The organism is Streptomyces sp. NPDC058457 (assembly GCF_042720695.1).
Lineage (GTDB): Bacteria > Actinomycetota > Actinomycetes > Streptomycetales > Streptomycetaceae > Streptomyces.
The window spans coordinates 1-54481 of sequence record NZ_JBHXLU010000060.1; the positions used below are offsets into that span (position 1 = coordinate 1).

The 54481-nt window shown below is 68.3% G+C and carries 67 protein-coding genes and 1 pseudogene; 24 read left to right on the top strand and 44 right to left on the bottom strand.

Annotation, left to right across the window (positions count from 1 at the left end; translation table 11 throughout):
• From ACFWPS_RS35480 to ACFWPS_RS35645, 34 genes and pseudogenes are all read right to left on the bottom strand, one after another.
• Positions 1–120 (bottom strand): annotated as a pseudogene (locus tag ACFWPS_RS35480) (DNA-directed RNA polymerase subunit alpha); the annotation flags it as partial.
• Positions 121–263: 143 nt separating this feature from the next.
• Positions 264–668: a 30S ribosomal protein S11 gene (rpsK, locus tag ACFWPS_RS35485; protein ID WP_003956432.1), complete on the bottom strand. Its 405-nt coding sequence runs from the start codon at positions 666–668 to the stop codon at positions 264–266.
• 72 nt (positions 669–740) lie between these two features.
• Positions 741–1121 (bottom strand): 30S ribosomal protein S13, encoded by a 381-nt coding sequence (gene rpsM / locus ACFWPS_RS35490; RefSeq protein ID WP_020135802.1) that lies wholly within the window; start codon positions 1119–1121, stop codon positions 741–743.
• A 193-nt stretch (positions 1122–1314) separates the two neighbouring features.
• On the bottom strand, positions 1315–1428 hold the full coding sequence (rpmJ, locus tag ACFWPS_RS35495) for a 50S ribosomal protein L36 (protein WP_003998809.1): 114 nt from the start codon (positions 1426–1428) through the stop codon (positions 1315–1317).
• Between the two features lie 61 nt (positions 1429–1489).
• Positions 1490–1711: a translation initiation factor IF-1 gene (infA, locus tag ACFWPS_RS35500; protein ID WP_003948620.1), complete on the bottom strand. Its 222-nt coding sequence runs from the start codon at positions 1709–1711 to the stop codon at positions 1490–1492.
• 289 nt (positions 1712–2000) lie between these two features.
• Positions 2001–2837 (bottom strand): type I methionyl aminopeptidase, encoded by an 837-nt coding sequence (gene map, locus ACFWPS_RS35505; protein WP_383712973.1) that lies wholly within the window; start codon positions 2835–2837, stop codon positions 2001–2003.
• A gap of 105 nt (positions 2838–2942) precedes the next feature.
• The gene (locus ACFWPS_RS35510) at positions 2943–4154 is read right to left on the bottom strand and encodes a hypothetical protein (protein ID WP_383712976.1); all 1212 of its coding nucleotides are present in this window, start codon (positions 4152–4154) and stop codon (positions 2943–2945) included.
• Between the two features lie 173 nt (positions 4155–4327).
• Complete coding sequence (locus tag ACFWPS_RS35515) at positions 4328–4708, bottom strand: hypothetical protein (protein ID WP_383712978.1); 381 nt, start codon at positions 4706–4708, stop codon at positions 4328–4330.
• A 216-nt stretch (positions 4709–4924) separates the two neighbouring features.
• Positions 4925–5590: an adenylate kinase gene (locus ACFWPS_RS35520; RefSeq protein ID WP_383712981.1), complete on the bottom strand. Its 666-nt coding sequence runs from the start codon at positions 5588–5590 to the stop codon at positions 4925–4927.
• Positions 5590–6903, bottom strand: a complete 1314-nt coding sequence (gene secY / locus ACFWPS_RS35525; protein ID WP_383712982.1) for a preprotein translocase subunit SecY — start codon at positions 6901–6903, stop codon at positions 5590–5592. Before secY ends, ACFWPS_RS35520 begins: the two co-directional genes overlap by 1 nt.
• Positions 6904–7091: 188 nt before the next feature.
• The gene (gene rplO, locus ACFWPS_RS35530; protein WP_030745257.1) at positions 7092–7547 is read right to left on the bottom strand and encodes a 50S ribosomal protein L15; all 456 of its coding nucleotides are present in this window, start codon (positions 7545–7547) and stop codon (positions 7092–7094) included.
• A gap of 2 nt (positions 7548–7549) precedes the next feature.
• Complete coding sequence (gene rpmD / locus ACFWPS_RS35535; protein ID WP_006140898.1) at positions 7550–7732, bottom strand: 50S ribosomal protein L30; 183 nt, start codon at positions 7730–7732, stop codon at positions 7550–7552.
• 2 nt (positions 7733–7734) lie between these two features.
• Positions 7735–8340, bottom strand: a complete 606-nt coding sequence (gene rpsE / locus ACFWPS_RS35540; protein WP_030860989.1) for a 30S ribosomal protein S5 — start codon at positions 8338–8340, stop codon at positions 7735–7737.
• 36 nt (positions 8341–8376) lie between these two features.
• A complete protein-coding gene (gene rplR / locus ACFWPS_RS35545; protein ID WP_089099426.1) occupies positions 8377–8760 on the bottom strand; it encodes a 50S ribosomal protein L18 in 384 nt (127 codons plus the stop codon).
• Between the two features lie 3 nt (positions 8761–8763).
• On the bottom strand, positions 8764–9303 hold the full coding sequence (gene rplF / locus ACFWPS_RS35550; protein WP_089099427.1) for a 50S ribosomal protein L6: 540 nt from the start codon (positions 9301–9303) through the stop codon (positions 8764–8766).
• Between the two features lie 24 nt (positions 9304–9327).
• On the bottom strand, positions 9328–9726 hold the full coding sequence (gene rpsH / locus ACFWPS_RS35555) for a 30S ribosomal protein S8 (RefSeq protein WP_089099428.1): 399 nt from the start codon (positions 9724–9726) through the stop codon (positions 9328–9330).
• 214 nt (positions 9727–9940) lie between these two features.
• Positions 9941–10126 (bottom strand): type Z 30S ribosomal protein S14, encoded by a 186-nt coding sequence (locus ACFWPS_RS35560; RefSeq protein WP_003948630.1) that lies wholly within the window; start codon positions 10124–10126, stop codon positions 9941–9943.
• 5 nt (positions 10127–10131) lie between these two features.
• Positions 10132–10689: a 50S ribosomal protein L5 gene (rplE, locus tag ACFWPS_RS35565; protein ID WP_089099429.1), complete on the bottom strand. Its 558-nt coding sequence runs from the start codon at positions 10687–10689 to the stop codon at positions 10132–10134.
• Positions 10689–11012, bottom strand: a complete 324-nt coding sequence (gene rplX, locus ACFWPS_RS35570; protein ID WP_030967306.1) for a 50S ribosomal protein L24 — start codon at positions 11010–11012, stop codon at positions 10689–10691. Before rplX ends, rplE begins: the two co-directional genes overlap by 1 nt.
• Before the next feature lie 2 nt (positions 11013–11014).
• Positions 11015–11383 carry a 50S ribosomal protein L14 gene (gene rplN / locus ACFWPS_RS35575; RefSeq protein ID WP_003992364.1) on the bottom strand — a complete coding sequence of 123 codons (369 nt, stop codon included), beginning with the start codon at positions 11381–11383 and terminating at the stop codon, positions 11015–11017.
• A gap of 130 nt (positions 11384–11513) precedes the next feature.
• Entirely contained in the window at positions 11514–11801 is a 288-nt protein-coding gene (gene rpsQ / locus ACFWPS_RS35580; protein ID WP_383712985.1) for a 30S ribosomal protein S17, read from the bottom strand.
• Entirely contained in the window at positions 11801–12025 is a 225-nt protein-coding gene (rpmC, locus tag ACFWPS_RS35585; RefSeq protein WP_030174543.1) for a 50S ribosomal protein L29, read from the bottom strand. Before rpmC ends, rpsQ begins: the two co-directional genes overlap by 1 nt.
• On the bottom strand, positions 12025–12444 hold the full coding sequence (rplP, locus tag ACFWPS_RS35590; RefSeq protein WP_189268842.1) for a 50S ribosomal protein L16: 420 nt from the start codon (positions 12442–12444) through the stop codon (positions 12025–12027). Before rplP ends, rpmC begins: the two co-directional genes overlap by 1 nt.
• A 5-nt stretch (positions 12445–12449) precedes the next feature.
• A complete protein-coding gene (rpsC, locus tag ACFWPS_RS35595; RefSeq protein ID WP_383712988.1) occupies positions 12450–13277 on the bottom strand; it encodes a 30S ribosomal protein S3 in 828 nt (275 codons plus the stop codon).
• Positions 13277–13624 carry a 50S ribosomal protein L22 gene (gene rplV / locus ACFWPS_RS35600; protein ID WP_003974262.1) on the bottom strand — a complete coding sequence of 116 codons (348 nt, stop codon included), beginning with the start codon at positions 13622–13624 and terminating at the stop codon, positions 13277–13279. The genes rpsC and rplV overlap by 1 nt, the downstream gene beginning before the upstream one ends.
• 44 nt (positions 13625–13668) lie before the next feature.
• Positions 13669–13950, bottom strand: coding sequence for a 30S ribosomal protein S19 (rpsS, locus tag ACFWPS_RS35605; RefSeq protein WP_003948639.1), 282 nt, complete (start codon positions 13948–13950; stop codon positions 13669–13671).
• Positions 13951–13962: 12 nt separating this feature from the next.
• Positions 13963–14799: a 50S ribosomal protein L2 gene (gene rplB, locus ACFWPS_RS35610; protein WP_351709186.1), complete on the bottom strand. Its 837-nt coding sequence runs from the start codon at positions 14797–14799 to the stop codon at positions 13963–13965.
• 38 nt (positions 14800–14837) lie between these two features.
• Positions 14838–15257, bottom strand: coding sequence for a 50S ribosomal protein L23 (rplW, locus tag ACFWPS_RS35615; RefSeq protein ID WP_383712990.1), 420 nt, complete (start codon positions 15255–15257; stop codon positions 14838–14840).
• Positions 15257–15913, bottom strand: a complete 657-nt coding sequence (gene rplD, locus ACFWPS_RS35620; protein WP_089099434.1) for a 50S ribosomal protein L4 — start codon at positions 15911–15913, stop codon at positions 15257–15259. Before rplD ends, rplW begins: the two co-directional genes overlap by 1 nt.
• Positions 15914–15921: 8 nt before the next feature.
• The gene (gene rplC / locus ACFWPS_RS35625) at positions 15922–16566 is read right to left on the bottom strand and encodes a 50S ribosomal protein L3 (RefSeq protein WP_055622540.1); all 645 of its coding nucleotides are present in this window, start codon (positions 16564–16566) and stop codon (positions 15922–15924) included.
• A gap of 17 nt (positions 16567–16583) precedes the next feature.
• Positions 16584–16892, bottom strand: coding sequence for a 30S ribosomal protein S10 (rpsJ, locus tag ACFWPS_RS35630; RefSeq protein WP_003948644.1), 309 nt, complete (start codon positions 16890–16892; stop codon positions 16584–16586).
• Positions 16893–17584: 692 nt separating this feature from the next.
• Entirely contained in the window at positions 17585–18106 is a 522-nt protein-coding gene (locus ACFWPS_RS35635; RefSeq protein ID WP_383712993.1) for a hypothetical protein, read from the bottom strand.
• On the bottom strand, positions 18094–22791 hold the full coding sequence (locus tag ACFWPS_RS35640) for an RHS repeat-associated core domain-containing protein (RefSeq protein WP_383712996.1): 4698 nt from the start codon (positions 22789–22791) through the stop codon (positions 18094–18096). Before ACFWPS_RS35640 ends, ACFWPS_RS35635 begins: the two co-directional genes overlap by 13 nt.
• A 308-nt stretch (positions 22792–23099) precedes the next feature.
• Positions 23100–23747 carry a hypothetical protein gene (locus ACFWPS_RS35645; RefSeq protein WP_350780858.1) on the bottom strand — a complete coding sequence of 216 codons (648 nt, stop codon included), beginning with the start codon at positions 23745–23747 and terminating at the stop codon, positions 23100–23102.
• 79 nt (positions 23748–23826) lie between these two features.
• On the opposite strand from ACFWPS_RS35645, the gene ACFWPS_RS35650 reads away from it, so the two are divergent.
• The 4 genes from ACFWPS_RS35650 (at position 23827) to ACFWPS_RS35665 (ending at position 27415) form a co-directional block, all read left to right on the top strand.
• Positions 23827–24177 (top strand): hypothetical protein, encoded by a 351-nt coding sequence (locus tag ACFWPS_RS35650; RefSeq protein WP_217549173.1) that lies wholly within the window; start codon positions 23827–23829, stop codon positions 24175–24177.
• Positions 24178–24206: 29 nt separating this feature from the next.
• A complete protein-coding gene (locus tag ACFWPS_RS35655; protein WP_383712999.1) occupies positions 24207–24749 on the top strand; it encodes an isochorismatase family protein in 543 nt (180 codons plus the stop codon).
• 298 nt (positions 24750–25047) lie between these two features.
• The gene (locus ACFWPS_RS35660) at positions 25048–25890 is read left to right on the top strand and encodes an FkbM family methyltransferase (RefSeq protein WP_383713002.1); all 843 of its coding nucleotides are present in this window, start codon (positions 25048–25050) and stop codon (positions 25888–25890) included.
• Positions 25891–26029: 139 nt separating this feature from the next.
• Complete coding sequence (locus ACFWPS_RS35665; protein ID WP_383713005.1) at positions 26030–27415, top strand: S41 family peptidase; 1386 nt, start codon at positions 26030–26032, stop codon at positions 27413–27415.
• A 7-nt stretch (positions 27416–27422) separates the two neighbouring features.
• Here the strand turns inward: ACFWPS_RS35665 and ACFWPS_RS35670 are convergent, their stop codons facing one another.
• The 5 genes from ACFWPS_RS35670 to rpsL form a co-directional block, all read right to left on the bottom strand.
• Positions 27423–30428, bottom strand: a complete 3006-nt coding sequence (locus ACFWPS_RS35670; RefSeq protein WP_383713008.1) for a glycosyl hydrolase 115 family protein — start codon at positions 30426–30428, stop codon at positions 27423–27425.
• A 192-nt stretch (positions 30429–30620) separates the two neighbouring features.
• Complete coding sequence (gene tuf / locus ACFWPS_RS35675) at positions 30621–31814, bottom strand: elongation factor Tu (protein WP_383713011.1); 1194 nt, start codon at positions 31812–31814, stop codon at positions 30621–30623.
• A 170-nt stretch (positions 31815–31984) separates the two neighbouring features.
• Positions 31985–34111, bottom strand: coding sequence for an elongation factor G (gene fusA / locus ACFWPS_RS35680; RefSeq protein WP_383713014.1), 2127 nt, complete (start codon positions 34109–34111; stop codon positions 31985–31987).
• A gap of 39 nt (positions 34112–34150) precedes the next feature.
• Complete coding sequence (gene rpsG / locus ACFWPS_RS35685) at positions 34151–34621, bottom strand: 30S ribosomal protein S7 (protein WP_007384059.1); 471 nt, start codon at positions 34619–34621, stop codon at positions 34151–34153.
• A gap of 2 nt (positions 34622–34623) precedes the next feature.
• Entirely contained in the window at positions 34624–34995 is a 372-nt protein-coding gene (gene rpsL / locus ACFWPS_RS35690; RefSeq protein ID WP_003948652.1) for a 30S ribosomal protein S12, read from the bottom strand.
• Positions 34996–35528: 533 nt separating this feature from the next.
• Between rpsL and ACFWPS_RS35695 the strand changes: the two genes are divergently transcribed.
• Entirely contained in the window at positions 35529–36776 is a 1248-nt protein-coding gene (locus tag ACFWPS_RS35695) for a glycosyltransferase family 39 protein (RefSeq protein ID WP_383713017.1), read from the top strand.
• Between the two features lie 43 nt (positions 36777–36819).
• Here the strand turns inward: ACFWPS_RS35695 and ACFWPS_RS35700 are convergent, their stop codons facing one another.
• The 3 genes from ACFWPS_RS35700 to ACFWPS_RS35710 are packed head-to-tail and all read right to left on the bottom strand — an operon-like array spanning position 36820 to position 38010.
• Positions 36820–37020 (bottom strand): hypothetical protein, encoded by a 201-nt coding sequence (locus ACFWPS_RS35700; RefSeq protein WP_383713019.1) that lies wholly within the window; start codon positions 37018–37020, stop codon positions 36820–36822.
• Entirely contained in the window at positions 37017–37706 is a 690-nt protein-coding gene (locus ACFWPS_RS35705; protein ID WP_383713022.1) for a hypothetical protein, read from the bottom strand. The genes ACFWPS_RS35700 and ACFWPS_RS35705 overlap by 4 nt, the downstream gene beginning before the upstream one ends.
• The gene (locus ACFWPS_RS35710; RefSeq protein WP_383713025.1) at positions 37699–38010 is read right to left on the bottom strand and encodes a WhiB family transcriptional regulator; all 312 of its coding nucleotides are present in this window, start codon (positions 38008–38010) and stop codon (positions 37699–37701) included. The genes ACFWPS_RS35705 and ACFWPS_RS35710 overlap by 8 nt, the downstream gene beginning before the upstream one ends.
• Positions 38011–38271: 261 nt before the next feature.
• Here ACFWPS_RS35710 and ACFWPS_RS35715 point away from each other — a divergent pair, with 261 nt between their 5' ends.
• From ACFWPS_RS35715 to ACFWPS_RS35735, 5 genes are all read left to right on the top strand, one after another.
• Positions 38272–38742, top strand: coding sequence for a helix-turn-helix domain-containing protein (locus tag ACFWPS_RS35715; protein ID WP_383713028.1), 471 nt, complete (start codon positions 38272–38274; stop codon positions 38740–38742).
• A 322-nt stretch (positions 38743–39064) separates the two neighbouring features.
• A complete protein-coding gene (locus ACFWPS_RS35720) occupies positions 39065–39478 on the top strand; it encodes a hypothetical protein (protein ID WP_089099455.1) in 414 nt (137 codons plus the stop codon).
• A 118-nt stretch (positions 39479–39596) separates the two neighbouring features.
• On the top strand, positions 39597–40196 hold the full coding sequence (locus ACFWPS_RS35725) for a phage tail protein (protein ID WP_217549148.1): 600 nt from the start codon (positions 39597–39599) through the stop codon (positions 40194–40196).
• 82 nt (positions 40197–40278) lie between these two features.
• Positions 40279–40569 carry a hypothetical protein gene (locus ACFWPS_RS35730; RefSeq protein WP_383713031.1) on the top strand — a complete coding sequence of 97 codons (291 nt, stop codon included), beginning with the start codon at positions 40279–40281 and terminating at the stop codon, positions 40567–40569.
• Between the two features lie 65 nt (positions 40570–40634).
• Entirely contained in the window at positions 40635–40982 is a 348-nt protein-coding gene (locus ACFWPS_RS35735; protein WP_383713105.1) for a hypothetical protein, read from the top strand.
• A gap of 26 nt (positions 40983–41008) precedes the next feature.
• Here ACFWPS_RS35735 and ACFWPS_RS35740 read toward each other — a convergent pair whose 3' ends face one another.
• Positions 41009–41815, bottom strand: coding sequence for a hypothetical protein (locus tag ACFWPS_RS35740; RefSeq protein WP_383713034.1), 807 nt, complete (start codon positions 41813–41815; stop codon positions 41009–41011).
• 404 nt (positions 41816–42219) lie between these two features.
• On the opposite strand from ACFWPS_RS35740, the gene ACFWPS_RS35745 reads away from it, so the two are divergent.
• A complete protein-coding gene (locus tag ACFWPS_RS35745) occupies positions 42220–42417 on the top strand; it encodes a hypothetical protein (protein WP_383713037.1) in 198 nt (65 codons plus the stop codon).
• A gap of 100 nt (positions 42418–42517) precedes the next feature.
• On the opposite strand, the gene ACFWPS_RS35750 is transcribed toward ACFWPS_RS35745, so the two are convergent.
• On the bottom strand, positions 42518–42769 hold the full coding sequence (locus ACFWPS_RS35750) for a hypothetical protein (protein WP_383713040.1): 252 nt from the start codon (positions 42767–42769) through the stop codon (positions 42518–42520).
• Between the two features lie 45 nt (positions 42770–42814).
• On the opposite strand from ACFWPS_RS35750, the gene ACFWPS_RS35755 reads away from it, so the two are divergent.
• From ACFWPS_RS35755 to ACFWPS_RS35815, 13 genes are all read left to right on the top strand, one after another.
• Positions 42815–43495: a hypothetical protein gene (locus ACFWPS_RS35755; RefSeq protein ID WP_383713043.1), complete on the top strand. Its 681-nt coding sequence runs from the start codon at positions 42815–42817 to the stop codon at positions 43493–43495.
• A gap of 50 nt (positions 43496–43545) precedes the next feature.
• Positions 43546–44736 (top strand): phage tail protein, encoded by a 1191-nt coding sequence (locus ACFWPS_RS35760; RefSeq protein WP_383713046.1) that lies wholly within the window; start codon positions 43546–43548, stop codon positions 44734–44736.
• Entirely contained in the window at positions 44733–46001 is a 1269-nt protein-coding gene (locus ACFWPS_RS35765; protein ID WP_383713048.1) for a tape-measure protein, read from the top strand. The genes ACFWPS_RS35760 and ACFWPS_RS35765 overlap by 4 nt, the downstream gene beginning before the upstream one ends.
• 29 nt (positions 46002–46030) lie before the next feature.
• The gene (locus ACFWPS_RS35770; protein WP_383713051.1) at positions 46031–46951 is read left to right on the top strand and encodes a phage distal tail protein; all 921 of its coding nucleotides are present in this window, start codon (positions 46031–46033) and stop codon (positions 46949–46951) included.
• Between the two features lie 43 nt (positions 46952–46994).
• Complete coding sequence (locus tag ACFWPS_RS35775) at positions 46995–48212, top strand: hypothetical protein (protein ID WP_383713054.1); 1218 nt, start codon at positions 46995–46997, stop codon at positions 48210–48212.
• A gap of 17 nt (positions 48213–48229) precedes the next feature.
• Positions 48230–49528, top strand: a complete 1299-nt coding sequence (locus ACFWPS_RS35780; RefSeq protein WP_383713056.1) for a hypothetical protein — start codon at positions 48230–48232, stop codon at positions 49526–49528.
• Positions 49529–49556: 28 nt separating this feature from the next.
• Complete coding sequence (locus ACFWPS_RS35785) at positions 49557–50579, top strand: hypothetical protein (RefSeq protein WP_383713058.1); 1023 nt, start codon at positions 49557–49559, stop codon at positions 50577–50579.
• Between the two features lie 28 nt (positions 50580–50607).
• Positions 50608–51735: a hypothetical protein gene (locus ACFWPS_RS35790; protein ID WP_383713061.1), complete on the top strand. Its 1128-nt coding sequence runs from the start codon at positions 50608–50610 to the stop codon at positions 51733–51735.
• Positions 51735–52436 (top strand): hypothetical protein, encoded by a 702-nt coding sequence (locus ACFWPS_RS35795; RefSeq protein WP_383713064.1) that lies wholly within the window; start codon positions 51735–51737, stop codon positions 52434–52436. Before ACFWPS_RS35790 ends, ACFWPS_RS35795 begins: the two co-directional genes overlap by 1 nt.
• A 45-nt stretch (positions 52437–52481) precedes the next feature.
• Positions 52482–52871 carry an ATP-binding protein gene (locus ACFWPS_RS35800; RefSeq protein ID WP_383713066.1) on the top strand — a complete coding sequence of 130 codons (390 nt, stop codon included), beginning with the start codon at positions 52482–52484 and terminating at the stop codon, positions 52869–52871.
• A 235-nt stretch (positions 52872–53106) separates the two neighbouring features.
• The gene (locus ACFWPS_RS35805) at positions 53107–53973 is read left to right on the top strand and encodes a peptidoglycan-binding protein (protein WP_383713069.1); all 867 of its coding nucleotides are present in this window, start codon (positions 53107–53109) and stop codon (positions 53971–53973) included.
• A 27-nt stretch (positions 53974–54000) separates the two neighbouring features.
• The gene (locus ACFWPS_RS35810; RefSeq protein WP_383713072.1) at positions 54001–54228 is read left to right on the top strand and encodes a hypothetical protein; all 228 of its coding nucleotides are present in this window, start codon (positions 54001–54003) and stop codon (positions 54226–54228) included.
• Positions 54215–54478: a hypothetical protein gene (locus ACFWPS_RS35815; RefSeq protein WP_089099471.1), complete on the top strand. Its 264-nt coding sequence runs from the start codon at positions 54215–54217 to the stop codon at positions 54476–54478. Before ACFWPS_RS35810 ends, ACFWPS_RS35815 begins: the two co-directional genes overlap by 14 nt.
• Positions 54479–54481 lie beyond the last annotated feature (3 nt).

The window sequence follows — 54481 nt, forward strand, 5'->3', positions numbered from 1 at the left end:
ACGGCGAAGGGAGTTGCCGAGGGTGTAGCCGAAGCCCGGCTCCAGCGGCTCGATCACGAACCGGGAACGGAACTCGTCGACGACCTCTTCGGTCAACGAGGGGCGCTGAGCGATCAGCATGTGTGGATCAGATCCTTCTTTCGTGGACGCCCACTATTTGACGTCCGACGGGACCGTGCCCGTGAAGGGCCCGGGTACTGCAAGGGTACGGGCGGCACGGCCCTTACGGAGCCGTACCGCCCGAGCAGCCCTGCGAAGCGAGGTCAGACGCGACGACGCTTCGGCGGACGGCAGCCGTTGTGCGGGGTCGGGGTGACGTCCTGGATGGAGCCGACCTCGAGGCCCGTGGCCTGCAGGGAGCGGATCGCGGTCTCACGACCGGAACCCGGGCCCTTCACGAACACGTCGACCTTGCGCATGCCGTGCTCCTGGGCGCGGCGGGCAGCCGACTCGGCAGCCATCTGCGCGGCGAACGGCGTGGACTTCCGGGAGCCCTTGAAGCCGACGTGGCCGGCGGAGGCCCAGGAGATCACGTTGCCGGACGGGTCCGTGATGGAGACGATCGTGTTGTTGAACGTGCTCTTGATGTGCGCGTGGCCGTGAGCGACGTTCTTCTTTTCCTTGCGGCGCACCTTCTTGGCAGCGCCCTGACGACCCTTGGGGGGCATCTAGTAACTCCTACGGGGGGAGGTGGTCGGTCCTACAGCGAAGACCGCTGATGAAGCGTTGTCCGCTGCGGACTACTTCTTGCCCGGCTTCTTCTTGCCGGCGATGGCGCGACGCGGGCCCTTGCGGGTGCGGGCGTTGGTGCTGGTGCGCTGACCGCGGACGGGCAGACCGCGACGGTGACGGAGACCCTGGTAGCAGCCGATCTCGACCTTGCGGCGGATGTCGGCCTGGATCTCGCGACGGAGGTCACCCTCGGTCTTGATGTTGTTGTCGACGTACTCGCGGATGGCGACCAGCTGCTCTTCGCTCAGGTCGCGGACGCGGGTGTTCGGGTCGATGCCGGTCTCGGCCAGCGTCTGCTGCGAGAGTGTCCGGCCGATGCCGAACACGTAGGTGAGCGCGACCTCCACGCGCTTTTCGCGCGGGATGTCAACACCGGAAACGCGTGCCATTCAATGGCTCCTGGTGATCTTCGGAGGTCTTCCGCAGAACCGGTCCCCAGCCGCCGTACCAGGTACGAACTGGGTCCCCGGCCTCCGAACCGGGGGTGTCAGGCACCTTCGGCGCCTGGCTCCTGCGTATGAACATGTTCAGCTCGCGTCGCGCGAATCTCTGCGATGTCGATGCAGAGGGATTGGTCCTGCGTCAGCCCTGGCGCTGCTTGTGGCGCGGGTTCTCGCAAATGACCATGACCCGACCGTGACGGCGGATCACCCTGCACTTGTCGCAGATCTTCTTGACGCTCGGCTTGACCTTCATGGGATTGAGGTTCTCCGGGTCAGTTGCCGGCGGCCCCGCTCACGCGGGACGTGGGCAAGATCTACTTGTATCGGTAGACGATCCGGCCACGCGTCAGGTCGTACGGAGACAACTCCACCACGACCCGGTCGTCAGGGAGGATGCGGATGTAGTGCATACGCATCTTGCCGCTGATGTGTGCCAGGACCTGGTGGCCGTTCTGGAGCTCGACCTTGAACATGGCGTTCGGAAGAGACTCGACGACAGTGCCCTCGATCTCGATGGCACCTTGCTTCTTGGCCACGCTTCGCCCTTCGAATCGACTACCTTGATCGACTCCCACGCTTCCCTTACGGGTGCATGCGGACATGCGGGTGCACGAGAGCCGACGAGTCAGTCTACGTCAGCGCACCCGGAAAGACGAATCGGGAAAGCCTGCCCCAGATGGCAGATCATTAAGCACGCAGCATTTCGGCGCCCGTCTGAAGCGCCCCGCCTGAAGCGCCCCGATAGGGGCGCGGGGCTGTATACATTTGCGGCTCCGCCGCGCGGGCGCGACCAGCCCCCACCGGGGCCGCAGCTTCGAACGGTGCTCAGCCCAGCGGATCCGGCGCAGCCGTGATCCCGAGCTCGGCCAGCTTGGCCTTACCCCCGTCGGGAGACGTCAGCACCAGCGGACCCTCCTCGGTCAGCGCAACACTGTGCTCCCAGTGCGACGACCACGTACCGTCCGTGGTGATCACGGTCCAGTCGTCCGACAGGACCTCCGTGCGGGGCGTCCCCAGCGACACCATCGGCTCGATGGCCAGGCAGAACCCGGGCACCAGCTTCGGCCCCTTGCCCCGCCGCCGGTCGACGTAGTTCAGCAGGTGCGGGTCCATGTGCATCTCGGTGCCGATGCCGTGGCCGCCGTAGTCCTCGATGATCCCGTACTTGCCACCGCCGGGCTTCGGCTGACGGCGGATGTACGTCTCGATCGACCGGGAGACGTCGACCAGCCGGTTGCCCTGCTTCATCGCCGCGATGCCGGCCCACATCGACTCCTCGGTCACCCGGGAGAGCTCGATCAGCTCCGGGGAGTGACCGGAGCCCACGAAGGCGGTGTAGGCCGCGTCGCCGTGCCAGCCGTCGATGATCGCGCCGCAGTCGATGGAGATGATGTCGCCGTCCTTGAGAACGACATCCTCGGAAGGGATGCCGTGGACGACCACGTCGTTGACGGACGTGCAGATGGTCGCGGGGAAGCCGCCGTAGCCGAGGAAGTTCGGCTTGGCGTTGTGCTCCGCGAGCACCTTGCGCGCGACCTGGTCCAGATCCTTGGTCGTGGCCCCGGGCACCGCTGCCTCACGCGTCGCCGCGTGAATGGCGGCGACGACCAGCCCCGCCTCACGCATCTTGGCGATCTGTTCGGGGGTCTTGATCTGCACCATCAGCTCTGCTTTCTCAAGGGTGCGGGTCCGGTTTTGTACACCGCAACAGTACGGCCCCCCGGCGGCAGGGCAACACGCGGTCGCACCGATCGCGGCCGCACCCCCTCAGCGCCGGGTGAGCAGCGGGGTCCAGCGGCCTTCGTCCTGCAGATTCGCCGTCCGGAAGCCGGAGAGCGGAGTGGTCTTGCCGTCCAGGCCGACCAGGAGCAGCCGGTTGCGGAACTCACCCTTGCCGGGGCTGCACTGCCCGGGATCGCACCGCCAGGCGATGAGGTGGCTGTTGTCGGCCCAGGCGAGCAGCTGCTGGCCGGGGACCACCGTGGCCCGCTCGCCGGTCTTCGCCTTGCGGATCTCGGAGACGATGTCGTCGCCCTCCCCCACGAAGGCGCCGGTCACCAGGGTTCCGTCCGGGGACCGGATCCCCTCCGGGCCGGACGCAGGTGCCTCCTCGTCCGGGGCGGGCTTCCGCTTGCCGGTCAGGTCATAGTAGATCCTGCCCGCGCTGTTGCCGCCGGCCTCCCATACCAGCTCCCCGTCCCGGCTCCAGGAGAAGTCCTGACGTCCGCCGACGGGGGCCGCGCTCTTCTCGGCCGGCCGCTCGGCGAAGTCCGCCCTGCCGGAGGCGACGTCGATCACGTAGAAGCCGGTGCGGCTCTGCTTCGACCCCGGCACGGTCTCGCCGTTCAGGCGGTAGGGCGCGTCCTTGAACAGACCGTCCGGGTTGAGGCGGTACGCCGTCGCCAGCAGGCGTTTGCCGTCCGGTGAGAACCGCACACTGCCGACACTCCTGTCGACCTTGATCCAGCGCTGCACCTTGCCCGTGGCCAGGTTCAGCAGCCCTATCCGGCCGACGGGCAGATCGCGCTCGAGCACCGCCGCGGTCCGCGTCCCGGGGGCGACGTCCAGCCAGGCCCAGTCGGTCTTCCGGTACCGCCCGGTGGCCGTGTCGAGCAGGCTCCACTCGTAGGTGCCGATCGCGTTCCCGTCCGGCTGTCTCACGAGCTTCGCCGTGTAGTACGCCGAGACGGCGACCCCTCCCGCCGCGATCAGCTCCCGGGGCGGCGACTGGTCCGGGTGCGCGGCCACACCCGTGGCATCCGGCACCCTCGCGGGCTGCCCGTGCGTATCACCGCCGCGCAGGGCGAGCGGCACCGCTGTTCCGGCGGCGACGACCAGCGCGACGGCGACCGTCACCACCAGGCGTCGAGCCTTGCGACGGCGTGGCAGCGGTTGTGGCCGTTCGGCCGGTGCCGCGGCCGGTCGCGCCGCCGGAGAGGACGTTTCGAACGCCGCGCGGGCATGCGGGTCGGGGGCCATGCTCGTACCTCCACAGGAACGACGACTGGGACGGGAATCTGGCCGGTTGGTGTGAAAGAGGACGACGAAGGGGCTGCTCCCGCAACGCCGGAGCAGCCCCTCTGCAGTCGATCTCAGCCCACGAGCAGGTGAAGCATCAAGGCGCATGGGTCGAGAGCGAGCTCATCCGCGATTTACTCGTTGAACCAGTCCGGCGACCAGACGGAAGCTCCGCCCCCGTTCCACCAGACCTCCATCTTGTAGACGGAGAGCTGGCCGATGTTCTCGCCCTTCTTGTCGCAGCCGGAGTCGCCGCCGTCGTCGAGCGTCCAGAGCCGCGACGTGATGCCGGCGGAGTTCCGGACCCACAGAGCACCGGTCACCCCGTACCCGTCGGCCTTGGTGTCACAGACCGAGAAGACATCGCCGTCGTCGTGGAAGTGCATGTAGCCACGGCCCGACGGAAGGTTGATCTGCTTGTCGCTGTCGGCCTGCGCCGAAGCACTCAGCCCGACCACCAGGGCGGCGGACGCGCCGACCACCATGGCTGCGCGGGCCAGCTTCGAGTTGATCACTGTTCCCCCAACTAGGTTATGCGTCACCGGTGTTACCGGTGAGGTCGATGTGAACACTATGTGTCACGCATGCTGCATGTCCACATCAATTAAGAGTTGGGCATGAATATGACAAGGAAGCACGCGATCCGCTTGACGACCTCATCCGCCGGGATACACGCACAAACACCACGGCCGCGGCGCCCCTGAGGGCACCGCGGCCGGTCGGACCACGATCTACTTGTTCTCGGCCTTTTCGCCCTTGAGCGCCTCGAGCGCCCGCTGCGTGATCTCGTCCACCGGGCCCAGGGAGGAGATCGTCACGACCAGACCCTGAGCCTTGTAGTAGTCGATGATGGGCTCGGTCTGCGTGTGGTAGACCTCCAGCCGCGTCCGGACGGTGTCCTCGGAGTCGTCGTCGCGCTGGTACAGCTCACCGCCACAGACGTCACAAACGCCCTCGACCTTCGGCGGGGTGTACGTCACGTGGAAGACGTGGGACGAGTCGTTGCGGCAGATGCGGCGGCCCGCGATCCGCTTGACGACCTCGTCCTCGGAGACCTCCAGGTCAAGCACGGCGTCCAGCTTGATCTTCTCGACCGTCAGCAGTTCGTCGAGCGCCTCGGCCTGCGAGACGTTGCGCGGGAAACCGTCCAGCAGGAAGCCGTTCACGGCGTCCTCCTGCTCCATGCGGTCCTTGGCCATGGCGATGGTGACCTCGTCGGGGACGAGGTTGCCGGCGTCCATGTAGGACTTCGCGAGTTTCCCGAGCTCCGTCTTCTGGCTGATGTTGGCGCGGAACAGGTCGCCCGTGGAGATGTGCGGGATCTGCAGCTCCTTGGCAAGGCGAACGGCTTGCGTTCCCTTACCGGCGCCAGGCGGCCCGACGAGGACGATTCGCATCAGCGGAGGAACCCTTCGTAATTGCGCTGCTGGAGCTGGCTCTCGATCTGCTTCACCGTTTCCAGACCCACACCCACGATGATCAGGATGCTGGTACCACCGAACGGGAAGTTGTTCGAGGCGTTGAACCCGACCAACGCCATTGTCGGCACGAGAGCGATCAGACCCAGATACAGCGAACCCGGCCAGGTGATCCGGTTGAGCACGTACGACAGGTACTCAGCGGTCGGTCGGCCAGCCCGGATGCCCGGGATGAAGCCACCATACTTCTTCATGTTGTCGGCTACTTCTTCGGGGTTGAAGGAGATGGCGACGTAGAAGAACGCGAAGAACACGATCAGCAAAAAGTACATGCTGATGTAAAGCGGGTGGGTGCCCTTGGTCAGGTTGGCCTCGATCCAGGTCTTCCAGCTCGAGTTCCCGCCCGCGAACTGGGCGACCAGTGCCGGGATGTAGAGCAGCGACGACGCGAAAATGACCGGGATCACACCCGCCTGGTTGACCTTCAGCGGGATGTACGTAGACGTACCGCCATAGGACCGGCGGCCGATCATGCGCTTCGCGTACTGCACCGGAATGCGGCGCTGGGCCTGCTCGACGAAGACCACCAGCGCGACCATGATCAGACCCACCGCGATGACCGAGCCGAACTCGATCCAGCCGTCGGCCAGGGTGCCCTGCTTCTTGATGGTCCACAGGTTCGACGGGAAGGTCGCGGCGATCGAGATGAACATCAGGATCGACATGCCGTTGCCGATACCGCGGTCGGTGATCAGCTCGCCGAGCCACATGACGACGGCCGTACCGGCGGTCATGCAGATGACCATGGTGATCGTGGTGAAGATCGCCTGGTCCGGGACGATGCTGGAAGCGACCGTGCAGCCGGAGAACAGGGCGCCGCTGCGGGCGGTGGCCACCAGGCCGGTGCCCTGCAGGATGGCGAGCGCCACCGTCAGGTAACGGGTGTACTGCGTGATCTTCGCCGTGCCCGCCTGGCCCTCCTTCTTCAGGGCTTCCAGGCGCGGGATGACCACGGTCAGCAGCTGAAGGATGATGCTGGCCGTGATGTACGGCATGATGCCCAGCGCGAAGATCGTGATCTGGAGCAGCGCGCCGCCGCTGAACATGTTGACGAGACCGAAGAGGCCCTGGTTGCCGGACGCCTCACTGACACACGTCTGGACGGCCTTGTAGTTGACGCCGGGGATCGGGATGTGGGTACCGACCCGGTACACCACGATGATGCCGAGCGTGAAGAGCAGCTTCTTGCGCAGGTCGGGCGTCCTGAACGCCCGGGCGAACGCGGTGAGCACGGTGCCTCCTGCGACCCCCGCGCAACTGCGTCAAGGGTGACGGTCTTGAGGTTCGACGAATGGGAAAAAGAACAGTGCTGGCCACCTTACCGGCCGCACTGCCCCCCTAGGAACGACCAACCGGGGATACCCCATTGTGAGGTATCCCCGGTCGGGAGTTGCTTACGTCATCGAGACGTCCGAAATGATCAGACGAGCTCGGTGACGGTGCCGCCGGCGGCGGTGATCTTCTCCTTGGCGGAGCCGGAGACGGCGTCGACCGTCACCTGCAGCGCCACGGAGACCTCACCCTGGCCGAGGACCTTGACGAGGCTGTTCTTGCGAACGGCACCCTTGGCGACGAGACCCTCGACGGTGACCTCGCCACCCTCCGGGTACAGCGCGGCCAGCTTGTCGAGGTTCACGACCTGGTACTCGGTCTTGAACGGGTTCTTGAAGCCCTTCAGCTTCGGAAGACGCATGTGGAGGGGCATCTGGCCACCCTCGAAGCGCTCCGGAACCTGGTAACGGGCCTTCGTACCCTTGGTACCACGACCGGCCGTCTTACCCTTCGACGCCTCACCACGACCGACACGGGTCTTGGCGGTCTTGGCGCCGGGGGCCGGACGGAGGTTGTGGATCTTGAGCGGGTTCTGCTCCGCCATGATCAGTCGACCTCCTCGACCGACACGAGGTGGCGGACGGTGTGCACCATGCCGCGGAACTCGGGGCGGTCCTCCTTGACGACCTGCGTGTTGATGCCCTTGAGACCAAGGGAACGCAGGGTGTCACGGTGGTTCTGCTTGCTGCCGATGTAGGACTTGACCTGCGTGATCTTGAGCTGCGCCATGATCACACACCCGCCCCGGCACGCGCACGGAGCAGGGCCGCAGGGGCGACGTCCTCGAGCGGCAGACCACGGCGGGCCGCGATCTCCTCGGGACGCTGCAGGCCCTTCAGGGCCGCCACGGTCGCGTGCACGATGTTGATCGCGTTGTCGGAGCCGAGCGACTTCGACAGCACGTCGTGGATACCGGCGCACTCCAGGACGGCACGCACGGGACCACCGGCGATAACACCGGTACCCGGCGAAGCCGGCTTGAGGAGAACGACGCCGGCAGCCTTCTCACCCTGGATCGGGTGCGGGATGGTGCCCTGGATACGGGGGACCTTGAAGAAGTGCTTCTTGGCCTCCTCAACACCCTTGGCGATGGCGGCCGGCACCTCCTTGGCCTTGCCGTAACCGACACCCACGGTGCCGTCACCGTCGCCCACCACGACCAGCGCGGTGAAGCTGAAGCGACGACCACCCTTCACAACCTTGGCGACGCGGTTGATCGCGACGACGCGCTCAACGTACGCGGTCTTCTCGGCGGCAGCAGCGCCGCCGTCACGGCCCTTCCGGTCCCGCCGCTCGCCGCCACCGGCACCGCCACCGCGGCGCTGGGGTCCAGCCATTGGATTACCTCTCTCTTTCCGCTAGCTACAAGCGGCTCAGAACTTGAGCCCGGCCTCGCGGGCGGCGTCCGCCAGGGCGGCGATGCGCCCGGCGTACTGGTTACCACCACGGTCGAACACCACGGCCTCGACACCGGCGGCCTTGGCACGCTCGGCGACCAGGGCGCCGACCTGCTTGGCCTGCGCGGACTTGTCACCCTCGCCACCACGGACCGAGGTGTCCAGCGTGGACGCCGACGCCAGGGTGTGACCCTTGATGTCGTCGATCACCTGGGCCACGATGTGGCGGTTCGAGCGGGTAACGACCAGACGGGGACGCTCCGCCGTACCGGAAATGTTCTTACGGATCCGGATGTGACGGCGCTTGATCGCGGCGCGCTTGTAGGCGTCGCCCTTGAGGATCTTCTGTCCGTATGCCATGGCTTACTTACCCGCCTTTCCGACCTTGCGGCGGATGACTTCGCCCTCGTACTTGACGCCCTTGGCCTTGTACGGGTCGGGCTTGCGCAGCTTGCGGATGTTGGCCGCGACCTCGCCGACCTTCTGCTTGTCGATGCCCTCGACCGAGAAACGGGTCGGAGCCTCGACCTTGAAGGTGATGCCCTCGGGGGCCTCGACCAGGATCGGGTGGCTGTAACCGAGCGCGAACTCGAGGTTCGAGCCCTTGGCGGTCACGCGGTAACCGACACCGCTGATCTCGAGCTTCTTCACGTAACCCTGGGTCACGCCGGTGATCATGTTCGCCACCAGCGTGCGGGACAGGCCGTGCAGGGCCTTGCTCTGACGCTCGTCGTTGGGGCGGGTCACCGCGAGAGTGCCGTCCTCGCCCTTGGCGATGTCGATCGGAGCCACGATGGTGTGGGTCAGCTCGCCCTTGGGGCCCTTGACCTGCACCGTGCGGCCGTCGATGGTGACGTCCACGCCGGCGGGAACCGCGATGGGGAGCTTGCCGATACGCGACATAGCTGTTTCCTCCGTTCCCTTCTGCTACCAGACGTAGGCGAGGACTTCCCCGCCTACGCCCTTCTTGCCGGCCTGCTTGTCGGTGAGGAGCCCGTGCGACGTGGAGATGATCGCCACGCCGAGGCCGCCCAGCACCTTGGGCAGGGAGGTGGACTTCGCGTACACCCGGAGACCGGGCTTGGAGATCCGCTTGATGCCCGCGATGGAGCGCTCACGGTTGGGACCGAACTTCAGGTCCAGGACGAGGTTCTTGCCGACCTCGGCGTCCTCGACCTTCCAGCCCGTGATGAAGCCCTCCTGCTGGAGGATCTCCGCGATGTGAGACTTGATCTTGGACGCCGGCATCGTCACGGAATCGTGGTACGCCGAGTTCGCGTTCCGCAGACGCGTCAGCATGTCTGCGATCGGATCAGTCATGGTCATGAATTGGCCTGTGGCCTCTCTCGCCGGGGTTTCCTGGTGCCCATCCCTCTCCTCGATCCGAGACGAGGCGGGTGCGGTGCGGTGGACCTACGGCGTAGTAAGTCGTAAAGGCGACCGTCAGGCGCCCAACCCTCCAAGCCTAAGCCATGAAAGGGTGGGCGCCTGACACGCCCATTGCTTACCGAGAGCCTCTGGAATCCCTAAAAAGCAGGGATTACCAGGAGCTCTTGGTCACGCCCGGCAGCTCGCCACGGTGAGCCATCTCACGAAGGCACACGCGGCACAGGCCGAACTTGCGGTACACGGAGTGCGGACGGCCGCAGCGCTGGCAGCGCGTGTAGCCACGCACACCGAACTTGGGCTTGCGAGCAGCCTTGGCAATCAGAGCCTTCTTCGCCATCTCGCTCACGCCTCCTTGAACGGGAAGCCGAGGTGACGAAGGAGCGCGCGGCCCTCAGCGTCGTTGGTCGCCGTGGTCACCACGGTGATGTCCATACCCCGGGTACGGTCGATCTTGTCCTGGTCGATCTCGTGGAACATGACCTGCTCCGTGAGACCGAAGGTGTAGTTGCCACGGCCGTCGAACTGCTTGGGGGACAGACCACGGAAGTCGCGGATGCGCGGGAGCGCGAGCGACAGGGTGCGGTCCAGGAACTCCCACATGCGGTCGCCACGGAGCGTGACGTGGGCACCGATCGGCTGGCCCTCACGCAGCTTGAACTGCGCGATGGACTTGCGGGCCTTGGTGACGGCCGGCTTCTGACCGGTGATGGTGGTCAGGTCGCGGATCGCACCGTCGATCAGCTTCGAGTCACGGGCGGCGTCGCCGACACCCATGTTGACCACGATCTTGACGAGGCCGGGGATCTGCATGACGTTCTCGTACTTGAACTCGTCACGCAGCTTGCCCGCGATCTCCTCGCGGTACTTCAGCTTCAGACGCGGAGCAGTGGTGGTAGCCATCAGATGTCCTCACCCGTCCGCTTGGCAACGCGGATCTTGTTGCCTTCGTCGTCGAAGCGGTAACCGACACGCGTGACGACCTTGTTGCCGTCCTTCTCAACGACCAGCTGGACGTTGGAGACGTGGACGGGCGCCTCGGTCGTGACGATGCCGCCGGCCTGCGAACCGCGAGCGGTCGGACCGGCCTTGGTGTGCTTCTTGACCCGGTTGACACCCTCGACCAGGACGCGGTCCTCGCGGGGGTAGGCCGCGATGACCTTGCCCTGCTTGCCCTTGTCCTTACCGGTGATGACCTGGACCAGGTCGCCCTTCTTGATCTTCATGCTTACAGCACCTCCGGAGCCAGCGAGATGATCTTCATGAACTTCTTCTCGCGCAGCTCACGGCCGACCGGGCCGAAGATACGGGTGCCACGAGGGTCGCCGTCGTTCTTGAGAATGACAGCGGCGTTCTCGTCGAAGCGGATGTACGAGCCGTCCGGACGGCGGCGCTCCTTGACGGTGCGAACGATGACCGCCTTGATGACGTCACCCTTCTTCACGTTGCCGCCGGGGATCGCGTCCTTGACGGTGGCGACGATGACGTCACCGATGCCCGCGTAGCGGCGACCGGAGCCACCGAGCACACGGATGCAAAGGATTTCCTTCGCACCAGTGTTGTCGGCGACGCGCAGTCGCGACTCCTGCTGGATCACGTCTATCTCCTGTTTGTCTGCCGGTTCCCGGCAGGGGTCCTGTTACGGAACCCCTGCCGAGCCTGGCGGAACTGTCCTGCGAGGGATGCCCCGCAGGAACGTACTTTTGGAATTCCCTTGCGGGAATTACCTACTTGGCCTTCTCGAGGATCTCGACGACGCGCCAGCGCTTCGACGCGGACAGCGGCCGGGTCTCCATGAGGAGGACGCGGTCGCCGACACCCGCGGCGTTCTGCTCGTCGTGCGCCTTGAGCTTGTTCGTACGGCGGATGACCTTGCCGTACAGCGCGTGCTTGACGCGGTCCTCGACGGCGACGACGACGGTCTTGTCCATCTTGTCGCTGACGACGAGACCCTCACGGGTCTTGCGGAAGCTGCCGCGCGCCTCAGTGTTCTCAGTCACGTTGCTCTCGCTCATCAGGCGCTCTCCACCGTCTCGATGCCCAGCTCGCGCTCACGCATCAGGGTGTAGATCCGCGCGATGTCCTTACGGACGGCCTTGAGCCGACCGTGGTTCTCGAGCTGACCCGTCGCCGCCTGGAAGCGGAGGTTGAACAGCTCTTCCTTGGCCTCGCGGAGCTTACCCAGAAGCTCCTCGTTGCCCAGCTCGCGCAGCTCGGACGCCTTGGTACCGGCCGACATCACGCTTCACCTGCCTCGCGCTTGACGATCCGGCACTTCATCGGCAGCTTGTGGGCTGCGCGAGTCAGGGCCTCACGGGCGATCTTCTCGTTGGGGTAGGACAGCTCGAACATGACCCGGCCCGGGTGCACGTTCGCGATCCACCACTCCGGAGAACCCTTACCGGAACCCATGCGGGTCTCGGCAGGCTTCTTCGTCAGCGGGCGGTCCGGGTAGATGTTGATCCAGACCTTGCCGCCACGCTTGATGTGGCGGGTCATCGCGATACGGGCCGCCTCGATCTGGCGGTTGGTCACGTACGCCGGCGTGAGGGCCTGGATGCCGTACTCGCCGAACGCGACCGTGGTACCGCCCTTGGCCTCACCGCGACGCCTCGGGTGGTGCTGCTTGCGGTGCTTGACCCTACGGGGGATCAGCATGTCGGTCAGGCCTCCGTTCCGGTGCTCTCAGCCGGAGCAGCGGCGGGAGCCTCGGCCTTGGGGGCTTCGGCGCCGGCAGCCTGCTGCGGCTTGCGACCGCGCCGCTCGCCACCGCGGCCACCACGGGCCGGGCGGTCGGCAGCGCCGCCACCACGGGCCGGGCGGTTGCCGGCGCGGGCTGCGGCGTTCTCGGCGCGGACCTCGGCGATGTTCTTGACGTCGCCCTTGTAGATCCAGACCTTCACACCGATACGGCCGAAGGTCGTCTTGGCCTCGAAGAAGCCGTAGTCCACGTTCGCGCGGAGCGTGTGCAGGGGCACACGGCCCTCGCGGTAGAACTCCGAGCGGGACATCTCGGCGCCGCCGAGGCGGCCACCGCACTGGATCTTGATGCCCTTGGCGCCGGCCTTCATGGCGGACTGCATGCTCTTACGCATGGCCCGACGGAAGGAGACGCGGGAGGAGAGCTGCTCGGCGACGGCCTGGGCCACCAGCTGAGCGTCCGTCTCCGGGTTCTTGACCTCGAGGATGTTCAGCTGGACCTGCTTGCCGGTCAGCTTCTCCAGGTCACCGCGGATGCGGTCGGCCTCGGCGCCGCGGCGGCCGATGACGATGCCCGGACGCGCGGTGTGGATGTCCACGCGGACACGGTCACGGGTGCGCTCGATCTCGACCTTCGAGATACCGGCGCGCTCCATGCCGGACGTCATCATCCGACGGATGGCGACGTCTTCCTTGACGTAGTCCTTGTACAGCTTGTCGGCGTACCACCGGGACTTGAAGTCCGTGGTGATGCCGAGCCGGAACCCATGCGGGTTAACCTTCTGGCCCATTACCGGGTTCCTTCCTTGCTGCTGACGACCACGGTGATGTGGCTGGTCCGCTTGCGGATCCGGTAGGCACGGCCCTGGGCGCGCGGCCGGAACCGCTTCAGGGTCGGGCCCTCGTCGACGTACGCCTCGGAGATGAAGAGGCTGTCGGCGTCGGTGTGGTCGTAGTTGTGCGCGGCGTTGGCGATGGCGCTGTCGAGCACCTTGCCGACCGGCACGGAGGCTGCCTGCGGAGCGAATCGCAGAACAGCCTGAGCCTCCGTGGCGTCCATGCCACGGATAAGGTCCACCACGCGGCGGGCCTTCATGGGCGTAACGCGGATGTACCGCGCCTGGGCCCTGGCTTCCATGGTTGTCCCTCTCAGTTACTTACGTGTCTGAATGCGATCCGCTGTTAGCGGCGCTTCGACTTCCGGTCGTCCTTGACGTGGCCCCGGAAGGTGCGGGTCGGCGAGAACTCGCCGAGCTTGTGGCCGACCATCGACTCGGTGACGAACACCGGGATGTGGGTCTTGCCGTTGTGCACCGCGATCGTGTGGCCGAGCATGGCCGGGACGATCATCGAGCGACGGGACCAGGTCTTGATGACGTTCTTGGTGCCGGCTTCGTTCTGGACATCCACCTTCTTGATCAGGTGGTCGTCTACGAAGGGCCCCTTCTTCAAGCTACGAGGCATCTCAACCAGTCCTTAACGCTTCTTGTTCGTCTTGCGGCGGCGGACGATGTACTTGTTCGACGCCTTCTTGGGCGAACGAGTACGACCTTCCTTCTTGCCCCACGGGGAGACGGGGTGACGGCCACCGGACGTCCGGCCCTCACCACCACCGTGCGGGTGGTCGACCGGGTTCATGACGACACCACGGACGGTCGGGCGAACGCCCAGCCACCGCTTGCGGCCGGCCTTGCCCCAGTTGATGTTCGACTGCTCGGCGTTGCCGACCTCACCGACGGTGGCGCGGCAGCGCGCGTCCACCATGCGGATCTCGCCGGACGGCATACGGAGGGTCGCCATGGCGCCCTCACGGGCGAGCAGCTGCACCGAGGCACCCGCGGAGCGGGCGAACTTGGCGCCACCGCCGGGACGGAGCTCGATCGCGTGGATCGTGGTACCGACCGGGATGTTGCGGAGGGCCAGGTTGTTGCCCGGCTTGATGTCGGCCCCGGGACCGTTCTCCACGGTGTCGCCCTGCCGCAGGTTGCGCGGGGCGAGGATGTAGCGCTTCTCGCCGTCCGCGTAGTGCAGCAGCGCGATGCGCGCGGTGCGGTTGGGGTCGTACTCGATGTGCGCGACCTTCGCCGGCACGCCGTCCTTGTCGTGACGACGGAAGTCGATCACTCGGAAGGCGCGCTTGTGTCCGCCACCCTGGTGGCGAACGGTCACACGACCGGCGTTGTTACGGCCGCCCTTGCTGTGCAGCGGGCGGACCAGCGACTTCTCCGGCGTGGACCGCGTGACCTCGACGAAGTCGGCGACGCTGGCGCCACGACGGCCCGGCGTAGTCGGCTTGTACTTGCGGATTCCCATTTCTCAGTCCTCGTCCGATATCGGACGATCCGACCCGCTTACGCGGTCGGACCGCCGAAGATGTCGATACGGTCGCCCTCGGCGAGGGTCACGATCGCGCGCTTGGAGCCCGCGCGCTGACCGAAACCGGTCTTGGTGCGCTTGCGCTTGCCCTGGCGGTTGAGGGTGTTGACCCCGGTGACCTTGACCGAGAAGACCGCCTGGACGGCCTGCTTGATCTGGGTCTTGTTGGCGCCCGGGGCGACGACGAACGTGTACTTGTTCTCGTCCAGGAGCGCGTAGCTCTTCTCCGAGACGACCGGCTTCAGCAGCACGTCACGGGGGTCCGTGAACGACTTGCTGAGCGGGGTCTCGACAGTGTTCTTGCCCTCGGCCTCGTGGCGGCGCGCCTTGGCGACGCGCGCGGCCTTGGCGGCCTTGGCGGCCTTCGAGGCGATGCTCGGGTGACGGGTGGCCATCAGACCTCGGTCCCTTCGGTGTCGTTGGCCTTCGGGCCGGCGACGAAGGACTCGAAGGCGGCCTGGGTGAAGACCACGTCGTCCGAGACGATCACGTCGTACGTGTTCAGCTGGCCCGGCTCCAGGATGTGGACCTGGGGCAGGTTGCGGGCGGACAGCCACGCGGCCTCGTCGGCACGGTCGATGACCAGGAGCAGGTTCTTGCGCTCCGAGATCTTGCCGAACAGCGTGCGAGCGGCCTTGGTGCTGGGGGTCTCGCCCTCGATCACGCCGGTGACGACGTGGATGCGGTTGTGACGCGCCCGGTCGGTGAGGGCGTGACGCAGAGCGGCAGCCTTCATCTTCTTCGGGGTGCGCTGCGAGTAGTCACGCGGCTGCGGGCCGTGGACGACGCCACCGCCGGCGAACTGCGGCGCGCGGGTCGAGCCCTGACGGGCGCGGCCGGTGCCCTTCTGGCGGTAAGGCTTCTTGCCACCACCACGGACCTCGCCACGGGTCTTCGTCTTGTGCGTGCCCTGACGGGCGGCCGCGTTCTGCGCGACGACGACCTGGTGGATCAGCGGGATGCTGACCTTCTCCACGCCGAAGATCTCCGCGGGGAGCTCGACGCTACCGGTCTTCTCGCCGGCAGGCGAAAGGATGTCAACAGTGCTCATCGGTTACCTCAGGCCCCCTTGGCCGCGGTGCGGACCAGGACGAGGCCGCCGTTCGGACCGGGAACCGCGCCCTTGATGAGCAGCAGACCCTTCTCCGCGTCAACGGCGTGGACGGTCAGGTTCTGGGTGGTGACACGCTCGTTGCCCATGCGACCCGCCATGCGGAGGCCCTTGAACACGCGGCCCGGGGTGGCGCAGCCACCGATGGAACCGGGCGAGCGGTGCTTGCGCTGGGTGCCGTGACCGGCGCCGAGGCCCTTGAAGTTGTGACGCTTCATGACACCGGCGAAGCCCTTGCCCTTGCTCTTGCCGGTGACGTCGACCTTCACGCCGGCCTCGAAGACCTCGGCGGTGACTTCCTGACCGAGGGTGTACTCGGAGGCGTCCGCCGTACGGATCTCGACAAGGTGGCGACGGGGGGTGACGTCGGCCTTCGCGAAGTGGCCCTTGAGGGGCTTGTTCACCTTGCGCGGGTCGATCTCGCCGAAGGCGATCTGGACCGACTCGTAGCCGTCGACGTCGTTGGTACGGACCTGGGTGACGACATTCGGGCCGGCCTTGACGACGGTCACCGGGACGACCCGGTTGTTCGCGTCCCAAACCTGCGTCATGCCGAGCTTCTCGCCCAGGATGCCCTTGATCTGCTTAGCCATTCTCAGATCACCGGCCCTCAGAGCTTGATCTCGATGTCGACACCGGCCGGGAGGTCGAGTCGCATCAGAGAGTCAACGGTCTTGGGGGTCGGGTCGAGGATGTCGATCAGGCGCTTGTGGGTGCGCATCTCGAAGTGCTCGCGCGAGTCCTTGTACTTGTGCGGCGACTTGATGACGCAGTACACGTTCTTCTCAGTGGGCAGCGGCACCGGGCCCGCGACCGACGCACCAGTGCGGGTCACCGTCTCGACGATCTTCTTCGCCGAGGAGTCGATGACCTCGTGGTCGTAGGCCTTGAGCCGGATGCGGATCTTCTGTCCCGCCATGGCTACTCAGTAGTCCTGTCTTTGCACGCTCTGGAACCCGGTCACTGCTTCTCTTCTCCGACCCACGCGGTCGGGTGTGTCGCGCTCTCACCGACACAGATGCCCCTTGTTCGAGCATCCCTGCTGGGAAGCACGGCCCTTCCGGAACCGCAAGCCGGGGACGGAAGGCCCACCGGGTGCCTGGCCGGTGCCGCACCGCACTTCCCGAAAGATTCCCGTACGTCCGCCCCAGTGCTGCCCGCAGGCAGTTAGGGCGACGAGTACTGTGGGACTCGCTTCCGGTCCTCCCGGCGGGAGGCGCGCAGCATCAACACTCGACCGAGCAACTCCGACAGTCTGCCACAGAGGGCAGGGGGCTGGCCAATCGGGGGCCGGAGAGGATACCCCCAGGGTGACGTAGGTCAAACACCCGTGCCCCCTCCCCCGGACCGGCCGCTCAGCGCAGGCTCGCGTCCACCAGGAGCAGAAGCTCGTCGAGCCCCGGCTTCTGTCCGGGATCTCGGCCGGCAGGACCTCGGGCCGGGCCAGGGCACACCCCGGATTGTCGCTGCCTCCGCCTCATCCCTCGCCTCCCGCCCGGAGAATTCGCACCGGTACACGGGAAGGACGACGGTGGCCAGAGGTGTGCGGTCGGGGTCCTGGACCCGGTGGTGGCCGTGCATCCCGGCAGACGTCGGCGGCGCCTGGGCGCGTCACGACCAGTCGTCGTCCTCGTCGTCCTCGTCGTCTGCGTCCGGGGCGTCCTCGCGCAGTACGACGACGAGCTGGACAGGCGCATCCGTGTCACTGTGCTTGACCCCGGCCAGGACAACCTTGCCCGCGATGAGCCACGCCCGGTGATCGATGAAGTCCTCGCCCCCGGTCAGGTCCCGGTCCGATTCCCGGAGCCGCGTTCCGAGGACTCCGGATGTCAGCTGCGAGACGACCGTCGGGAGTTCAGCCGCTGCCGCCTCGTACAGCCCCTCGATGTAGGTGTCCGGGTCCGGCCGCTCGTCCTCGACGTCGCGGTACCAGAGAGTGAACTGCACCTCCACAGGCGCGTTCCCCTGGACCCATGCGCTGGCACCGTCGCGCCGCCAGGTGGTGGCCCACGCCTTCGCAGGATTCCTGCGCTCCCCTGCCCACCCGGCGGCGGTGAGGACGCCCTCCACGGCCTGGCCGCTGAGTTCGTCAAGATCGGACAGCCGACCCAGTTCAGCACTTACGTCAACCATTTACTCATTCCACTCATACCATTGCCCGGCACATGGAAGACCGCGAGTGTACCATTCGCGATTGCCTCCGGGAAATGATTGCCAAGAACCTCCCGGAAATGGGCCGCACCGGCCGGATTCGAAATGGCATAGCGAACACCCTTGCCACCGATCCCCGAATTCAACTCCAGAAGCTTGGCGGCCTGGCTGGTTATCTTGTCCTCGTTGTAGAAGTCGCTTTCCGGGTTGTAGTTGGACTTGGCCCATGCCGCGTCGTTCTTGCCGGTGAACTTCGCCTCCATGATCCAGCCGTTTGCCGGCCCGCCGTCCACATGGACGGCCCGCCCGTCCGCGAGCTTCCAGATCTGCTCGTAATCGGTGCCGGAGACCACACGTTGGTACCGGAACGAGGGACGCGTCAGGAGCTTGTCCGTGAGCCATGTGAGCCCCTTGAAGGTGGGGCAGGACTGCAGACCCAGCGGATCGGACCAGTCGAGCGGGTTGACGACGTAGGCGTAGTGGTCGGTTCCGGCGGCCAGGCCCAGCGGGTCCGGGGACAGATAGCGTGCCGACCGCGGGTCGTAATAGCGGAAGTAGTTGTAGTGCAGCCCGCTCTCTGCGTCGAAGTACTGGCCCGGGAACCGCAGCAGGCATTCTTCGTCCGGGCCGCTTGACTCCTCCTGCTCGCCCCACAGAAGAGATCGCCGCTTCCAGGTCAGCTCTCCTTCTGGCGACACCATCTCGCTGGGGCTTCCGGCCAGATCACCGACGATCAACCGAAAGCGGCGGTCTATTTCCTCCTGCGGCATTTCGGCGAGCCGTTCCTGCCGGCCCTGGGCGACCGCCCGGTGGCTGTCGGGCGAATACTCCCAAGTGATACTCGTCCGACGCGCGGCCCCACCGTCGCGTCCGCCGTCGCGTCCGCCGTCGCGTATTTCCTCCGCCAGCCGGCTTCCGTCCCACACGAAGAAGACGGCCTCTGCCACCTGCCCGGCCTCGCCGACCCGTTCCTTGCTGATCCGACGCCCGAGCGGGTCGTAGGAATACCGCCAGGTCGTACCGTCGGGCGTTACCAACTGCGTCAGCCGGTCGTCGGCGTCCCATGCGTAGGACCAGTTCCTGCGACGACCGGAGATCGTGGTCGTGGTCCGTCTGATCACCCGCCCCTGCGCGTCGTACGCGTACCTGGCCCGGCCCGCCCCGACCAGGCGGTTTCCTTCGTACGTGAACCGCTGTGGAGGCTCGGCTCCGCGCCCCGCTCCCGAGCTGTGCGCGGAGAGGAGGCCTCCCGAGGAGTCGTACGCGTAGTTCTCGGTCCAGGTGTCGGCGCGGATCGCCGTCACCCGTCCCGCCGCGTTGAGCGTGTACGCGGTTTCACCGACGCCCGCTTCGACCATCTCGGCCAGGCCGGTGGGCGTGTGGACGTACGTGCGGTCGATCGTGGCCGCCGGCGCCCCGTCCTGACCGTGCCGGCCATGGGCGGTGACCATCCGCTGCCTCCGGAGTCGGTGTGCGGCGTCCCATGCCTGCTGCACCGCGAATGCTCCGTCGAGCCGCACCTCCGTCTGCCGGCCTGCCCGGTCATGTGCGAAGTGCAGAGTGTGGCCGAATGCGTGAAGCCTTTCGGGCCGGCCGTCGGCGTCGTAGGAGAACGTGCTGCGTGCTCCCGACGGCGTGACGCGAGCAAGTCGACGGCCCATCAGGTCGTAGGTGAACGTGCTGGTGAGCCCGTTGACCGTCTCCGCCGTGACGCGTCCGTACGCGTCGTGTTCAAAGGTGAGCCTTGCAGAGGCCGACAGGGCTTCTCTGAGCAGTCCGGCATCGTCGTAGTGGAATGACGTGGCCGAGTCCCCCACCTGCTTGCGTACGACGTTGCCGTTGACGTCCCGCAGATACGAGACCACTTCGCCGGCCCCGTTGACCTGCCTGACGAGGCGTCCCACCTCGTCGTGCTCGTAGCTGACGCGTCTACCGTTGAAATCCTCTTCGGCGACCGGACGGCCGACCTCGTCATAGGTGTAGTGCCAGGTCAGTCCGCGTTCATTGGTGACGGACGTGAGCCGAAGTTCAGTGTCGTGCCCGAATCGAAGGGTGCCACCCCCGGGATGGCTTCTGGCCACGAGGAGATCGAAGTGCGAGTACTGGGAAGTGCTGGTCGCACCGGCCGCATCCGTATGGGAGAGGAGGTTCCCCTCCGGATCCCAGTTCCAGGACTCGACTCCCCCGTCGGCGGCCACCCGCTCCCGAGGCCTGCCCTCCACGGTCCAAGCGGTACGAGTCACACCACCCAGCGGGTCCACGACCGACTCGGCCCGTCCGAACGCGTCCCTGGCGTACTCCACGACAGCACCGGTCGGGCTGGTCATTCTCGTGGGAAGCCCTGCCGCGTCCGTCACGAAGGAGACGGTCGCGCCCATGGCGTCCGTGATGGTGGACACGGCACCCGTGGCATCGAATCCGAAGCGCGTGACCGCTCCCCCGGGTTCGGTCACCGAGAGCCGGTTGCCGCGCTCGTCGTAGGTGTAGGTGCGTACGGCGCCGTCCGCGCCGATCGTCACCACCGGCAGATGGAGCGAGTTGTACTCGGCAGCCGCACGCCGCCCGTCCGGCCCGATGACGGCGGTGACGTTGCCCGCCTCGTCGTAGGTGTACGACGTCTCTCGTCCGGCGGGGTCGGTCTGCCGGAGCAGAAGGCCGCCCGGGTCCCATGCGAGATGCTCGTCGCGTCCGGCGGCGTCGGTCACCCGTACCAGGTGCAGCAGTTCGTCGTGGTGGTACTGCGTCGCGCTGCCCAGGGAGTTCGTGTAGGTCGTCGTCCGCTGCACCGGATCGTAGGAGATGGCGCAGTCAAGGAAACCCCCGGCACCCCGCCCGGCGACGCAACGGTCCTCCTCGTCGTACGTGAACCGGTACCAGCTGCCGTTCCGGTCGGTCCACGAGGTGACACGGGCCTGGTCGTCGTAGGTGAGCCGGAAGGGGAGACCGGAAGAGTTGCAGATCTCCGCGAGGTCGCCGTCCGGCGAGTATCCGTAGCGCAGCAGCGGCTGGACGTCCTCGCCCTCGCCGATGCGCAGGTGCAGACCCGTCACCAGCCCGTCTGCGGTCTCGACGGCCACGTGGTATCCGCCCGTGTGACGGACGGCGACCGGCATACCGTCAGGCGTGCGGTCGAAGTCGACACGGTTGCCGTTACGGTCGGTGATCGCCGAAAGCATCATCGTGTACGGCATGTCGGGCATCGGTTCGTCGACCGCGGTGAAGTGCCGTGTGATGCCGAGGGCCGGATCGAAAATGTGCAGGGCGCCGCTGCCCGGGCCGTCCCATGCAAGAGGCCATCTCGGTCCGGCCTGGGGCAGCGTCGACTCCCCCGGCCGGGGCACCGGATAGGGCAGCACCATTCCGTCCTCGGCGGCGAACAGCAGGCCCTCGTCGTCCAGTTCGACGCGCTCGTCGAATGTGGACGCCCATGACCTCCCGAAACAGCGGCCTTCCCGATACGTCGAGATGTGGGTGCGCTTCAAGGCCAGGGACAGCACGCCCGGCAGCTCCACATCCGTGTCGTACATGAGCATTTCGCCGCTGACCATGTCGATGGGGTCACCGCCCGGGCATCGCCCGGCCAGCGCCCTCGCGCGCTGGGCGATGTTCTCCGCACCGCTTCTGAGCGAGGCGACGCCTGCCTTGCGCAGGCCACGCAGGGCGAGGCTCATGGCCTTCATGCCGCCCCGGAGGTCCTTCAACTCCTTCAGCCCCTTGGCGAGCTTGCCGAGGCTGGTGATGCCCTTGCCGCCGGGTATGCAGTCCAGCGCCGCGAACGCCACGTCCCACAGCGAGGCTTGGCCCTTGGAGTATTTGTAGAGCGTGTCGGCGAGCACGACGAGCGCGGCCACCAGCACGATCGCACCGAGGATCGGCCCCCCGATGATCAACGCGATGATCCCGACGACCGCCACGACCACCTTGCAAACGGTGACGATGGTGTCCCAGTTGTCCTCGAACCAGTGACCGACGTCCTGCCACCAGTGCCGGTTCGGAATCCCGGCATCCGACGCCTCGTCGATCTTCCGCTTCGCCTCACCCGCCGCGTCGTCCCGCATCTTGCGGGCGTCCTCGGCCATCTTCTTCGCGGCGTCGAGGGCGTTCTGCGCGGTGGTGACGTCCGACTGGGCCTGGGTGTGCGCGGACTTGGCGCTCTGCACGTCCCGGGTGGCGGCCCGGACCTTCCCCTCGTCCGGCTTGTCACCGTCCGATTTGCTGCCGGTGGGGTCGTCCTTGTACTTGTCGGCTTCCTTCGACGCCCGCGTCACCCAGGAATCGGCCGAGGAGAGCCGGGACTTGGCAGAGGAGAGGTCCGACTGGGCCTCCTTCGCCTTGGCGAGGGCCTTGTCGGCCAGGGCCTGGGCGCGCTCCAGCTTCGGCCAGTAGTCCGCCAGCGCGTCGCCGCACATCTCGTACGACTTCTTCAGCTTCTTCAGGTTCTTCGGAACATCCTTGAACTGCTCCTTGAACACCTCCGCCGACTTGCCCGCCCACTGCAGGAGCGTGTCCTCACCGGCCATACCCTTCACCAGGCGCAGCGCGTCGGAGACGTCGTCGGCGAAGTCGTGCAGCTGCGTGGCCAGGGTGCGGACGCGCTGCGGGTCGCCCGGGGTCGGGTCCCTGTCCAGGTCGAGTGGATGCCAGTCCGCCGGCCGATACCCCGCCATGTCCCGCAACCCCCGTCGCGTACGCCCCGTCAACAAACCTGTGCACACGCGAACTTACAAGGAACGGTCGTTCGAGGTGAAGCCCGACGGTCGGACTCATGAGAGACGCGCGTGATAGCGCTCGTTGGTTCTGGCCACGGCCTCCGCGCGGGAGATACCGAACCTCGAGATCATCTCGTTCGCGATGTCCCGGAGATACTCGACCACCGAGGCGGGACTCGCCGCGCTCCAGAGCGGCGTCCCACTCCGCGGGGTCGTCAAGCCCCAGCAGGCCCTCGCCGGTCTCCCAGTCCAAGGAACCGGTCCGCTCAGTCCGCGAAGCGGAACGTCGACGTGATCGCGTCGAAGATGTCGAAGAAGGAGTCGGCGAGGTCGAGGACCTGGCTGCTGCCCGCGACCAGGGCGACCTTGCCCTCCTGGCCGGGCACCGGGATGAACGTCTGCATCAGGACCGCGCGGATCGTGCGGTTGAGGCTGTCCTCGGGGATCGGGATGTCCTCGATGCCGTAGGTGCGCGCGGCGGGGCCGACACCGGGGATGTCGACCGTCGTCACCTTGCGCCAGGAGTCGCCCTCCCGGTGCGCCTCCTTCGGCGCGAGCTGGGCGGCGATGGCTGCCGGGTCGTTGGAGAGCGGCGCGCCCTCGCGGGTACGGCCGCCGACCAGCGACACCGTGACCGAACCCGTGATCGGGGTGTCGCCGCCGAAGCTCTCCGCCATGCAGCCGCAGTACATCGCTCCCGACTTCCACGCGTCGGCCGCGGACTTGCGCAGGAAGCCGACGTACGTGTCCCGGTACTGCGCCAGCTCCGGGTACTGGGCGATGCGCTCGTTCACCATCCGCCGGATCGAGTCGTCCCGCGACTCCGGCCGTACGTCGAACTCCCACCACGACTCCGGCACCTTGATCCGGAATCCGCCGCGCTCGATGGTGAGCGTTTCCATGTAGCGGGCCATGGTGTACGTCGTCCCCCGTCTGATGGTGTGATGTACGGTGCGGCCCAGACTACGAGATGCGCGAACGGGGGACGGTCACGTGGGCAACGGGAAGAGCGACCTCGCGATACCGCTGAGCGAGCTGGAGGACTACGGCCGTCAGCTGCGCTCCATCAAGGAGCGTCTGAACCACACCAAGAAGATGTTCGAGTCCTACAAGGACGACGTCGGCAGCGGCACGGTCTACGACGCCCTCGACGACTTCGAGTCCAACTGGCACGACGGCCGCGAGGACATCACCAAGCAGATCGATTCGCTCGCCGACATGTCCGACACCGTGGTCCGCGAGTTCAAGAAGCTGGACGACGACCTCGCGAAGAAGGCGAAGGACGCGGTGCGGCCGGAAGGTCAGCCACAGCAGCAGGGTGGTGGCGGAAACAAGGCGGAGTAGTCCGCGTTCGCCCGGGACAGACTCACGGCATGCCGGACACCGCACTGCTCATCATCGACATGCAGCGCGCCATGCTGAAGGACGCCCACGACGGCGAGGCCTGTCTGGGCAGGGTCGCCGACCTGGCGGACCGGGCCCGCGCGGCCGACGTGCCGGTCGTCTACCTGAGGCAGCAGTTCGCCCAGTTGTCGGCCGAGTGGCTCGAAGTCCATCCGACGCTGACACCCCGGCCGGGAGACGTGGTCCTCGACAAGGAGAGCGCGGACTCCTTCCTCGACACGACGCTCGGCAAGGTCCTGGAGGAGCGCGCGGTACGCCGGCTCGTCGTCACCGGCTTCGCCTCCGACTACTGCGTCGACTCCACCAGCCGCAGCGCCCTCTCCCACGGCTACGACCTCGTCCTCGTCGCCGACGGCCACACCACGATGGAACGCCCGGCCGGCACCGAACCGACGGCCGCACAGATCGTCGCCCACCACAACGGGATCTTCTCGGTCATCCAGTACGCGGGACGGTCGGTCACGGTGGCTCCGGCGGCGCAGATCCGTTTCGACGCCTCAGTGGCGAACTGAGCGGGCGGCGTCGTCCGGTCCACGCTCACGTTCCATGCCTGTGGCAGTTCGCCGCCGCAGAAGACGCAGACGAAAACGGTCCCTCGCGCCTGGCTGACCCGTGCTGCCACGGCCACCACCACGGCCGAGCTCTTCGCCGACGTGGACGAGTGAGCAGTCCAAGTAAAAGGGCAGGTTAATTCCGGGTTATTCGGAATGAAAAACCTCAGAAAATGCAGCCCGCAAAATCCTGTGGACTGCCCTTTCTGATTATTTTCAAACCCTGTGAATTCCCTGGCCCTGGCTTTACCATCGCCCAATGCGTATTTCCGAGGTCGAAGCAGCCAACGCCCGCATGCTGGCCCACGCGCCATCGGTCCGGCCCGTTGCCACCGGGGACATCATCCGGGTGCACCGCAAGAAGTTTCCCTACCGGGGCTTCGTCGAGATCGACTCTCCGTACTGTCCGCCGTTCGTGATGTTCTGCATGAACGACGATGCGGTGGCCATGGACACCCTGTGGAACGGGACGTTCGGCTACGAGCCCGGCACGCTCGCCACCTGGTCCCGGCTGGCCGCGCGGAGCACGACGATCGCCGATGTCGGCGCGCACGTCGGCTACTTCTCGATGATCGCCGCGCATGCCAACCCGAAGGCGAGGGTCCACTCCTTCGAGCCGGTCGACCAGATCCACGCCCGGCTTTCGGTGAACGTCCGTTCCAACGGCCTCCAGAACGTCAAGCTGCATCAGGCGGGCGTGTCCAGCGAGCCCGGCTGGGCCGACATCAGTGTCCGTTTCTCCGGGAACCTGCTGTCCACCGGCTCCACCCTGGAGGCCGCCGCCCCCGACGCCCAGCTCAAGCGCATCCGGCTGCTCACGCTCGACGGGGTGTTCGCCGAGACCAGGCTGGACCTCGTCAAGATCGACGTGGAGGGGCACGAGATGTCGGTGCTGCGCGGAGCCCGCCAGGTGCTGGAGCGGGACCGGCCGACGCTGGTTCTTGAGGCCCTGGTGGACGCGGCCCTCGACGACCTCATCGCCGAGTTCGAACCTCTCGGCTACGACGTCCACTGGATCGCCGAGCACGACGGTTCGCTGGTGCACTGGAAGGAACCCCGGCCGCCGCACACCCGGAACCTGCTCTTCGCGCCGCAGGCCTGAGCATTGCAGGCCTGAGCACCGCAGGCCTGAGGCTGTCCCCACCCCCGACCCACCCGTCTGCCGGATGGCCGGAGTTCCTCGGCGTCCGGCACCGTGATGGGCGGAAGCATCAGTCGCATGTGGGTGGAAGGACGCCATCGTGCGAAACGTCGTCGGGTCCGCAGCATCTCTCCTCGCCCTCGTCCTCGCCGTACCGGCCGCGGGGGCGGCACCAGGCACCACCACCACCGCCACAACCACAACCACCGGCCTGTGGCGTATGGACGGGTACGGGACCGTCCTCGCCATCGACGGGCGAGGAATGCAGGAGTACCAGACCACCGCCGTCAGCTGCCTGCAGGGGTACTTCGCGGAGGCGGCCCCGAAACCGGGGACGTACGGCGTCGAGGGCGTCGTCATCACCGTGCGGCCCGCCCCCGACGGGGAACACGCCCGGTTCGGCGCCGACATCGCGGTGGGGCACCGGCAGCTGCACCGGATCGGCGCCCTGCCCGCCGCCTGCACCCGCCCGCCCGCGACCGACCCGCGCACCGCCTTCGACGTCTTCTGGCAGTCGTTCGAGGAGAACTACCCCTTCTTCGCCGCCAAGGGCATCGACTGGCACGCCGTACGCGACCGCTACCGGCCGCTCGTCCACAAGGACACCACCCGGGCCCAGCTCTTCGACATCTTCAGCCGCATGATCACCCCGCTGCACGACGCGCACGTCCTCGTCCTGGACGGCGACCGCCACTACGGGGTGGCGAGGCCGGGCACCGTCATCCCCACCGGGGAACTCAACGACAAGGTCAAGAAGTTCGTCGTCACGCGCGACCTCGCACAGGCCACCGACCGGCAGGACTTCGCGGGCGGCCTCATCACGTACGCCGACCTGAAGCAGGATCTGGGCTACCTCCGGATCGCGAGCTTCGACGGATACGACCGGGACGACCCGTCGTACACCGCCCAGCTCGCCGAGCTCGACCGGGCGCTCGACACCGTCCTCACCCCCGCCCGCACCCGCTCCCTCAAGGGCCTGGTCATCGACCTCCGCATCAACGGCGGCGGCTCCGACGCCCTCGGCATCCGCATCGCCGAACGCCTCACGGACACGCCGTACGTCGCCTACTCCAAGCGCGCCCGCAATGATCCCGGTGACGCGGCCGAGCACACCCGCCCCGAGCCGATCCCGGTGAATCCCTCCGCCAAGCCCCGCTACACCGGCCCGGTCGCCCTTCTCACCGGCGGCTCCACCGTCAGCGCCGGCGAGACCTTCACCCAGGCCCTGATCGACCGCCCGGGTCGCACGGTCCGCATCGGGCAGGCCACCCAGGGCGTCTTCTCGGACGTCATGACCCGCGACCTCCCCAACGGCATGGCGGTCTGGCTCCCGAACGAGGAGTACCTGACCCGCACCGGCCACACCTTCGACGGCACCGGGATCCCGCCTCAGATCACCGAACCGGTCTTCACGGACGAGGAGTTCACCAAGAACCGGGACTCGGCGTTCGACCGGGCGGTGGCGCTGCTGCGGTCCGCCCGGTGATCCTCTCCTAGATCCGCCGGCTCTCCAGCGGCCCCAGATACGTCGGCGTCAGCCCGCCCGTGTCGAGCACCAGCCGCTGCACCACCACCGTGGGGTCCACCGACCAGAACTTCAGGCGGTGGACCCCGGATCCAGGCGTGTGGCGGGTCGCCGTCCGGTTGACGTTGTCGGAGGTGTTGCGTGCCCACACCGCGTTCAGCAGGCCGTCGTCCGCGCCCGCGGTGATGTCCACCAGCTGGGGCTCGTCGTCGTCGAAGGAGAGCGCGTAGCGGAGACCGGTGCCCGTCGGCAGCGCCGGATTCCGCGGTGACAGGTACGCCCACACCGTCACCTCCCCCGCCGACAGCAGGCTCACCTCGTACTCCAGCCGGGGCCAGGAGTCCTCGGAGCCGCCCCAGCCTCCCGTCACCGGCCACGCCGTCATCCCCGCCCCGGTGCGGCCGATCCCCGCCAGCCGGCGCCACTCGCCGACCGACCGGTGGTAGTGCTCCGCGTCGATCGCCACACAGCCGCCCGCCTCGACGAATCCCCTCAACCCCCGTGCCGCCGGTCTCTCCGCGACGCACGCCACCGTCACCGACTCCCCCGCCCCGCTCACCGTCAGCGTCCCCTCCGCGCGGCCCTCCGGTGCCCGGGACCAGTCCACCCGCACCTCCACCCTGACCTGCCGCGCCACCCGGCCACGGGGACGGTCCACCGTCAGCCAGGGTGCCGATGTCTCCACCCGGTAGTCGAAGGGCGTACGCCCCCGGTTGAAGACCTCGACGTGCTGCTGCGGCCGGGTCTGGTACGGGCTGAACGGCGGCAGGGTCATGGCCCCCTCCTCGTCGGCGTCCACCGACACCCCCAGCCCCGCCGCCCGCGGCACCTCGATCCGCCGTACCGCCGGGAAGAGCACGTCCTGGAGCGCCACGTTGTCCTTCTCCGGCTGCTGCCAGGGGGCGTTGGGGCCGTACCGGTCGACATCCCCGTAGTCGATGTGCGGCTGGGTCTGGAAGCCCTGCCACTTGCCGTCCGCCACCCCGGAGTTGAAGCGGTCGGCCAGGGCGAAGTCCCGGAGCAGGCCCTGCTCCGCCTCCGCCGCGCGGTCGTTCGTCGCCGCCCTGCCCTGGCGGGCGTAGCGAAGGTTCGTGAACTCGGCCTCCCGCAGCGCGTACAGGTTCGCGGTCGCCGCCACCTCGTACCCGACCAGTTCGAACCACGCGTCCTGCGCGGCCTCCGGCAGCCGGCGGGCGATCCGCGCCGCCCGTCTTCCCAGTTCCCGCCACTCCTCCGTCACCCGCTCCAGCTCACCGTGGCCGAAGTAGAAGGGCGTCTGCCGGTCGTCGTACACCACCTGCCCGGCGTCCCCGAGCGTGATCCGGCGGTTCAGCAGCTCCGGTTTGCGGCGCGCCTGCAACTGGCCGTAGCGCGCGAGCAGTTCGGCGATCTCCGGCGCCGCCGCCGCGCCGAAGTTCTGCCTGGCGTACCTCCGTTCCCACTCCCCCAGCCGGTTGAAGCTCCAACGCTCGGGACTCCAGGCGTAGTTCAGGAAGAACTCGGTCGGCAGTTCGTTCCCCTTCAGGTCGCCCACGTTGGCCACCCACAGGCCGTGGTTGCCGTAGGCGTGCGCCTGGTGGAGCTGGTCCCAGACGTTGCGGAGGTTCGCGGTGTCGACCCACTTGTAGTTGCGGCCGGCTCCCACGTAGTCGAAGTGGTAGTAGAGGCCGTATCCGCCGGCGCGCGGTTCCTGCGGGGAGGGGTGCTTGCGGATGTTGCCCCAGTTGTCGTCGGTCAGGACCACGGTCACGTCGTCCGGTGCGCGCAGGCCGCGGTCCCAGTAGCGCTGGACCTCCTTGTACAGGGTCCACACCTGCGGGGTCTCGGCGGCCGGCTTCCCCGTCACCTCCTCGATGATCTGCCGTTGCGCCGCGATGATCTCCCGCATCAGCTCGATGCCGTCGCCGTCGGGGAGGCCGGTGTCGCCGTTGCCGCGCATGCCGAGGGTGACCACACCCTCGAAGCCCTGGTCCACCATGCGCTGGAGGCCGGCCCGCCAGTAGGCCCGGATCGCCTCGGCGTTGCGCAGATACGACCACTCGCCGGTGCCTCCGTAGGGGTCGGTGCCGCCGGTCGCGTGGCGGTTCCACTCCTCGATGCCCCGCATCATGGGCGCCTCATGAGAGGTGCCCATGACAACGCCGTAATCGGCGGCCCGCCTGTGGTTCTCCGGGTCGTCCTCCGCGAACGCCCGCCCCCAGACGGCGGGCCAGAGGTAGTTGCCCTTCAGCCGCAGCAGGACCTCGAAGACCTTCGCGTAGAAGTCCGCGTTGAGGCCGCCGGGATAGCCGGGGGCCCGGCCCGGGCCGAAGTGGGCCGGGGCCCAGGTGCCGAGCGCCGGGTTCTCGTCGTTGACGAAGAAACCGCGGTACTTCACCGCCGGGGTGCCCTGGGTATGGCGGCCCGGCAGCACCCAGACCTCTTCGCGGTGGACCGGGGGTACGTCGTCCCACCAGTACCAGGGCGAGACGCCGATGCCGTAGGAGACGTCGTACGCCCCGAAGATCGTGCCGCGCGGGTCGCTGCCCGCGACGACGAACGCCTGGTCGACGCCGGGCATGGGGTGGTCGACCACCGTCTGGAGCGAGGTCTCCCAGCGGCCCCGGATCCCCGTCACGTCCAGCTTTCCGGACGCCACCAGGCCGTCGATCAGCGGGCTGCGGCCGATCGTGCCGACCAGCACCGCACGGCGGGCGATCGTCGCGGCCGGCCGGACCCCGGTCACCCGCTCGATGTCGTCGCGGAGGTCGCCCGCCACCCGTACGACGCCGGGGTGGTCGTCGGCGCTCACCACGACCGGGACGCCGACGAGCGAGAACGCCCCGCCGGTGAAGGAGACGTACGCGCCCGGGTCCGTCACCCGCAACCCCCCGCCGCCCGCGTCCGCGTCCGCGTCCGCCCAGGCGATCCCCGACGACAGCGCCGGTACCGCGGCGACTCCTGCGCCCAGCACAGCCCTCCGGCTGACAGACATGGCTCACCCCTCCACCCGACTCCACCCGAATTTGGTCAGCGGCATGACAAATGGTGGGTGAGCGGCTCGCGGGGAGCCAGAGGTCGTACGCGCCGAATAGTTTCGAGGCCGAGGGAAGCCGAAGGGGCCCGTACGACCGGAGTCGTACGAGCCCCTTCAGAGTCCTGCCGGGTCAGCCCTTGCGGGCCGAGATCACTTCGTGATCTTGATGACCTGGCCGGCGCCGACCGTGCGGCCACCCTCACGGATGGCGAACTTCAGGCCCTCTTCCATGGCGATGGGCTGGATGAGCTCCACCTTCATCTCGGTGTTGTCACCCGGCATGACCATCTCGGTGCCCTCGGGGAGGGTCACGACGCCGGTCACGTCCGTCGTACGGAAGTAGAACTGCGGACGGTAGTTGTTGAAGAACGGCGTGTGGCGGCCACCCTCGTCCTTGGAGAGGATGTAGGCCTGCGCCTCGAACTCGGTGTGCGGGGTGACCGAGCCCGGCTTGATGATGACCTGGCCGCGCTCGACGTCCTCGCGCTTGATGCCGCGGAGCAGCAGACCGACGTTCTCACCGGCCTGGCCCTCGTCGAGCAGCTTGCGGAACATCTCGATGCCGGTGACCGTGGTGGTGGTCTTCTCGGTCTTGATGCCGATGATGTCGACGGTCTCGTTGACCTTGAGGACACCGCGCTCGATACGACCGGTGACGACGGTGCCACGACCGGTGATCGTGAAGACGTCCTCGATCGGCATCAGGAACGGCTTGTCGACGTCACGCTCGGGCTGCGGGATGGCCTCGTCGACGGCGGACATCAGGTCCAGGACGGACTGGGTCCACTCGGGGTCACCCTCGAGCGCCTTCAGCGCGGAGACCTTGACGACCGGCAGGTCGTCGCCCGGGAACTCGTACTCGGAGAGCAGCTCACGGACCTCGAGCTCGACGAGCTCCATGATCTCCTCGTCGTCCACCATGTCGGCCTTGTTCAGGGCGACAACGATGTACGGAACGCCGACCTGGCGGGCCAGGAGCACGTGCTCCTTGGTCTGCGGCATCGGGCCGTCGGTGGCGGCGACGACGAGGATCGCACCGTCCATCTGCGCGGCACCGGTGATCATGTTCTTGATGTAGTCCGCGTGACCGGGGCAGTCGACGTGGGCGTAGTGACGGGTCTCCGTCTGGTACTCGACGTGCGCGATGGAGATGGTGATACCGCGCTGACGCTCCTCGGGCGCCTTGTCGATGTTGTCGAACGCGGTCGCCTCGTTCAGGTCCGGGTACGCGTCGTGCAGCACCTTGGTAATGGCGGCCGTGAGGGTCGTCTTACCGTGGTCGATGTGACCGATGGTGCCGATGTTGACGTGCGGCTTAGTCCGCTCGAACTTCGCCTTCGCCACTGGGGTCCTCCTGGAAGTGGTTCTGTACGCCTTGACTCGATCGGCGCCAGGTGATCTTTGCTGTTGGGTCCCGGGCCCCGGGCCATTCCGCCACGAATGCGGAGGAACGGCCCGTGAGGCTCCGGGGTCAAGCCTAAAGCGTGTGCACGCGGTGCGCGGAACGCGGTGCGCTACTCGCCCTTGGCCTTCGCGATGATCTCCTCGGCGACGTTCCGCGGAACCTCGGCGTAGGAGTCGAACTGCATGGAGTAGCTGGCCCGGCCGGACGTCTTGCTGCGCAGGTCGCCGACGTAACCGAACATCTCCGAGAGGGGCACGAGGCCCTTCACGACGCGGGCACCGGCCCGCTCCTCCATGGCCTGGATCTGGCCACGGCGGGAGTTGATGTCGCCGATGACCTCACCCATGTAGTCCTCGGGCGTGGTGACCTCGACGGCCATCATCGGCTCAAGGAGCACAGGGCTGGCCTTGCGCGCGGCCTCCTTGAAGGCCTGCGAACCGGCGATCTTGAAGGCGAGCTCGGAGGAGTCGACCTCGTGGTAGGCACCGTCGAGCAGGATCACGCGGACACCGGTCATCTCGTAACCGGCGAGGATGCCGAACTGCATGGCCTCCTGCGCACCGGCGTCCACCGAAGGGATGTACTCCTTCGGGATACGGCCACCGGTCACCTTGTTCACGAACTCGTACGAGGTGTCGCCGCCCTCGAGCGGCTCGATCGCGATCTGCACCTTGGCGAACTGACCGGTACCACCGGTCTGCTTCTTGTGGGTGTAGTCGACGCGCTCGACGGCCTTGCGGATCGTCTCGCGGTACGCGACCTGCGGCTTGCCGACGTTGGCCTCGACCTTGAACTCACGGCGCATACGGTCGACCAGCACCTCGAGGTGCAGTTCGCCCATACCACCGATGATGGTCTGGCCGGTCTCCTCGTCCGAGTGGACCTGGAAGGACGGGTCCTCCTCGGCCAGGCGCTGGATCGCGATGCCCAGCTTCTCCTGGTCGCCCTTCGACTTGGGCTCGATGGCGACCTGGATGACCGGCGCCGGGAAGTCCATGGACTCCAGGATCACCGGGGCCTTGTCGTCGCACAGCGTCTCACCGGTCGTGGTCTGCTTCAGACCCATGACGGCGATGATGTCGCCGGCGCCCACCGACTCGATCTCCTCACGCTTGTTCGCGTGCATGCGGTAGATCTTGCCGATGCGCTCCTTGCGCCCCTTGACGGAGTTCAGCACGGCCGTGCCGGACTCCAGGCGGCCCGAGTACACCCGGACGAACGTGAGCTTACCCAGGTGCGGGTCGCTCATGATCTTGAACGCCAGCGCGGACAGCGGCTCGTCGTCGGACGGCTTGCGCTTGACCACGACCTCCGGGTCCTTCACGTCGTGGCCCTCGATGGCCTCGACGTCCAGGGGGGAGGGCAGGTAGCGCACGACCGCGTCGAGCAGGGGCTGAACGCCCTTGTTCTTGAACGCGGTGCCACAGAACACCGGGGTGACCGTGACGTCCTTGGACTTGCCGGACGCGATGGTGATACGACGGATCGCGGCGTACAGCTGCTCCACGGAAGGCTCCTGGCCCTCCAGGTACAGCTCCATGATCTCGTCGTCGTTCTCGGCGACGGTCTCGACGAGCTTGCCGCGGTACTCCTCGGCAGCCTCGGTGTGGGTGGCCGGGATGTCGACGACGTCGTACATCTCGCCCTTCTCCGCCTCGGCGGACCACACGAGGGCCTTCATCGTGACCAGGTCGACGACACCCTTGAAGTCGGCCTCGGCACCGATCGGGAGCTGCATCACGATTGGCTGCGCGCCCAGACGGTCCTTGATCATGTCCACGCAGCGGTGGAACTCGGCACCGGTCCGGTCGAGCTTGTTGACGAAGCAGATACGCGGCACGCCGTAGCGGTCCGCCTGACGCCAAACCGTCTCGGACTGGGGCTCCACGCCGGCAACACCGTCGAACACCGTCACGGCGCCGTCGAGGACGCGGAGCGAACGCTCCACCTCGACGGTGAAGTCGACGTGACCCGGGGTGTCGATGATGTTGATCGTGTGGTCGACGTCTTCGAGCGGCCAGTGACAGGTGGTGGCAGCAGAGGTGATCGTGATGCCACGCTCCTGCTCCTGCTCCATCCAGTCCATGGTGGCAGCACCGTCGTGGACCTCACCGATCTTGTACGACACACCGGTGTAGAACAGGATGCGCTCGGTGGTGGTCGTCTTGCCCGCGTCGATGTGGGCCATGATCCCGATGTTGCGGACCTTGGCCAGGTCAAGCGAAGTGGTAGCCATAAGGCTTCAGTCTTCTCTCGGTCTCGATGTGGACTGCGACTACCAGCGGTAGTGCGCGAAGGCCTTGTTGGACTCGGCCATCTTGTGCGTGTCCTCGCGCTTCTTGACGGCCGCACCGAGGCCGTTCGAAGCGTCGAGAAGCTCGTTGAGCAGACGCTCGGTCATGGTCTTCTCGCGACGGGCGCGGGAGTAACCGACCAGCCAGCGCAGCGCCAGGGTGTTGGCGCGGCCGGGCTTGACCTCGACCGGCACCTGGTAGGTGGCGCCACCGACACGGCGGGACTTGACCTCGAGGGTCGGCTTGATGTTCTCCAGCGCGCGCTTCAGCGTGATGACCGGGTCATTGCTGGTCTTCTCGCGCAGGCCCTCCATGGCGCCGTACACGATGCGCTCGGCGGTGGAGCGCTTGCCGTTCAGCAGCACCTTGTTGATGAGCGAGGTGACAAGAGGAGAACCGTAGACCGGGTCGATGATGACCGGGCGCTTCGGGGCAGGGCCCTTACGAGGCATTCTTACTTCTCCTTCTTGGCGCCGTAGCGGCTGCGGGCCTGCTTGCGGTTCTTGACACCCTGGGTGTCGAGCGAGCCGCGGATGATCTTGTAGCGAACACCGGGCAGGTCCTTCACACGGCCGCCGCGCACGAGCACGATGGAGTGCTCCTGCAGGTTGTGTCCCTCACCCGGAATGTAAGCAGTGACCTCGATACCGCTGGTCAGACGCACACGCGCGACCTTACGCAGGGCCGAGTTCGGCTTCTTCGGGGTGGTCGTGAACACACGCGTGCAGACGCCACGACGCTGAGGGGAACCCTCGAGTGCGGGCGTCTTGTTCTTCTCGACCTTGTCCTGCCGGCCCTTGCGGACCAGCTGCTGGATCGTAGGCACTACTTCTCCGGTTTCTGTGTGCCGAATGGTGAAGCTAACCTGGAACATCGCCGACCCACGCGGTCGGGTGTGTCGGATTCCGTGGACTCCTGCCGCTAGGCAGAAGGGGGCGCGGATCGCGGTGGCCACTTCGTCACTCCGGTGCGGTTTGAAGGCACGCACGAGGGTCAGGGCACACCCCAGGCACAAGGTCTGAGCGTACCTAGCGCAATCACTCCGGTCAAAACAAAAGGAGGGGGACCGGTTGTGGGGGGCATGAGCTGCGGTTTTGAGGGCGGCCTCCGATATACCACAGAGACGAACGACACGCGAACGGAAGAGGGCACGGGGTGTCGAGGATCGGTTCGGCGCCTGTGCCACGCTGATCGGATCTTCTGATCGCCGGTTCCCCGCAGCGCCCCGTAAGGGGCGCGGGACTGTATAGATTTGCGGCTCCGCCGCGTGGGCGCGACCAGCCACAACGAACCCGCAGACGCCCGAAGGCCACTCGCGGCACTGCGTACGGCGCGCTTCTATTGGGGGGCATCACGGTCATGAGCGCAGCTCAGAGCGACACCGCGACCACCGCCGAGCCGGCACCGCGCCCCCGCCTCCCCCCGGCCGCCCGCCCCTACCTCCCGCCCCTCGCCCTCTACGGCGCCGCCAAGCTCACCGGCCTCCTGGTCTTCGCCTGGCTCCTCACGTACGCCGGCGACTACCGCCGCAAGGACCCCCGTTTCGGCGGCGGCACCCACTGGTGGGACGTCCTGTCCAGCTGGGACGGCTGGTGGTACCTCCAGGTGGCGCAGAAGGGGTACCACCCCGAGCCGCTCAGGCCGCTCGCACCGGGCGGCCAGTTCACGGCGGAACAGAACTCGGTCGCCTTCTTCCCCCTCTACCCCGGCCTGATCCGAGCCGTCTCGGAAGTCACCGGCCTCGGCCTGTACGGCGCGGCGATCCTCGTCTCGGTGGTGTGCTCGTTCGTGGCGGCGGCCGGCATCTACGCGGTGGTCGCGATGCTCGCGGGAACCCGGGCCGGCACCATCGCGGCCGGGCTGTGGGCCGTGGCCCCCGCCGCCGGTGTCGAGTGGGCGGTCTACACGGAGTCCCTGTTCGTGGCGATCGCCGCCTGGACCTGCCACGCCGTGCTGAGACGCCGCTGGGTGACGGCGGGCCTGCTCGCCTTCCTGGCCGGCCTGAGCCGCCCGACGGCGGCCGTACTGATCGGAGCGGTCGGCCTGGCGGCCCTGGTCACACTGCTGCGCCGGGACAGCCGGCGCGAGCAGGGCGTCGCGGCCCCGCTCTACGCGGCGATCGCGGCGCCCCTCGGTCTCCTCACCTACATCGCCTGGGTGGGCTGGTCGATGGGGGACCCGGGCGCGTACTTCGCTCTCCAGCACAAGGCCTGGGCCCACTACTTCGACTTCGGCGCCTACACCCTGGACGTGCTGCGGAACGTGGCGGTGGGGCACGGCGACTATCTCTTCGCCTACTCCGTCCCGGACCTGATCGCCGTGCAGATCGTGGTGGCGCTGCCGTTCCTGGTCGCGCTCATGCTGCGGAAGCGGCAGCCGCTGGTTCTGACGGCATACGCCCTCGCCTCGATCGTGACGATCCTCGGCACCCAGCAGATGTTCGGGAACACCCCGCGCTATCTGCTCCCGGTCTTCCCGCTGCTGCTGGCCCCGGCGGCGGCGATGGCGCGGCTGAAGTGGCCGGGCCTGGTGGTGTTCTTCTCGACGGCCGCGGTGGCGTCGGGGTGGTACGCGCACTACGTGATCTTCGAGTTGGGGATCCCCTAGGGGCGGAGGGGCAGGGGCCGGGATGGCCCCTGCCCCTGGTCCGCTACGGGCGGCGGGCGGCCGCGCGTTCCGCCGCGAACACGTCCTCCAGGCGGAAGAGCGCGGCCCGGCCCGCCTTTCCGACGGCCCTGAGGTGGCCGAGCTGGACCCACTTCCGGATGGTCGCCGGCGCGACGCCGGCCTCCTGGGCGGCGAGCGGACCGGGGATGAGCGTGGGCGAGCCCTGTGCCTGCACCGTCGTCATCGGTGGCTCCACTCCCCCTCGTCCCAGGTGTGCCGGTAGGCCGGGTCGTCGTGGCAGCCGCAGTCCGGGTCGGCGCACCGGCAGGCCGGGTTGACGCAGAGGACGGCGGCCCGGTCCGGGAAGGCGCGCAGCGAGACGGAGTCGCACCAGGGGCAGCGCCCGGAGACGCGGACGACGGTCTCGGTGTCGCCCAGGGCGCGGGCGCAGCGCCGGGCCATCCGGCGGGTCTCGTCCCGGACGTGGACGGCGAGGACGGGGTCGGCGGCGATGCCGTCCAGGAGCCCGCCGATCCGGCGCAGCCGCTCGGGCACGGAGGCGCGGCGGACGCGGGGCAGCCCGAGCCGGTCGCGGACGGCTTCTTCCAGCTCGACGACCCCGTCGGTGATGTCGCGGATGGTGTCGGAGATGTGCAGCCGGAGGGGTGCGGCGCTGTGACCGGGGGCGACGAGTCCCTGGGCCTGCTGGAGGAGCAGGGCCTCGGCGCGCTCCGCGCGGAGCCGGTCGGCGAGGTCCGCTGCGGGCGGGCCGGGTGTCGGACGGTGGGCCGGGGAGGCGCTGCGGCCGGGGGCGAGCTCGACGGCCAGCTCGGGGAACTGCTGGAGGAGCAGGCCGATCCAGAGGGCCGCGTTGTCGGCCGGGCGGTCTTCGGAAGGCGGGCGTGCCGGGGTCGTACCGCGGTCAGGCAACGGAGCCTCCGCGGCGCAGGGCGCCCTGTACGACCGGGCTCTGCATGGCAGGGAGGAGATGGGCGGGGATCTCGACCGGGCGGCCCCGGCGCCAGAGCCGGCCACCGCAGACGCCGTCGAACCAGTTGTCCGCGGGGGCGACGGCCTCCTCGCAGTCACGCCGGACCGGGCAGCGGGTGCAGGCCCGCAGGGCGGGGGCGGCCTCCTTGGCCTTCTTCGAGAAGACGACACGGGGCGGGAGCCCGGTGCAGGCGGCCGCGGCCTGCCAGGCGGGCGGTGGGCATGGGTTTCCGGTGACGGACAAAGGGCCTCCCAGGGTGGCTCCGATGGGGCTGGTGTGAGACGAGCGCCGTCCAGACTTACAGATTGCGCGCGCGCTCGCAACAAATATGCCAGTGACCCTTTCGGGAGATCATGGAAAGATCAGGACCACTCGGACACCCATCGCCACCCAATCTCCTCGTATCGCATGAACTTTCCTCGGTGCTTGCACGAGAGCACGTAATTCCGTGCGCGCAAGCAAGCTAAACTTGCTGCCCTCCCCCCAAAGGAAGCGAGCCCTCAGATGACCAGCCAGGATCTGGACGCGTTCGCCGCGTGGGTCGAAGACCTGATGCGCGACCGCGGTTACGACATCGACAGCCCACGCGGCGGCGGCAAGTCGCGGATAGCGGACGAGGCGGGGGTCCACCGGGCCGCCGTCACCCGTCTGTTGCAACGCCAGAGCATGCCGGATCTGGAGACCACGCGCAGGCTCGCCCGCGTACTGGGCGTCCCGGTCCGCGAGATGCTCATCCGTTCCGGCCGCCTCACGGCGGAGGAACTCGCCGACCCGCACGACTACTTGGCCGCGCCGGCTCCGAGCGCGGAGTTCGCCCGCCGGCCCACGCTGGAGGAGGTGGCCGACCTGCTGGGGGTGCCGGCGGACCGACGGGAGATGTTCGTGCGAGTGGTGGAACAGTTCCTGCCGAACGACGCGCCGGACCAGGAGGAGCCCCGCCACCTGGCGGACGCGGCAACGACGACCGCGGACTGAGCTCCACCCCTCCGTCGCCGGACGCGCCATCGAGGACGCCCGTGGGCCGACGGGTGTTTCTTCACGGGGGGTGGCGCAGAGCGCGCGCCCCTATGGGGGGCGCGGGGAACAGCGCGACCAGCCACACACCACCCGCGGCGAAACGTCCCACCCCAGGCCCTCCCCCCTCCCCTCCCCCTCCTCCCGCTCTCTCTTTCGATCACCCCAGCGATTTAGTTGCGTGCGCGCACGCTCTCTGTCACAGTTGGTGCAGCGGCGGAGCTGTGCCCGGCGCCCCGCCCCCTCCGCACGCATCCCACCCGCTGCCCCGAGGTGATCCGGCATGACCACACCCACCCCACCCGCGTCGTTCCCCGACGTGGAGGCCATGATCGTCGACGTCCTGAAGGACGACTCCCGCCTCTCCGGCGCCACCGTCGCCGTACAGGCGCAGACCGGCTTCGACGGCACGACCGCCGCCGTCTTCGTGAACCGCCGCGGCGGCGCCTGGGTCGGCGAACGCCACGTCGACCAGCCGCTGATCGAGCTGGAGGTGTACGGCCCGACGAAGCAGGCCGCGCACGTCCTGGCCAACGACGCCCGCCAGATCCTGCTGTCGATGGCCGACCACCGCTACGGCACGAACCTCGTCACGGAGGTCGAGGAGCAGGACGGCCCGCGCTGGCTGCCCGACTACCTCTACTCGGCCGCCAACCGCTACGTCACCGTGATGAAGGTGTACGTGGACGTCTACTGACCGACCAGCCGGACGCTCCACCCCACAGACCGAAGGCCCCGCCACCCCGGCGGGGCCTTCGTCGTACCCGGACACCGCCGGATACGGCACCACCCCCCGATGACAGGGAGAAACCACCATGGCAGGAACCAACTCCTCCGAGATCCGCATCGCCGGCGTAGGCCGCCTCTACGTCGCCACCGCCGACACCAAGGTGCCGACGACCTTCTCCACCGACACCTCCACCGACTGGGCGAGCTGGAAGAACCTCGGCTTCACCTCCGGTGACGGCGTCACCTTCTCCAAGAAGGACAAGCTGGAGCCGGTCGACGTGTGGCAGGCCGTCAGCCCGGTGCACTTCGTGTACTCGGACCGCGACCTCACCCTGAAGTTCTCGCTGATGCAGTTCAACGAGGACACACTGCCGTTCTTCATGGGCGGCGGCACGGTGGACGCGGTGACGGGTTCGACCGGCGTCTACAAGTACGACATCGCCGACCGCCCGTTCGCCGACGTGCGCGCCCTCGGCCTGGAGTTCACGGACGTCAAGGCGAGCGACGGCACCACCGTCACCTACCGCTTCGGCATCCCGCGCGGCCAGGTCACCGCGGCCGACGACATCAAGCTGGCCCGCAAGTCCGCGGCCCAGCTCGGCATCACCTACACGGCGATGGCCGCCGCCGACGGCTCGGCACTGGCCAGCTTCGTGATGAAGGACTCGGCGTACGCCGCTTCCTGACCCGCCGGGGTGGGACGGACCTCCCCGTCCGTCCCACCCCGGACCCGCGCCACTCCCCTGTTTCCCTGCTCAAGGAGTCACCATGGCCCGTTTCGACGTCAACGCCGCCCGCGCCCAGCGCCTCGAAGCCCTCGGCCGTACCTGGTCGTTCGAACTCGACGGCGAGAGCTACACCCTGCCCACCGAGCTGACCCGCGCGACCGCGAAGGCCCTGCGCAAGCTCGACGACAACGACGTGGACGGGCTGCTGCGCCTGCTGCTCGGCGAGAAGCAGTTCGGCCGCTTCGAACAGCACGAGGTCACCATGCAGGACATCGCGGCCATCCTGGAGGCCTACGGCAAGGAGACCGGGCTCGGCCTGGGGGAAGGCTGAGCCTCGTCGGGTTCGTGGACGAACACGCCGAGGCCCTCGAAGCGGACCTGCTCCGCTACTACGGCATCGACCTGCTCGACTGGCACCGCGAGACGCTGTCCGCCCGGCGTCTCGCGCTGCTCGTCAAACACCTGCCGCGTGACAGCGCACTGAACAGGGAGCTGTACGGCGAGGCCGCCGAGTGGTCGGTCTCCGACCATCTCCTCGCCGCCGCGGTGGACCATCTGGCGGCCGCGAACTGGATGTTCGCCAGCGTCAACTCGGAGGAGGGCGACCAGCCGGAGCCTCCGGCGCCGGTGCCGAGGCCGTCGTACGACGACGGGGAGGCGCCGGCGGCCGAACCGGCCCCGGAACCGGACCCCTCCTCCGATGCGACACCGTCGGCCGTGCAGCTGGCCCGCTTCTTCGGCTGACCACGCCGTACGGCGGCCCGGACGCGCTACTCGTCCCGGCGCCGGCTCGGAGCCCGGCCCTCCAGCTCGTCCGCGAGGGCCCGGGCCCTGTCGGAGAGCCGGGTGCCGGGCACGTCGGCGGACTCCTGCTGCCCCCGGTCCTCCGCCCGACGTCCCTTGTCCCGGCCGCCACCCGGACCGTCGCGCTTCAGCGGAGGCACGCTGGGCCGCCCGTTCCGCCGTACGACCGAACGCCGCTCGGCGGCGGCCGGCACCACCCGCTTCTCCCGCACCCCGCGGGCGGACAGGAGGGGGTCGGCCCCGGGCCCGGCGTCCGCTCCACCATCGACGTCGTCCAGGTCTTCTACGTCCTCGACCTCGTCGACCTCGGCAACCTCGTCGATCTCGTCGATCTCGTCGATCTCGTCGACGATGCCGTCCCACGGCGTCCCGTCCGCGACCGACCGCTCCCGTTCCCCGCGCTGCTCTACCCGCGTCAATTCGGCCGGCGGACGCAGAAGTTGGACGTACGGCAGCGGAATGACCTCACCGCCGCGCTCCCGCTCCTCCTCCGTACGACGGGCACGCCGGGGCCGCCGTCCGCTCCGGGCGTCCTCCTGCCCCTGGAGATAGGCAGCCGTGATCCGCTGCTCGTACGCCCGCCGTACGGCCGGAAGCTGCTCGTCGACCACATCGGCCCAGCCCGCGCTGTAGGCAGCCGTCTCCCGCCGGTCGAGCTCACCGCGCGGCAGGATCACCAGGTCCTGGGGCTCGTGACCGAGACTCAGGACCAACTCGGAGAGACGAGCGATGAGATGTGGCAGATCATCGGCCTGTTCCAGCCAGTCGATCACGTGTCGTTGCCGCGCGCTGCTCGCGTCCCCGTCCACCCCGTAGGCCTTGCTCTCGTCCCTGCCCCCATCGCGCCCCCCGCGCGAGGACGGCCGCCCGGTGGCCGTCCACCGTCGTATGACAGGCCTTCAGGTCCGTTGTCAGGCCGCACCGTTCACTTTCGATTCACCGACGGGAGAACGGCCGGATCCTACTCCACGTGTCTGACACAACATCCACTGCACCCTCGCAACACCGCAGGTCCGGACCGGGCGGTAACGGAGAGTGAAACAAATCGGCTTCGCCAAACACGGAGCGACACCAAGAGATTACTCGTACACTAGTTCGAACGGACGCTTCGAACGCGTCGGGAGCGCACACCTGTACCACCAGCCCAGCGGACAGACCGGAAAGCAGGCCGACAGACATGGCGACTGGCACGAGCAACTTCCCGCAGCAGCCGATCGACACCTACTCCCGCCTCGCCCACCTCCTGCACTCCCCCGCGCCCGACCGCGAGGCACTGCTCGACCGGCTGTACGAGGAACTGCTCACCCGCGAGTCCCGCGCCTACGCGGCCGGCTGGACGGACGCACTGACAGAGGCCCGCCGCAGCCACCGCTGACCCACACCGGCCTCTCGCCGCACCCCGCCCACGAGCCGGGAAACCCGGAAAAGAACTCGTCCGGAGACGAATCGAGCTTGTCGACTGTGTCTCGACGCCGTCAAAGGGTGTCGAACAGTCCCCATATGCCCAGCGCGACCAGAGCCACGAGGACCAGTGTCGCCAGCGAGCAGCCACCCACATTGGCCGCCTTCTCAATCCGCCCCTTCGGAGGCCGCGGCCCGTATTTCCGCAGTGGTGGAATCACCATGAGCGCCCAGAAAACAAGGGCCGCGAGCGCCAGTGGCGAGGCAACCACAAGGATCAACACATAGCCGGCCGGGCTGTGTTGAACATACATGTGAGCAAGCATGCGCGGAGAGTAGCACAGTCATAACACCACGGAAAGGGGTATGTCTTGTCCATCCCGCACGACCCTCCAGCCCCTACATCCATCGACATCATAAACTCGCGCCTTGATCAGCAAGGCACAGAAATCGCCAGCATAAAGGCGAACATGGCGCCACAGACCCTCCAGGATTTCCCGAAACCGTGGGACACCTGGAAAGAAGTGGCCGCGTCCTACCAGACGGTCTACGCCAGCATGCAGGCGTTCAAAGTGGACCTGGACGGCCTGGCGGCCACCTCGGACGGGATCAGCGTCCTTGGCGCGCAGATCATAAAGAGCCCCTTTGCCAGCCTGATAGAAAAGCCTGTCGGAAGCATCTGGCAGTCGATTCTGGAGAAAAGCGACAGAAACGCCGTGGGCGGGTTCATCGCCAAACTGTTCGCTCCGGACGGGACGGTCCAGGACTTCGACCTCAAGAATTACCGGACGAAAACAGACGGGCATCTCTCGCGCCACGACACCGATATTTCCGAGCTCGCACGCGGCCAGGCACACCTCGCCGAGACCGCCAAGGCCAGCGCCACCGGACAAGCCCATGAGGCGGAACGGCGCTCACAGGACCGTCGCCTTCGGCCCGAGAACGCGGAAAGGTACCGGCAGACCGCAGCCGAACTGAACAGGCTGACCGGCGCACTAGATGAGATCAGGCGAAAGGCCGACGCCCTCGGAAACAGTCTCGGTACCTCCTGACCCACGGCCCGCGGGCCGAAAATCGAAAGAATCGAGAAGAGGAGCTACACGTGTCTCTTGTCGCAGCGCTCGGCAGATCGGCGACCGCGCTCCAGCGATTCAAGACCCAGGCCGAAGGAGCGGCAGGCGCCGCGAAAGGCATCGGGGACAAGGCGCGGGCCGGTGAGGGCGACCTCAAGCAGCTCAAGAGTGCGGCCGAAGGTTCCGGTCGCGAGCTGAAGAACCTCAAGACCGCATCCGACCAGGCCGAGACGGCCATCGGCAAGGCCGGCAAGACCGGTTCCAGCGCCGGGACCAACCTCGGGAAGTACGAGTCCGGGGCCGGCAAGGCCGCCAAGGGCCAGGACAAGATGAACAAGTCGATGAAGGGCAACTTCTTCGGCCTGCTCATGCAACTTCTGCAGCCGCTCATCAGCAAGATCATCGACATGGTCGCCAATTCCAAGACCATGCAGAAGGTCCTCAAACAGGCCTTCGAGGTCATCAAGACCGTGATCAGCAACGTCATGAAGGCCATCGGGCCGATCATGAAGAACGCCGGAAAACTGATCAAGTCGGTCTGGAGCGGCATCAAGACGGCGATCACCAACGTCGTGAAGGCCGTCGCCACCGTCATCCGCACCTACGTCAACATGTGGAAGACGATCATCAGCGGTGCCCTCAACGCGATCCGCTCGGTCGTCTCCGGGGTGTGGAAGGGCATCAAGAACGTCATCTCACCGGTCGTCAGCTGGATCAGGTCCGCGATCCCCAGCGCCTTCCAGGCCGTCAAGGACCGGCTGTCCAGCGTCTGGGGCGGTCTCAAGGGCATCGCGAGCCGTGCCTTCGACGGCATCAAGGGCGCGGTCCGCGGCCCGATCAACGCGGTCATCGGGATCATCAACTCCGCGATCGGCGCCCTCAACGGCATCCACGTCTCCATCCCGGGCTGGGTCCCGATGGTCGGCGGCAAGACCTTCGGCGTCAGCCTGCCGAGGATCCCGGCGCTGGCCACCGGCGGTGTCGTCATGCCCCGCTCCGGCGGTGTCCCGGCGCTCCTCGCCGAGGCCGGTGAGGCGGAGGCCGTCCTGCCGCTCAGCAAGCTCGACCGGCTGCTGAAGCGCGCGACCGCGCGGGGTACCGCGAGCGGACCCGGCTCCGCCGGCGGCGCGCTGCACATCGAGCACTACTACGCGGCCGAGACCAGCAGCCCGCAGCGCACCGCCGACGCGCTGATGTTCCTGGCGAAGGCGCGCGGATGAGCGGCGCCACGATCTCCGCGGGCGGTCTGCCCGAGGATCCGCTGGCGGGAGTCGCACCGGTGCTGCGTTCTCTCCAGTCCCGGGTGGAGCAGTCCGGTACCGCCCTGCGCTCCCTGATCGACCGGATCAAAGGTGCCGCCGCCGGCCTCGAACGCATCGGTACCCCGGCCGGTGCGAGCGCCACCGCCGTCCAACAGATGAGGACGAGCGCCGACACCGCCGCCCGTTCCGTCGCCAAGGCCGGGCAGACCGCCACCGGATCGGCCTCGAACATCAAGTCCGTCGGCCGCGGGGCGAAGAGCGCGGGGAAATCCCTCGGCAAGCTCAAGGCCGGGCTCGGCGGTGTCTTCGCCGTCGTGGGCGTCCTCATCTCCGCCTCCGGCGTCCTCGGCGGTCTCCTCGACACCTTCGGCACCGCCATGACCATCGGCTCCGGCGTGATGATCGTCGTCAACGCGCTCACCCGCGCCAACCCCATCGGCTTCGTCACCGGTCTGCTCCTCCCGGTGGCCGGCTGGCTGCTGGACATCGCGCTCAACTCCGAGACCGGGCAACGGCTGACGGACCAGCTCGCCAAGCTGGTCCTCCAGTACGTCCAGGGTTACCTGACCGTCCTCACCCCGGTCCTCAAGGCCATCGCGAGCGCGGTGAACACATACGTCACCGGCTACCTCACCCTCATCACCGGTGTCCTCTCCGCCCTCGGCACCCTCATCGGCACCGGCTTCGCCGTTCTCAAGGCGCTCACCAGCGGCGACACCCACGCGCTCAGCGGCAAGGTGTCGGCGGTCTGGAACGGGTTCAGGAGTGCGGTGAAGCCCGTGCTGGACTGGATCGCGAAGGACATCCCCCGCGGCTTCACCCGGATCAAGGACGCCACCTCCCGCACCCTCACCGCGATGGGGCAGTTCGTCACCACCGGCGCGCAGACCGTCGCCGGGGTGATCAAGGGCCCGATCCAGGGGCTCGTGGCCTTCGCCAACTGGGTGATCGACGGGCTGAACAAGCTCAGCTTCAGCTTCTTCGGCAAGAAGTTCGGCGTGCATCTGAGCAAGATCCCGATGCTGGCGGAGGGCGGGGTCGCCGTCCCCGGTGCGGCCCGGACGGGCAAGGTGCTCCCCCTCACCGCCCTCGCCCGCAGACAGCGCGGCACAGCCGCCCGGAACCCGCACCGCATCGAGGAGTTCCACGAGAGTCACGGCGCCGGCGCCCACGCCACCGCGACCGACCTGCTCTTCCTGGCCTCCGCGCACGCCTGCGCATGACAGGACCGACGACAGTGAGGTGAAGGCCGATGGCCGACCTGACCACAACCGCATACACCGACGACGTTCCCCCCGGCTCACTCATCACCCGCGACGGGCAGATGCAGTGGGCCGGACTGCTGCTGGGCCCCGGTACGCCGTACGAGATCGGCAGTGACGGGCTCACCGGCTGGGAGGACCTCCCGGACTACGACACCACCGACGCCGACCACCCCACCGCGCACGGCGCCTGGCCGGGCGCGCGGTACGCCAAGCCCCGCAGGGTCGGCTCCACGGTGTGGACCGTACCGCCGTCCGACGACACCGCCTCCTACCTCTCCGCGACGCGCGCCCTGCGCCAGGCCCTGCTCCTCGGTGACCAGGAGCGCTGGCTCGCGGTCCGGCTGCACGGCGAGACCCTCGCCGTCCGGGCCCGGGTCAGCCAGCGGGTGCTCGCCACCGACCGGACGTACACCACCCAGGGCGTCGCCAAGGCGTCCGTGCAGTGGTACGCCACCGACCCGCGCCGCTACGCCGTCGACGAGCAGGCCGCCGTGACCGGCGCCCCGCAGCCGGAGAGCGGGCTGACCTGGCCGCTGACCTGGCCGCTGTACTGGGGGCAGACGGCCTCGACCGGTGACGTCAACGCCGACAACACCGGCTCGGCCCCGACCCACCCGGTCCTCACCTTCACCGGGCCCTGCGCCAACCCGACCGTCACCGACCGGACTTCGGGCCGCAGGCTGCGCTACGAGATCGCACTCGCCGCCGGTGACGAGCTGGTCGTCGACACCGCGGAAGGCACCGTCACCCTCAACGCCACCGCCTCCCGCCGCCACACCGCGGCCGCCGACAGCAGCCCCGAGGAACTGTTCGCCTTCGAACCGGGCCAGGCCCAGCTGGCGTTCCGCCCCGACACCTACGACACCGGCGCCCGATTCGCCGTCCGCTGGCGCTCGGCGGAGTGGTGACGAACCCCCGCGCCCAAGCCACGAGATCACAGGAGACCCGCATATGAACCTGCGCAGCTCATGGGTGGCCGAGACCGGCCAGACCCGCGAGGACACCCGGCTGACCCAGCTGGGCGCGACCACCCCGGTCAACCCGCTCGAAGTCCGCTCCGGCATCCTGCCGGGGTCCTACGACGGCCTCTACCGGATGTCCGGCCTCTGGATGGAGGGCACCTCGGGGACCATGAAGGCCACCGTCCACGAGGGCCGGGCGGTCATCGCGGCCGGCGCCACCCAGGGCGCCTACCCGGTCACCCTGCCGGAACCCGCGAGCCTCACCTTCGCCGACGGCGACGCCGCCAACCCGCGCATCGACCTCGTCGTGCTGCGCATCTACGACTCGCTGTACGACAACTCCGGGCAGACCAAGCCGGCCCTGGAGATCGTCAAGGGCACCCCGGCCGCCACCCCGGTCGCGCCCGCCGCCCCGGCCATCGCGCTGCCGATCTACCAGGTCAAGGTCCCCGCCGGGGCCAGCGCCGGCAAGGGGGGCCTCGACTGGGCCGGCGTCCTCACCGACCTGCGCACCCCCACCGTGGCGGTCGGCGGCATCCTGCCGGCGTACGGGGAGACCGGCAACGGGGCCTACCCGGGCCAGTACCGCGACTCCGGCGGCGCGCTGCAGCGCTGGGACGGCTCGGCGTGGGTGTCGTACCCGAGCGCGCTGGGCGGCATCGCCCCGGCCGGCGCGGTCACCACCGCGAGCTACACCGGCCAGTACCGGGACTCGTCCGGCGGGCTGCTGCAGCGCTGGAACGGCTCGGCCTGGGTGTCGTACCAGCCGGTGCCGAGCTGGACCGACTACACGCCGGTCTGGGGCGCCGAGTCCGGTACCGCGCCGTCGATCGGAAACGGCACGCTCGCCGGGTCGTACGTGAAGACCGGCACGGTCGTGCACGTCCGGATCTATCTGAAGATCGGGTCGACGACCAACCTCTCCGCCCAGGCCACCGACGGCAACTGGACGTTCTCGCTGCCGGTCGCGCCGGTCTCCACCGCGTGGAAGCTGGACGGGCGGGTGCTGACCGCGGAGGCGTTCGACTCCTCAGCCTTGCTGTTCTACCAGGGCACCGGCCTGCTCGCGACGACGAGCGGCGGCATCGTCCGCTCCCTGCGCGACACCCTCGGGTTCAGCACCGGTCTCTGGGACAAGTCCCTGCCCTTCGTCTGGGCCTCCGGTGACGTGCTGTCCATCCACGGCACCTACGAATCCGCTTCCTGACCACGGGGGTTGCCTTCATGACCGTACGCACCGCATGGCTGTCCCCGGACGGCCAGAGCCGGGAGGACACCCGTACCAACCAGGTCGGCGCGCTCACCCCGGTCACCGACAGCAAGGGCCGCTCCGGCGTCCTGCCGGGTTCCGAGGGCGGCCTGTACCGGGTGACCGGGCTGTGGCTGGCCGGCACCGACGGCACGCTGAACGCCCATGTCACGCCGGGACGGGCCGTCATCCAGTCCACCGTCGACCGGGGCGCCTACCCGGTCGCCGTCACCGAACAGGTCGACCTCGTCTTCGCCGCGGGCGACGCCCAGTACCCGCGGATCGACCTGGTCGTGCTGCGCGTCTACGACGACACCTACGACGCGTCCGGCCGCACCGAGGCCGCCGTCGAGATCGTCCGGGGCACCCCGGCCACCAGCCCGGTCGCGCCCACCGCGCCGGACGTCTGCCTGGTGCTGTTCAGCGTGACCGTCCCAGCGAACGCGGGCGGCCTGACCTGGTCCGCCGCCGGCACCGACCTGCGGCCGACCACCGTCGCCCTCGGCGGCATCCTGCCGACCCGCTCCGACGACACGGCGGCGGGCGGCTATCCCGGTCACTACCGGGACATCAACAGCACCCTGCAACGCTGGGACGGCTCGGCCTGGGTGCCGTACCCGAAGGGCCTGGGCGGCATCGCCCCGGCCGGCACGGTGACCACCGCCAGTTACACCGGGCAGTACCGGGAGTCGACCGACGGCGTGCTCCAGCGCTGGGACGGCTCGGCCTGGGTGCCGTATGCCAAGGCGACCGGCGGAATCGCCCCGGCCGGCGCGGTCACGACGGGGAGCTACACCGGGCAGTACCGGGACTCCTCGGGCGGCGTGCTCCAGCGCTGGAACGGCAGCGCCTGGCTGCCCGCCGTCGCGCCGCCTGCCTTCGTCTCGTCCCTGGACGCGGGCACCACCGCGTCGACGACGTACACGGCGGCGCTCACGGGCTCCGCGGTGACCGCGCTCGCCGTGACCTTCACCGTCCCGTCCACCGGCGCGGTACTGGTCGCCGTCGGCGCGCGGCTGCGCACCGCGGGCTCCACGACCACCACCGCGTTCGTCGCCCCGCAGATCGCCCAGGGCAGCACGGTCGTCCTCGCCGGCAACGACGAGTACGCCGCCTGCTACGGCGGGACGATCGCCGGTTCCGTCTCCACCGTGTTCCGCTACCCGCTCACCCCCGGCACGGCCTGCACGGTGACCGCCCTCTACCGCTCCAGCGACTCGGCCGTCACCTGCACCTTCGACAACATCTTCGTGCGCGTCGACCCGGCCGGCTGACCTTCCCTCCCCCACACAGGAGTTCACCATGCCCGTACGCTCCGGCTGGCTGTCCCCGGACAGCCAGACCCGTGAGGACACCCGGCTCGTCTCACTCGGCGCCCTCACCCCGACCTCCACCGTGAACACCCGCTCCGGCATCCTGCCGGGCTCGCCCGACGGCCAGTACCGGATCTCCGGTTTCACCCTCACCGGTGCCACCGGCACCATGACCGCCACCGTCAGCCCCGGCCGGGCCGTCGTCCAGGGCACCGACGCCCAGGGCGCCTACCCGGTCGCGCTGACCGAGTACCTGCCCCTCGTCTTCGCCGCCGGCGACGCCCAGTACGGCAGGGTCGACCTGGTCGTGCTGCGCGTCTACGACGACGCCTACGACGGCTCCGGCCGCACCGAGGCCGCCGTCGAGATCGTCCAGGGCACCCCCGCCGCCTCGGCGGCCGTCCCCGCGACACCGGCCCTGTCGATCCCGCTGTACCAGGTCACCGTCGCCAAGGGCGCGAGCGCCGGCGCCACCGCCATCGACTGGAGCGCCGGGATCACCGGCGTGCGGACCGCCACCGTCGGCCTCGGCGGCATCCTCCCGGTCACCACCGACACCAGCAACGGCGCCTACCCGGGCCAGTACCGGGACGCCGGCGGAGTGCTCCAGCGCTGGTCCGGTACCGCCTGGGCCGACTACCAGCCACCCCTCGTGGTGGAGACCACCACGACCGGCGCCACCGCAACCGGCAGCTGGACCCTGGCGTCCTTCGCCGCCCGGCGCACGCGTGGGGTCTGCTCGTTCACCCTCTCCTTCAGCCGCACGACGAGCAGCCTCACCGCGACCGCGGCCGGCACCACCAACCCGGGCAACGTCGCCGACGAGCTGATGGGCACACTGCCCTCCGGCTGGCGGCCGGCGGTCGACAGCTACGCCGTCGTCACCGACGGATACGCGAGCGGTGCGGCCCGGATCGCCACCGACGGCTCCGTCTACCTCATCGCCTGGGCAACCAGCGGCGTGATCCAGGTCGGCAACAACGTGCGCGTCTCCACCTGCTTCGTGCTCTGACCACCGCCCGGCCAAGGAGCTGCAGCCCATGACCACGGACACGCCCTACCGGGCGATCTTCTGCGACCTGCTCACCGACAGCACCATCGACATCCTGCCGCTGCGCGACGTCACCGTCGACGACTACATCGGCAAGGCCGGCTCGCTCTCCGGCACCATCCCCGTCCCGAACGCGGAGATGGCCGCCCGCGTCCGCCGTATCGAGGAGGGCCGCACCTCGGTCTACCTCCAGCGCGGCACCGACCTGTGGTGGGGCGGGATCATCTGGACCAGCACCCTGCAGAGCGACGACCAGGGCATCCTCACCCTCGGCATCCAGGCGGCGACCTTCGATTCGTACGCGGGGCGGCGGATGATCCGGCCCACCTACAAGGCCGACGCCACCCTCTCCTTCCCCGACACGGACCAGCTGGCCATCGCCCAGGGCCTGTGGACCGACATGCAGTCCGCGCTGGACGGCGGGAACATCCTCGTCGACGTCGGCACCGAGACCTCCGGCGTAAGCCGCACGGTCAGCTACCAGGACGGCGACGAGACCTCCTACCAGGACGCCCTCGACTCGCTGGCCGCCCTGGGGGACGGCTTCGAGTACCACATCACCGTCTACACCGACCCGGTCTCGGGTCGGCGGCTGCGCCGCCTGGTACTGGGCCACCCGAGGATCGAGACCGGCTCCACCCCCCTGGTCCTGGACCGGCCCGGCACGATCCTGTCGTACTCCTTCCCGCGCGACGCCACCCGCGGCGGCACCACCGCGCGGGCCCGGGGCGCGTCCATCAACACCAACCAGGCCGCCGAGTCGCGGCCGTTGGCCTCCGACGTCGCGGTCGCCCAGGAACTGATCGACGGGGCGGGCTACCCGCGCATCGACCTGACCTCCGACCACAACGACATCACCGACTGGGACACCCTGAACGCCCTCGCCCGTACCGAACTGGCCGCGGCCACCGGTGCGGTGGTGATCCCCGAGATCAGCGTGCGGCTCGACGGCCTGGTGCCGACCGCGATGCTCGGCCGTACCGCGCGCATCCGGATCACCGACGAGTGGTTCACCGAGGGCCTCGACGCCCGCTACCGGATCATCGGCGTCAAGGTCAGCCCGGCCCAGCGCGGCCGCCCCGACACCGCCGAGCTCTACCTGGAGGAGGCCGCCTGATGCCCCAGCTCCCCGAAGACATCATCGACCGGCTGACCCAGATGGAACGCCGCATCCAGCAGCTGTCCACGGCCGTCAACAGCCGGCCCGCGCTCAACACGGTCTCCGGCGGCGCCCTCTCGGTCGGACCGGCCCACGGGTCGGCCATCTTCCGGGTCGGCAACTGGAACGGCAGCGAGTACCAGATGGAACTCCGGCGCCAGACCGGCCACCGGGCCATCAGCATGTACAACGGCGACGGCACCTCCTCCTCGGAACAGCCGCTGCGCATCTACGACTCCGCCGAGCGCGAGATCTTCTCGGACGACATCGGTGCCGGCGGCATCGCCCGGCCCTGGCTGAACATGCTGCCGCCGCAGGACACGGCCGTGGCCCGCTGGCCGCAGACCACCGCGACCGGCAACTTCACGACGATCGCCATGTCCTACAACGTCGTCTGGCAGCCGAACATGCGGCTGCTCATCAACACCCGGGCCAGCTCCGGCGCCACCGGTCAGGTCAGGGTGCTGGTCAACAGCGCCGTGTGGGGCGGAGTCGCCGACACTCCCGCGGACTTCGACTACTCGGGCCCGATCAGCTCCGACTTCGCGTCCGTCTACAACACGCTGGTCAAGGTCGAGATCCAGGCCGTGGTCACCAGCACCACCTCCGGCGGCATCGTCTACGCCAACCCCGTGCTCATGTACGGCCGCCAGACCTGAGCCACCCCCGGAAGACCGCAAGACCGGAAGAAAGGACGCCCTCCCATGGACATCGACACCACCCAGCCCTGGGGCCTCGCCATCGACTTCGCCGGCCGGGCCACCATCACCGAGGCCGGCCACACCGTCTACGTCAAGGTCTCCGACACCAGCCTGAGCGACATCATCGGCCCGGACTCGATCACCGGCACCTACTCGCCCGTCAACATCACCGCCCAGCTCACCGAGTCCGGCACGAACAACTCGGTGCTGCGCGGCGTCGGCCGGATCACCGTCTCGCCGGTCGGCACCGACCCGGTGGTCCCCGACCAGACCGCGATCCAGCGCGCGGTGGCCGCGGCCCTCACCAACTTCGACCAGAACACGGCGGCTTACACCGCCCTGTGCGCAACGTGGACACCGACCAGCACCGACCCGGACCCCGACGCCTCATAGGCGGCACAGCCACTTGCCCTGGCGGCACAATGCCCCTTTCTGGCGGCACAATGCCCCTTTCTGGCGGCACAGCAGCCCCTTTCTGGCGGCAGAGCCGCATGTTCTGGCGGCGCAGCCGCCTCTTAGGGGCGCGGGGAACTGCGCGACCAGCCCCCACCGCCCCGCACCCCGAACACCACCCGAGCCGCCCACCCCGGCCCGGGTTTTTTCATGCCCGTCTCCCAAAGGAACCTCAATGGCCAGCCCCCTCTCCGCCGACGCCCTCCTGTCGGCCCTCCGAGCCGAAGGCGTCACCGTCGTCGAGCACGACGGCTGGCGCACCCACAACAGGGCCGGACACGGCGCCTGGGGCCCGGTGAACGGCGTGATCATCCATCACACCGTCACCTCCGGCACCACCACCTCCGTGAGCATGTGCTTCAACGGCCGCTCCGACCTGCCCGGCCCGCTCTGCCACGGCGTCATCGCCAAGGACGGCACGGTCCACCTCGTCGGCAACGGCCGCGCCAACCACGCCGGCAGCGGCGACGGCGACGTCCTGGCCGCCGTCGTCGCCGAGAGCGCCACCCTGCCGGCGCCGAACCAGAACGACACCGACGGCAACGTCCACTTCTACGGCTTCGAGTGCGTCAACCTCGGCGACGGCAAGGACCCCTGGCCCGACGTCCAGCTGGACGCCATGGTCCGGGCGTCGGCCGCACTGTGCCGGGCGCACGGCTGGAGTGCGCGGTCGGTGATCGGCCACAAGGAGTGGACGAACACCAAGATCGACCCCAAGGGCTTCGCGATGGACGGCTTCCGCGGCCGGGTCGCCGCCCGGCTGCAGACGAAGACCTCGCCCGCCACGCCCGCCTACCAGCCCTTCCCCGGTGCCGACTGGTTCAGGAAGCACCCGAAGTCGGCGATCGTCACCGCGATGGGCAGGCGGCTGGTCGCCAACGGCTGCTCCGCGTACGCCGACGGCCCCGGCCCGCAGTGGACCGACGCCGACCGGGCGTCGTACGCGAAGTGGCAGCGCAGGCTCGGCTACACCGGCTCGTCGGCAGACGGCTGGCCGGGGGCGAAGTCCTGGGCGGCGCTCAAGGTCCCCTACAGCTCCTGAACTCTGTTCGAAGAAACGAGGTTCACGATGTCAGAGGCCGCCAAGCGCACCCTCCGTACCGTCGTACAGACCGCTGTCGGCCTGTGTGTCCTGCTGCCGGCGGTCGTCGACGCCGCCGGCATCCCGGACACCCTGCCCTGGGCCGCCGGCGCGCTCGCCGTCGCCGCCGCGGTCACCAGGGTGATGGCCGTGCCCGCGGTACAGGCGCTGCTGCCCTCGTGGCTGCGGACGGGAGGTGCCGATGACCGACCCTGATCCGAACGACCCGATCACCGTCGCCCTTGAACTGGAGCGGCTGCGCGGCACGCTGGAGGCCGGGTTCGCCCGGGTCGACGGCTCGCTCGCGCTTCTCGTCCAGCGCAGCGACCAGACCGACCGGCAGCTCGCCGACCACGAGCAGCGGCTGGACGCCCTGGAGCGGACGCGGTGGCCGCTGGCGAGCATCGGCGCGCTCGCCGCCGTGGCGACGGTGGTCGTCACGGCGCTGGAGATCACCGCGCGCTGAGAC

Excerpts from the sequence above, each read along its gene's own strand:
- rpsK (WP_003956432.1), bottom strand. The coding sequence starts at position 668 with ATGCCCCCCAAGGGTCGTCAGGGCGCTGCCAAGAAGGTGCGCCGCAAG.
- rpsM (WP_020135802.1), bottom strand. The coding sequence starts at position 1,121 with ATGGCACGCGTTTCCGGTGTTGACATCCCGCGCGAAAAGCGCGTGGAG.
- rpmJ (WP_003998809.1), bottom strand. The coding sequence starts at position 1,428 with ATGAAGGTCAAGCCGAGCGTCAAGAAGATCTGCGACAAGTGCAGGGTG.
- map (WP_383712973.1), bottom strand. The coding sequence starts at position 2,837 with ATGGTGCAGATCAAGACCCCCGAACAGATCGCCAAGATGCGTGAGGCG.
- ACFWPS_RS35510 (WP_383712976.1), bottom strand. The coding sequence starts at position 4,154 with ATGGCCCCCGACCCGCATGCCCGCGCGGCGTTCGAAACGTCCTCTCCG.
- ACFWPS_RS35520 (WP_383712981.1), bottom strand. The coding sequence starts at position 5,590 with ATGCGAATCGTCCTCGTCGGGCCGCCTGGCGCCGGTAAGGGAACGCAA.
- rplO (WP_030745257.1), bottom strand. The coding sequence starts at position 7,547 with ATGGCGGAGCAGAACCCGCTCAAGATCCACAACCTCCGTCCGGCCCCC.
- rpmD (WP_006140898.1), bottom strand. The coding sequence starts at position 7,732 with ATGGCGCAGCTCAAGATCACGCAGGTCAAGTCCTACATCGGCAGCAAG.
- rpsE (WP_030860989.1), bottom strand. The coding sequence starts at position 8,340 with ATGGCTGGACCCCAGCGCCGCGGTGGCGGTGCCGGTGGCGGCGAGCGG.
- rplR (WP_089099426.1), bottom strand. The coding sequence starts at position 8,760 with ATGGCATACGGACAGAAGATCCTCAAGGGCGACGCCTACAAGCGCGCC.
- rplF (WP_089099427.1), bottom strand. The coding sequence starts at position 9,303 with ATGTCGCGTATCGGCAAGCTCCCCATCGCGGTTCCCGCCGGCGTGGAC.
- rpsH (WP_089099428.1), bottom strand. The coding sequence starts at position 9,726 with ATGACCATGACTGATCCGATCGCAGACATGCTGACGCGTCTGCGGAAC.
- ACFWPS_RS35560 (WP_003948630.1), bottom strand. The coding sequence starts at position 10,126 with ATGGCGAAGAAGGCTCTGATTGCCAAGGCTGCTCGCAAGCCCAAGTTC.
- rplE (WP_089099429.1), bottom strand. The coding sequence starts at position 10,689 with ATGGCTACCACCACTGCTCCGCGTCTGAAGCTGAAGTACCGCGAGGAG.
- rplX (WP_030967306.1), bottom strand. The coding sequence starts at position 11,012 with ATGAAGATCAAGAAGGGCGACCTGGTCCAGGTCATCACCGGTAAGGAC.
- rpsQ (WP_383712985.1), bottom strand. The coding sequence starts at position 11,801 with ATGAGCGAGAGCAACGTGACTGAGAACACTGAGGCGCGCGGCAGCTTC.
- rpmC (WP_030174543.1), bottom strand. The coding sequence starts at position 12,025 with ATGTCGGCCGGTACCAAGGCGTCCGAGCTGCGCGAGCTGGGCAACGAG.
- rplP (WP_189268842.1), bottom strand. The coding sequence starts at position 12,444 with ATGCTGATCCCCCGTAGGGTCAAGCACCGCAAGCAGCACCACCCGAGG.
- rpsC (WP_383712988.1), bottom strand. The coding sequence starts at position 13,277 with ATGGGCCAGAAGGTTAACCCGCATGGGTTCCGGCTCGGCATCACCACG.
- rplV (WP_003974262.1), bottom strand. The coding sequence starts at position 13,624 with ATGGAAGCCAGGGCCCAGGCGCGGTACATCCGCGTTACGCCCATGAAG.
- rpsS (WP_003948639.1), bottom strand. The coding sequence starts at position 13,950 with ATGCCTCGTAGCTTGAAGAAGGGGCCCTTCGTAGACGACCACCTGATC.
- rplB (WP_351709186.1), bottom strand. The coding sequence starts at position 14,799 with ATGGGAATCCGCAAGTACAAGCCGACTACGCCGGGCCGTCGTGGCGCC.
- rplW (WP_383712990.1), bottom strand. The coding sequence starts at position 15,257 with ATGGCCACCCGTCACCCGAGCATCGCCTCGAAGGCCGCCAAGGCCGCC.
- rplD (WP_089099434.1), bottom strand. The coding sequence starts at position 15,913 with ATGAGCACTGTTGACATCCTTTCGCCTGCCGGCGAGAAGACCGGTAGC.
- rplC (WP_055622540.1), bottom strand. The coding sequence starts at position 16,566 with ATGGCTAAGCAGATCAAGGGCATCCTGGGCGAGAAGCTCGGCATGACG.
- rpsJ (WP_003948644.1), bottom strand. The coding sequence starts at position 16,892 with ATGGCGGGACAGAAGATCCGCATCCGGCTCAAGGCCTACGACCACGAG.
- ACFWPS_RS35635 (WP_383712993.1), bottom strand. The coding sequence starts at position 18,106 with ATGGTTGACGTAAGTGCTGAACTGGGTCGGCTGTCCGATCTTGACGAA.
- ACFWPS_RS35640 (WP_383712996.1), bottom strand. The coding sequence starts at position 22,791 with ATGGCGGGGTATCGGCCGGCGGACTGGCATCCACTCGACCTGGACAGG.
- ACFWPS_RS35645 (WP_350780858.1), bottom strand. The coding sequence starts at position 23,747 with ATGGCCCGCTACATGGAAACGCTCACCATCGAGCGCGGCGGATTCCGG.
- ACFWPS_RS35655 (WP_383712999.1), top strand. The coding sequence starts at position 24,207 with ATGCCGGACACCGCACTGCTCATCATCGACATGCAGCGCGCCATGCTG.
- ACFWPS_RS35660 (WP_383713002.1), top strand. The coding sequence starts at position 25,048 with ATGCGTATTTCCGAGGTCGAAGCAGCCAACGCCCGCATGCTGGCCCAC.
- ACFWPS_RS35670 (WP_383713008.1), bottom strand. The coding sequence starts at position 30,428 with ATGTCTGTCAGCCGGAGGGCTGTGCTGGGCGCAGGAGTCGCCGCGGTA.
- fusA (WP_383713014.1), bottom strand. The coding sequence starts at position 34,111 with ATGGCTACCACTTCGCTTGACCTGGCCAAGGTCCGCAACATCGGGATC.
- rpsG (WP_007384059.1), bottom strand. The coding sequence starts at position 34,621 with ATGCCTCGTAAGGGCCCTGCCCCGAAGCGCCCGGTCATCATCGACCCG.
- ACFWPS_RS35695 (WP_383713017.1), top strand. The coding sequence starts at position 35,529 with ATGAGCGCAGCTCAGAGCGACACCGCGACCACCGCCGAGCCGGCACCG.
- ACFWPS_RS35700 (WP_383713019.1), bottom strand. The coding sequence starts at position 37,020 with ATGACGACGGTGCAGGCACAGGGCTCGCCCACGCTCATCCCCGGTCCG.
- ACFWPS_RS35715 (WP_383713028.1), top strand. The coding sequence starts at position 38,272 with ATGACCAGCCAGGATCTGGACGCGTTCGCCGCGTGGGTCGAAGACCTG.
- ACFWPS_RS35720 (WP_089099455.1), top strand. The coding sequence starts at position 39,065 with ATGACCACACCCACCCCACCCGCGTCGTTCCCCGACGTGGAGGCCATG.
- ACFWPS_RS35725 (WP_217549148.1), top strand. The coding sequence starts at position 39,597 with ATGGCAGGAACCAACTCCTCCGAGATCCGCATCGCCGGCGTAGGCCGC.
- ACFWPS_RS35730 (WP_383713031.1), top strand. The coding sequence starts at position 40,279 with ATGGCCCGTTTCGACGTCAACGCCGCCCGCGCCCAGCGCCTCGAAGCC.
- ACFWPS_RS35745 (WP_383713037.1), top strand. The coding sequence starts at position 42,220 with ATGGCGACTGGCACGAGCAACTTCCCGCAGCAGCCGATCGACACCTAC.
- ACFWPS_RS35750 (WP_383713040.1), bottom strand. The coding sequence starts at position 42,769 with ATGCTTGCTCACATGTATGTTCAACACAGCCCGGCCGGCTATGTGTTG.
- ACFWPS_RS35765 (WP_383713048.1), top strand. The coding sequence starts at position 44,733 with ATGAGCGGCGCCACGATCTCCGCGGGCGGTCTGCCCGAGGATCCGCTG.
- ACFWPS_RS35770 (WP_383713051.1), top strand. The coding sequence starts at position 46,031 with ATGGCCGACCTGACCACAACCGCATACACCGACGACGTTCCCCCCGGC.
- ACFWPS_RS35775 (WP_383713054.1), top strand. The coding sequence starts at position 46,995 with ATGAACCTGCGCAGCTCATGGGTGGCCGAGACCGGCCAGACCCGCGAG.
- ACFWPS_RS35780 (WP_383713056.1), top strand. The coding sequence starts at position 48,230 with ATGACCGTACGCACCGCATGGCTGTCCCCGGACGGCCAGAGCCGGGAG.
- ACFWPS_RS35785 (WP_383713058.1), top strand. The coding sequence starts at position 49,557 with ATGCCCGTACGCTCCGGCTGGCTGTCCCCGGACAGCCAGACCCGTGAG.
- ACFWPS_RS35790 (WP_383713061.1), top strand. The coding sequence starts at position 50,608 with ATGACCACGGACACGCCCTACCGGGCGATCTTCTGCGACCTGCTCACC.
- ACFWPS_RS35795 (WP_383713064.1), top strand. The coding sequence starts at position 51,735 with ATGCCCCAGCTCCCCGAAGACATCATCGACCGGCTGACCCAGATGGAA.
- ACFWPS_RS35800 (WP_383713066.1), top strand. The coding sequence starts at position 52,482 with ATGGACATCGACACCACCCAGCCCTGGGGCCTCGCCATCGACTTCGCC.
- ACFWPS_RS35805 (WP_383713069.1), top strand. The coding sequence starts at position 53,107 with ATGGCCAGCCCCCTCTCCGCCGACGCCCTCCTGTCGGCCCTCCGAGCC.
- ACFWPS_RS35810 (WP_383713072.1), top strand. The coding sequence starts at position 54,001 with ATGTCAGAGGCCGCCAAGCGCACCCTCCGTACCGTCGTACAGACCGCT.
- ACFWPS_RS35815 (WP_089099471.1), top strand. The coding sequence starts at position 54,215 with ATGACCGACCCTGATCCGAACGACCCGATCACCGTCGCCCTTGAACTG.